We start from the raw sequence: 57,671 nt of genomic DNA, 5'->3' as shown, positions 1-57,671 counted from the left end.
GGAGTCGGAGCATTCCGGGCTTCATCTCTACTCTGAATCTTAATGGCCTTGAACGGGATGTCATTTTTCTTTGCTGTTTCTTCCAGGATTGGAACGTATTTTGCATTAAAAGGGCACTGGTTTGTGTAATACAAAACATATCCGTTTTCATCTATATGCGGATGCTTGGCGCATTCTTTAAACATGGGTTTTTCTGCCTTTTTATCAAAGGGCATATACATGAGCTGAATCCCATTATCCGCTTCATCACATACCTCAAAACCTTTGTACTTAAGAAATTTGGGATCCGCAAGGAAGGGCTTTTTCTTTGCCGATGACAAAATGCAAAGGCCTTTCCTGCCTTTTTCTTTACTATCCTCAATACATGCATCAAGAAGCTCACTAGAATATCCATGTCCTTTGAAGGAGCCCGATACCCACAGGCAATCTATGTACATATACCCATCGGCCTCAATCGGAACCCACGCGTTCTCAGCAGGAATATACTCTATAAAGCACTTGCCGCGCTCCGCACTTTTTAAGAAAACAAGCCCCTCATCAAATCTTTCAGCAAGCCATGCTTTCTTAGATGAGACCTGAACATCTTTGTTATTGGAAATTGCACAGCAGATGTGCTCTTCTTCAAGATTATCCTTTGTAACTCTGATATATTCCATGCTTCTTACCTCCACTAGTAAATGAGAGAACATTTATAAACATTTGGTAGCCTTTTTAACAGCTATTTGGGACTATTTTGAACTTCTTCTAACAATGGGTACTTCATCTTATAAGCTCCTCCCGTAGTTTTTTCTCATAGCTTCGATTATATTTGCGATTCTCACTCTCGCTTCCTTAGGTTCAAGAAGCTCCGCCTTATCACCAAAGGTCAGTATCCAGGTGACCAGATTATCCATGTCCGTATAGTCCGCCGAAAACAGCAATCTTCCATCTTCGACCTCTGTATAACACTCCGGTCCAAATTCTTCGATCAGCCTCCATTTGACATCTGCCTCAAACAAAGCCTTTACTTTTATTCCACCCGGAAATACTTTTTCCGTGGACAGGTCCGGTGTAGGCGCATTTCTGCAGACAAACTTTGAATCCGACACCATAACCTTATCCATGCGATTAAGCTTGAACAGACGGAAGTCCTTTCTTTCCTTGCACCAGGCCCATACATACCAACTGGACCATTTGAAAACTATGTAATACGGTTCAACTTCCCGAGTGCTCTCACCACTTTGATTGTAGTATGTAAACTTCAGGATATGCCTGCTTTCAATTGCGTTCTGAATAACTTCTATTTTCGGAGCCAGCGATTCACGATACCAGGACGAGAGATCAATCAAAATAGAATCTCTGCCGCTTACAAACTCAGAGGATCCCGCCTGAATCTTCTCCATAAGCTGACCGTAATACCTGCTGCCGCTCACGCTATCAAGACTCCTCAGCCCTGCAAGGATCATCTGCATATCCTTAGATGTCAGAAGAGTCCTGTCCATCCGATACCCTTCCATGATGCTGATTCCTCCGCCAATTCCCTGGGTGGTTTGTATCGGGATCCCAGCTTTACACAGAACATCAATATCCCTATTGATGGTTCTTTTCGACACCTCAAAACGCTCTGCCAGCTCAGGTGCTGTAGTTTTCTCTTCCTGAAGCAATACAGAAAGTATTCCAATCAATCTGTCTATCTTCATCTTCGTTCACTCCGTTATCATCATATCATACTAAACATGCCATCTGTATGTCATGTTTAGTATAACATTTTCCATCAATCCATAAAAAGACCATCTTATTCTTCAAAGTTGAGCCATTGATCCATTCCGGCTCCAAGCTTCTCATTGGGGCGTTCATCAAAACCAAACTTCTTGTAGAATGGTTCTTTCCCCTTGGCTGCCATTAGACACATCTTTACCTTATAGCCGGGCTTAGCATCTGCTTTGATTCTGTCGATGCAGGTCTCAACAAGCTTTCTTCCGATACCCTGCCCCTGATATTCCGGGTCCACGATAACATCAGATAAAAAAGCTATATATCCACCATCCCACAAAAGCCGCACGACACCGATTGCTTTTTCACCATCCCTGACACATCTGATCATATATGCATTATCAAGTCCGGCCTGTGCTTCTTCCAAAGGAAATTCGCACCATCCGACTTTCCTGCGTAGTTCCATATACTCTTGCGCTGTAATGTCACCTACATAATTGATCATGTACTACCTCCCGAAACAGCTTGTGATTTTTGTTTTAAGCAAGCGCTTCCTTAAGCTGTTATCAAAAAAATATATATTCTCGGTCTCTTCATTTGCTACAACGCAGCTGTCATCCCAGCCATAACGTTTGCACAAAGATTTATTAAAGTCATAGTGAGAAATCGGATCATCTTCGGAAACATTCATGATTCCAACATAATCACTGCCCGCAAGTTCAATTATTGCTTCAGCAAGTTCATTCACTTCCACTATGCTGAATATTATGTTATTAGCCCTGACATACTGCTTTCCCGAATCCACGTACTCTTTTAATTTGAGGCTCCTTATGTCCATCTCACCATACGGGTTAATTCCATATATACTGCCGGGGCGTACGATACAATAATTTGCCATTTTCCTTATGATATTCTCGGACTTTATCTTGCCGTTAAAATAGTGATAATTATACGACTCTTCTGTCCGCAGGAAAGGTGTCACATCCTCAGACATATTTTTTTCATAGGCTACTGAAGTTGAAACAAAGATGAGCCTTGCATCTCCTACCACATCACAAAGAGTCGGCATTACCTTGTCAGCAATTTCCTCCTCTGCGCTATGGTTCATGACTGTCCAGATGATCACATCAGGAGCATAGCCTTCCATAATCCGGGTTAAACTTTCAGTATCCATAACATCCAGCTTTACAAGCTCGTCCTGCTTTTTGTGTTTACTGTATGTACCAAGAACATCTACGCCGCTCTTTTTCAATTTATTATAAATCGTCCCGCCAAGAAAGCCACTGGCTCCTATTATCAGTACCTTCATAATCTGTCTTCCCCAACTAAATCATATATGTCTTTACCGGCTTTTTCTTCAAAATATGCTTTCAGCCTGATATTCGAATCCCACTTTGTCTGCGGAAAGCTTCCATAACGGCGTTTGACATCATTCATGCGATCTTCGATGTTCATCACGCCCTCGCTCCCTGCAAGCGCATCACAGAGCTGAATCAGCCTGTCGTATTCATCTGCTTCTATTTTTCCAAGCTCTGTCTTAACAAGTTCATACTCCTCATCCGAGGTATCTACTCTGCCAATATACTCATCCAATCTCATATTATTGAAGGAGTGCGTAAGACAGACTCTGGCCACCTCATCATATCCAAGTGACATCATATATGAATATCCATCCGAAACATGCCCCAAATGCCTTACTCCAAACTTTCTTCCTATATCATGGAGAAGCCCCAATATATATGCTTTCTCCGGGTCCATGCCTTCACACGCCTGTGCAATTTTCTCTGCGCAGTGAGCAGCCACGCGGCTATGGTCACCCCACGGTCCGGGATTACAACTCTCCGCTTCCTTAAGTAATCTTTCCGCTTCTGATCTTGTCGGTAACATCATTCTCCTCCAAATCCCCCTGAGTCTTTTCATTTAACATATCACATCATAAAGCCTGCCCCAAGGGCAAAGTCAATGTGAATATACAACCTTACCTTCGGACAGATATCTTTACAATTATTTTGAATTAGCTTTATACTAGGTTCTATGCAAAAAATAATTTTTCGGGAGGATTTATTATGAACAAAACAAATAAGAAACCACTTATTATAGGAGCGATAATTCTGGTAGTGCTGATAGCTGTATTCGGCGTTGTCTATACTCTGAACAAGCCGACAACACATACCGGTTCTAAAGATATCGTTGTTGAAGTAACCGGAAGCGACGGAAAAACCACTGACTATAAGCTTTCAACCGATGCAGAATATCTAATCCAGGCAATGGATGAACTGTCCTCAAACGGTTCAGGCTTTTCATATTCAGGCTCAGATAGTGAATATGGCATAATGGTTGAATATATCAACGGTGAAAAAGCAATCTATGCTGAAGATGCAGCTTATTGGTCACTTTATGTAAACGGAGAATACGGACAGTATGGCGCTGATTCCCAACCCGTAGAAAGCGGCGACACCTATACATGGGCTTATGAGAAGGCTCAGTAATAAAATAAAAAACTAACTAAGGATCTCACAAAAATGACCGGAAACACAAAACATTTTTCCATTTTAGATATAGCTCAGATAGGAATTATGGTAGCCATAATAGAGGTTTCCAAGTTCGCCCTGAGCGGAATGCCAAACATTGAACTTACGAGTTTTTGGCTCATCATGTTCACGCTTTTCTTTGGATGGAAAATTGTTGCTGTAGTTCCGGTCTTTATTTTGTTGGAAGGCTCCTTATACGGAGTCCATCTATGGTGGATCATGTATCTCTACGCCTGGCCGCTTCTTGTAGCCATAGCGCATATTTTCAGAAAAAATACCTCCGCATTTCTCTGGGGTATCATATCGGGTATATTCGGACTATGTTTTGGTGCTCTGTGCTCCATCCCGTATTTTTTTATCGGATTGTCAACAGGCGGTTTGTCTGCTGGCTTTAGATCTGCCTTTACCTGGTGGGTAGCCGGTATTCCCTGGGATTTCGTGCACTGCGTGGGTAACTTCACAATAATGCTTATTCTTTACCATCCGATATCAAAAGCCATGAAATGGATTCAAAAAGAAACTTTATAGATCATTTGATATATATTCTAATACTGTATTTAGGCATATTCGTCTGTGCCTGCCCACCGACATACTGAGTGTTTCCTACATTATTTTTCCATTGCCCGGATAATAGGCTCCATAGGCGTTATTACCTGCAGATCCGCCAAGATTCGACCAACTAAGCCCTGCTTCACTCGCGCTTGCAGCATCATGCACCCCTGAGTAGTATAATTCGACATACCAAGGAAGTCCTGATAATTCAACGGGTCCTTACGTCAGTTGCCATATTTGCTACATGAGTTGCACTTTTAAAGTGCCGTTCTCAGCCTTCTCTCTTCTCAAGTCTCATCATAAAGATAGAGTACTCATCATTCTGAAAATCAAGATCGGGTGAGTTCTCTCCGCCGCCGTTTGTACTGCGCTTTATCTCGGCGTAGAATTCCTCGCCCTGATTAACGATGTCCATGACAGAAAGAGCAATACCGTTTTCCGAAGCAATAGAACAGAAGTCAGAAAGCGGGTTTGCAGAATTTCTTGTTGCAAGGAGCTTATTTTTCAGGTCTTCGTTTTTTGCGGCAAGTTCCAAAAGTTCATCAAGTTTTTCAGTAATTTCCATAACAACCTCCCATTTTTTTCTAAAATCATACTCTGATTGCAATACAAATTACTCGCACCACCATTGCAACAATCCAAGCCACTGCGCACTGCCATAGCACAACGCACAAAGCATATTTTGCTCCGAGCTCACGCTTAATTGAAGCGATGGCTGCAACGCAGGGTGTATAGAGAAGAGAGAACACCAAAAGCGTAGCTGCAGCGGTAGTTGTAAGCGCGGTTTCAACGCCTCCTTCAAAGAGCACTCCCATAGTGGATACCACGCTCTCCTTAGCAATAAAGCCTGTGATAAGAGAAGTCACAACTCTCCAGTCGCCAAGTCCCAGAGGCTTAAATATCGGAGCAAGAAGCCCTGCTACCGTCGCCAGAATACTCGCGCCGGAATCGCTCACAAGATTAAAGTGAAGGTCAAAACTCTGTAAAAACCACACTGCAATAGTTGCAAGGAAAATTATGGTAAATGCTCTTGTCAAAAAGTCTTTTGCCTTTTCCCATAAAAGCTGCAACACACTCTTTACACCGGGCATTCTGTAGTTTGGAAGCTCCATAACAAACGGAACCGCTTCGCCTTTAAACAAAGTATTCTTGTAAATCAGCGCAATCAGAATTCCCACAAGGATTCCAAGAAGATATAATCCGATAGTTATGATGCCGCCCTGTCTCGGAAAAAATGCGCTTACAAAGAAGGCATAAATAGGCATCTTAGCTGTACAGCTCATAAAGGGCGTAAGCAGAATCGTCATCCTTCTGTCTCGCCTTGACGGAAGCGTCCTGGTCGACATTACCGCAGGAACAGTGCAGCCAAAGCCTATGAGCATCGGTACAATACTTCTTCCGGACAAACCTATTCTTCTCAGAATTTTATCCATAAAGAATGCAACTCTTGCTATGTAACCACTGTCCTCCATAAGGGACAGGAAAAAGAACAAAGTGACAACTATCGGAAGAAAGCTAAGTACACTTCCAACACCTTCAAAAATACCGTTGATCACAAGCCCCTGTATAACCTCGTTAACTCCGGTGGACAGCATCAATGCTTCAACCTGTTCTTTCAGCAAATCTATTCCCGATGCAATGATATCCTGTAAAAAAGGTCCTACCGCGATAAACGTAAGATAAAATACCAGTGCCATAATCAGGATAAAGCAGGGAATGGCAGTCCATTTTCCGGTGAGAATCGCATCGATTTTCTCCGAGCGGATACGCTCCTTGCTCTCTCCCGGCTTAACTACCGTCTGTTCACAGACACGCTCAATGAAATCGTAGCGCATGTCGGCAATAGCAGCGCTTCTGTCCATGCCGCTTTCCTTCTCCATCTGAACAATAGTATGCTCTATCATCTCAAGCTCATTTTCATCAAGATCCAGCTTTTTGAAAACAAGCATATCTCCCTCAATTGCCTTTGTAGTTGCAAATCTTAAGGGAAGTCCGGCTCTCTCCGCGTGGTCCTCGATGATGCTTTGCACGGTGTGGATCGCTCTGTGAATTGCTCCGCCGTGGTCACTCTTTTGGCAGAAGTCCTGCTCAACGGGTTTTTCCTGATAAGTTGCTATGTGAAGAGCATGTCGTATAAGCTCGTCAACGCCTTCGTTTTTGGCTGCGGAAATAGGTACCACCGGCACTCCCAGAAGTTTCTCCATCCCGTTGATGTCGACGGAACCGTTGTTGCCCTTAACCTCATCCATCATGTTAAGTGCCACAACCATAGGGATTCCCATCTCGAGAAGCTGCATTGTAAGATACAGGTTTCTCTCGATGTTCATGGCATCGACGATATTGATAATTGCCTTGGGATGTTCCTGTAAAACGAAGTTTCTGGAAACTATCTCCTCACTGCTGTAAGGCGACATCGAATATATTCCCGGAAGATCAGTCACAAGTGTATCTGGATGCTCCTTTATGGGGCCGTCCTTTCGGTCAACGGTGACGCCGGGGAAATTACCGACATGCTGATTGGAACCCGTCAGCTGATTAAAAAGTGTGGTCTTGCCACAGTTCTGATTACCCACAAGTGCGAAGGTCAAAAGTGTTCCTTCCGGTAGTTTATGTCCCTCGCCCTCTGTATGATATATTCCGTCTTCACCAAGACCCGGATGTTCCGAATTCTCGATTTTAGTGATTCTGTCGTGCTTGTTCGTACGCTCCGGTATCTTCTCTATCTCGATTTTCTCTGCTTCCGAGAGTCTGAGAGTCAGCTCATATCCGTGAAGCTGCAGCTCCATCGGATCCCCCAGGGGAGCGAATTTTATTACGGTGACTTCAGCACCGGGAATGATTCCCATGTCCAGAAAGTGCTGACGAAGGGCACCGCTTCCTCCTACAGTTTTTATGACGGCCGACTGACCGATGGGTAGTGATCTTAAGTTCATTGATTCTCCTATTTATCCCCTCATCCGGCGCTTCGCGCCACCTTCCCCCCAAGGGGAAGGCTTATATTTGGGGGCATATTCATTTATGGAAATATGCGCAGGCGATGGCGCCGGGACCTGCATAGGTTCCGATGGTGGCACCAACGTGTGCGATCGGAATGTCGTCGACATCCCCTTGATATATGTGCTTACTGTCCTCTTTGTATTTTAATAAAAGAGCATCAGAAAGCCCTGTATATGCAAGACAGACCGGCTTGTCAAAATCGATTCCGCCGTGCTGATTGATATACTGAATAAGAAGATTGTTGCCGTTTCTGGAGCCTCTTGCCTTACCGACAACATTTACCACGCCGTTATCAATGGTGATAACCGGCTTGATGGAAAGAACTCCGCCCGCAAAAGCGGCAGCTGAGGATATACGTCCACCCATCTTGAGGTACTCGAGAGTATCGAAAACAGAAATGACCCTCGCCTTCTTTTTTTCTTCCTCGATGGTGCTGACCAGTTCTTCAAAGCCCATTCCGGCATCGCGAAGTCTGACTGCGCGCTCAACAATTATATATTGGGATATGCAAAACTGCATAGTATCAACAACATGTACCTTGCCTTCAAATTCATCGGCAGCTATACATGCACTCTGATAACAGCCTGATACAGCATGCGAAAGAGTAAAACAGATAACATTATCGCCCTCTTCCACTGCCTTCCTGAATTCCTCACCATACTCAAAAGGCGGGATCTGACTGGTCTTAGGAAGTTCATCCGATTCAACAAGTCTCTCATAAAACTTATTGTAGGGCATGGTGACGCCGTCAAGGAATTCCTCCTCGCCGAATCTGACCTTGAGAGGAATGACTGTTATTCCCCACTCTTTTGCGGTTTCCTGTGAAATGTCGCTGGCTGAATCAGTTATTATTCTTATTCCCATGATTTTTACCTCATTAATTTCTTACATCAAAAATATGTTAATTAAGTAAAAATGAGTAGCCATTTATCACAGCTACTCAAATTTTACATTTATTGATTAATCAAGTCAAAACATACTCGTATATTTATGACATCTTAGATACATGCTCAAACTGATTGATCATATCCTTATCAGGCTCTGTTGTAAGAAGACTTACAACAACGATTGCAATGATAGCAACTAAAAATGCGGGTGCAAGCTCGTAGAGATTCCATACACCTCCGATTGGTCTTACAAGATATTTCCAGATAAATACCATTGCACCGCCGGCTACCATGCCTGCAATTGTTCCATACTTGTTAGAACGCTTCCAGTAGAGTGACATGATCATTGCAGGTCCGAATACAGCACCAAATCCGGCCCATGCAAAGGATACGATTCCGAATACAGAGCTGTTGGGATTCCAAGCGATTATAACACCGAAAACAGCAACAGCGATAAGTGTAGCTCTTGCAGTCAGCATTGCAGCTGTCTCTGAAAGGCTTATTCCGAGAGTCTCCTGAACGATATTCTCGGACACTGCGGATGAAGCAGCGATAAGCTGTGAGTCTGCGGTGGACATTGTTGAAGCAAGAATACCTGCAATTATCATACCTGCGATAAGAGCAAATACGAAGTTATGCTCACTAATCTGATTTGCAAGTACAACTATAAGTGTCTCTGCCTTGGAAGCACTTGTAGGATCCTCAATAAGAGATTCCAGAACTCCTGACTGAGTCATTGCACGACCTACAATACCAAGAACTACTGCAATACCGAGTGAAAATACAACCCATACGGATGCAATTCTTCTTGAGAGCTTAAGCTCCGAGGATTTACGGACTGCCATGAATCTGAGAAGGATATGCGGCATTCCGAAGTATCCGAGTCCCCAACAGAAGGTTGTAATCTTACTGAAAACACCGTAAGAATCGGCTGAACCCGTCGCATTATTATAAGTGGCATTTACATCAAGGAAGCCCTTCATATTCTCAAGATTGGATGCAACAGCTGACATTCCGCCCGCTGCCACAACTCCGTATCCAACTACGAAAACCAGCGCAGCCGTCATTACGATTGACTGGATAAAGTCAGTCTTGGATGCAGCCAGGAAACCACCGGTTGTCGTATATCCGACGATGATAACAGCTGCAACGATCATTGCCAGCTGATAGTTTACACCAAAAAGTGATGAAAACAGTTTGCCGCAGGCTGAAAAGCCGGAAGCGGTATATGGTACAAAGAAGATCAGAATAAAAGCGGCTCCGATACACAGGATTACATTACTGTCATCCTTGTAACGCTTCTTAAAATAATCCGGAATCGTGATCGCATCCAGCGCCTCTGTGTAATTTCTTAGTCTCTTTGCCGTAAGAAGCCAGTTGAGATAAGTACCTACAATAAGACCGAACGCTGTCCATCCGGCATCAGCAATACCTGAGAAATATGCAACTCCGGGAACACCCATGAGCAGGTAAGAACTCATGTCAGATGCCTCAGCACTCATAGCTGTTACGAAGGGTCCGAGCTTTCTTCCGCCAAGATAAAAATCCTTGACGTCATTGGTATCCTTTGAACTTACAAAACCTACGAGCAGCATTCCGGACAGATAGACCAGAATCGAAATGATAATTCCAATTTGTGAGAGTGTCATTTTCCAATCCCCTTTTCCTTTTTTCATAATGATAAAACGCTTTATCATTTTAACACATTAAAGGATTAAAGGAAACTATTTTATAACACAATCCTTTCAGATCAGCTTGCAAGGTCTCTTCTGTTATAATTCCAAAAAGCAAATACCACACAAAGTACAAGAACTACAGCAGCAGTTACCAGCGCCTTAGCCGGCGTTTCCGTCTCAGTAAAAATCTCTGCGGCATTACAATAAGAATACGGTCCCACAAAGAGGTAATCCTTAAGATCCGGCACAACTCTTCCCATCACATCATAGCTGTAGCAAAGAAGCGCGATTCCAAGCCCAAGGCCTATCCTGTTCTTCCCTGCAAGTGATGATAATCCAAAGCAGATTCCCGCAATCTCAGCATTCATGAGAAGCTGCGTCCCCATAAAGGTAAAGAACTGGTCCATAGGCATCTCCTCGCCGAGTATATTAAAACCAATGACATAAAAACCGGTGCATACAGCTGTGAAAATAATGATCATAATGGCAACGCAAAGCCCCTTCGCAGCTATTATCCTTGACCTTGAAAGAGGAAGTGAAAACAGGAACTCGCCGCTATGTCCATCCTCTTCCTTTGATATGATGCTTATTGCTGTAATCGCTGCAAACATTCCGCTTCCAAGTCCGTGAACCGCACCGATCTCTGTTGAAAAATATCCCTTCAGGGTTGCAATACTTAAGGTACTCATTCCAAAGGCGTCCGAAAATGCCCCCATGTTGGAAAAGGCATCAGCCATTTCCTTCATATCTCCCTGCATTGAATCGTAAAGCAGTATGCAGAAAAGCCCGAGTATTCCAACCGAAAGGCTCCATATAAGCAGATTCTTAAAATTCTGAATCAATTCTCTTTTTAAAACCGTTCTCATGATTCTTCCTCCTCGTCCTCGTAAAAACTCAAAAATGTCTCATCATCAATATGCGGCGACTCAAGCATGGTTAGTCTCCCCTCCCGCATTATTGCTGCATGCCTGCAGTACTTATCTACCTCTGACAGCACATGGGTGGAAAGAAGACAGGTGGCTCCCTTATCAACGTACTCATTTATAAGTGAGAAAAAATGCTTCTGGATAAGAGGGTCAAGTCCGCTCGTTGGCTCATCGAATACGAAGAGCTTGGGCTTATGCTGCATGGCACAGGTGATGCTGACCTTTTTCCGATTTCCAAGTGAAAGCTGTTTAATTCTCTTTGTTGTATCGAGCTTTAATCTCTCGCAGATTTTTTCTGCTTCTTCCGAGTAATCACCGCCTCTAACATCAGCGGCATATTTTATAACATCGGACACCCTCATTGAATCGTAGAACCATGCTTCAGATGGCATGTAACCTACTTCCCGGAGGATCTTTTCATGATCACGGACGCTGTCCATTCCAAGTATATTTATGCTTCCGGACTGAAATTTAAGAAACCCGAGCATGGAACGTATCGTGGTAGATTTCCCCGCTCCGTTTGGTCCGATGAACCCGAAAATATCCCCTTCTTCCACGCTGAGTGAAACATCTATAACGCCCCTGCTTTTTCCGTAGCTCTTTGTAAGATTATTTATCTCTATTACTTTCTTACTCATAACGCACCCCTTCCTTTTTTACTGTTTTTCCTCTCTATAATTAACAAATATCAGAAATAAAAAACGGGAACAATATCTGTTCCCGTAAGGTGCACAATTTCGCCGCTATCATTCACTTTTTTTATGTCTGGTCTGGAATAATTTAAGATCTTCGTTGAGCTTTTTATCATCAATCCGGCGCTTTGATCTGTAGATCAGGAAGACACAGAAGTAAGTGAAAAGGATGTATACTGCAAAGATTAAGGTGACAATGATGTTCCTGTCAAACCAGTTTCCAAACCAGGAAACCACTGAGTAGAGCGCCGTACATATGATCATTCCGGCCACTTCTTTTACCCCCATACTATCGGCCTCATCGAAGTTCCAGAGCACGTACACCTGAATGTAACCTATGATGTAGCAGGTAAAGATGAGCACGGTCATATGCTGAATACTTGCATCAAAGATGCCGTTCAGCATCCTGTAGCAGCAATAGTAAAAGAGAATCGCAAAAAAATACAGGCAGGCCTTGAACTCTATTCCGATTTCCTTTGTAAGATACAGTTCCCAGAGGGTGATTTTTTTTTCGTCCTTCATACTACCGTTCTCCCTTCAATAGTCTTCTGAAATCCGATGCATAACGCCTTGAAATAATAATGTGCTCACCGCCCTCCATAGTTGCATCGATGCGATTTGAGGACAGACTCTTTAGCGCCGTAACTCTGTTGACATTCAGGACCATAGACTTGCTGCATCTGAAAAAACTCCCATCGTCCATATCTGTCATAAATGAGTTTAATGAACCATCGATTTTCAGGACCTTGTCCCCGGAATAGGCAAATAATTTGTCATCGACAGATTCAAGGTATAAGAGCTCTTCGATGTTAATACATTCCGTTCCGGTCTCGGTTTTGCCACACAGTCTGCTGCCGGTACCTTCAAGAATCCCTATTATTTTGTTGAGATCAGGAGTAAGCTCTTTGTATCTTATAACGATACTTTCCTCGCCCTCGCTGATTTTTTGGATGTCTGTTTTCATGTCACCGCTTGTCCATATCAATAAATTCCAGGATAATCACCGCAAGAGCTGCATATATTATTGTCCAGATTATCAGCCATATCCAGCACTTAACGACTACCCCTCTGTCAAAATTAAAGTCAGGATTCTGATTCAACGAACCTGATTCCTTAAGAATTGCATCGCGCTGATTGTTTTCCTCAATCATCTTGAAGGCTTCCAAAAGAGGCTTTTCTCCCTCTACCTCGTAGTCCTTCATTTTCAGAGCGTTATTCCATACAGAAACCATCGGGAGGGAGTTGTAATTTCCCTGCGCACATAGGGCTGTAAGCCCCCACTTTGTAACAGTGATATTGGTAAAGGGCATAGCCTGCTCCGGAAGATTAAAAAAGCTGCCTGAAAACAAGAGCTGTACAATCAACATAAATGGCATTATCGTCATGGCAGTTGTCGTAGTTCTTGCAAAGGATGATATAAGAAGTGCCAGCATATCGGCAGCATAGGTTATAAGAAAAAGTGTTATTCCTATATCAACAAGAGGCCACGCTGTGAAGAGGCTCTCTGAAGGCATCTTAACTTTCATAAAGATGCATACGTTTATGGTTATCACAACCTGCGCAAGACATAACAGTGCCTGATAGATCATGTGCGCCGCCACATAGGAACTGATGTGCATTCCCGATCTATGTTCTCTTTTTACAATTGCCCGCTCTCTGCATATCATCTGGATTGAGTTGAAAAAACCGTTCCATACACATATACATGCGAGGGCGAACGTGCCCATAAGAGTACCTTCCATGGTAACAAAGATATTCTTTCCCACCGCAAAGGAAACAAGTCCTGCTATAACCGCTGACATCGGTAGCACCTTCCAGTCATTCTGGAAAAGAAACATTCTGAAAAGCTTTCCAAGATAAATAAAGGTCTGTATAAAACGTCCGGTGTGTCTTAATCTCACTTTTCTCATACCATCACCCCACATTTTCCTTTACTCTGTCAGCATACTTTTCAACAAACTCATCTGCTTTTCCTTCTCCGCCTTCATCCTTCTGGTTTATGGTAAGAAGGATATCCTCCATGGAATCCTTACCGAAAAATTCATAAGCTTCATTTACAGGTCCGTACCAGGCAAGGCGGCCTGTCCTCGTCTGATCCTTGGCAAGAACTATTACATCATCAAAAAGATCTATTACTCTGTCGGGAGTATGAGTAATTACTACCACAATTTTCCCCTCGTCGGCAATCTGCCTAAGTTTCTCAAAAAGATTCCTCGCCACAACACCGTCAAGTCCCGAATCCGGCTCATCAAGAATAAACAGCGTGGGATCGGATATAAACTCCATTGCAATGGAAAGTCTCTTGCGCTGTCCGCCGGAGAGCTTCTCGACAAGATTGTTCTTAACCGAGGCAAGGCCAAACTGTTCAAGAACCTCTTCCACTCTCTTCATCCTGTCCTGAAACGATATATTTGAAGGTAATCTCAGCGTTGCTGCATCACTAAGAGTCATAAGAACCGTATCATTCCCCCTCATCAAATCCTGCTGCGGAACAAAGCCGATATCATACTTCATACTTGTATAGTCTTTATAAACATCCTCAGAATCAAGCTTTATTTCAGCATCGGCCTGCTCATAACCGGTAACTGCATTCAGGTAAGTTGTTTTTCCTGCTCCGGAACCGCCAAGAAGAAGTACCATATGTCCCTTGGGAATAGTCATATGGATATCTTTTAAAAGGACTTTTCTCTTGAAGAAATCGATTACCGATCTGTTCCTGATATTAACCGTAAGTCCCTCAGCAGCTACTGTAATATCTTCGCCAAACTCCTTTGCTCCTTCAATATCCTTAAGATCCTGTACTTTTCGAGTCGGTACAAGTTTTTTCGAAAAGCCCCAATAAAGAACAGTAAACCATTCCAAAAATATGAATAGCCATATCCATCTTTTTCTTCTGCCAAAGACATCAATAAGTCCCAGATATATCTTTATCTCAAAAATAACCTGAGCTACCGCAATCCCGACGAAGGGTATTGCGAGTAGTGCCAGGAGCATGTCATGTCCATTTAGTAAAGCAATAGCTATTCCAATCACATATATCAGGCATGACAGAATAGTATATGTTCTGCCCTCTTTCTCTTTATCTGCGCACAGGCTTAAATGATATTCTCTGAGCACAGGGATAAACGCCCAGCGCTTTTGCACTCCGCACTTCTCGAATATTTTCATATATCCGATGCTGACTAATATGAAAGAGACTCCATCTCTGACACAATTCAACACTGTATTCATAGTATCTATATTTATATTCATATAGAGCACGCTCCTTTTCATACTGATATATATCAAATATACCATAAAGCGTTTATATTATTACCACTATACGTTCTGAATTTTATATAAATTTTTTTCCGTTCTCAATTTCATTAAAAACGCCTGGCAGCAGACATTTTACCGCTGTCAGGCATATATAAGAGAAAAGATATGGAAAAGCTTATTTAATCCAGAGTGCTGTAAAAGCTGTCAATATTCTCCTCAGGGAGCTTTACCGGCTCCCAGCCGTAATCCTTATACTGGGTAATCTCAAGGTTATTGGCTGCTACATAATTGGCAATGATCTGTGCTCTTGTCTTCTCTTTAGCCTCTGTATCTTCATTCATTTTTGTGAACTCATCATAGTGCTTACCGAATATCTTCTTTGCTGTAGGTGTATAATCGGCTCCATCTCCGACCATCTCAAACTCGGTAACCTCATAGCCTTCATCTGTGCTCTTGATGTGAATACATCCGGGGAAGGATCCGCCGGATACCATCTCCAACGTATCTCCATTCAGTTCATAGTTGTAATACCAAAAATCACCCCATACCTTTATATCATTCTTGTCGCTCTCATCCTCAGCCACAATGTTCAGGCAAGGAATTCCGACATCCGCTTTTTCAAAATGCTGACCGCACTCATCGATGATGTACTGATAAAGGACTGAATAAAAAAGTTCAGGTCCCGGATACTCGTATGCCGGAAGTACTGATGCCTTTGCCATATCAGCTTCGGGATCTTCCGTATTCTCATCCATAGTCTCTACAGAAGCCTGCGCTGTAGCTGCTTCTGCCACCTCTTCCTCATCTATTGTTTCAATGTTTTCAGTATTCTCTTCCACGTTATTATCTTGTGTAAAAGGGTTCTCTGCGCTTCCGCAGCCTGCAACCAAAACCATTGAACATATTAAAGCTATCGCTGTTTTCTTCATCATTACTTTTTTCCTCCTGGATCTATTTAATGAACGGAAATGTGTTTTACTGATTACACATTACCAAAATAATTATCACACAACTTGCACACTGCCGGTTATAAACATTTTCATAAAAATCTTAAAAGAATCTTCAGAATTTAATTGAACAAAAATGACCAATTTAATGGTATATTTATATCTGTGTATTTAAAACACATATTTATTTGAGGGGACAATAAAATGGGGGTATTTATTTACGGACATGGATGAAGAAGTTAAAAAGGGGTATTTTTCTGTACTACGGCTGGGATTTCTAATAGCAGCTGTAATTTTCGTTGCACTTACAGGTGTTCTGTTTTTTATTTCAAGCAGATATCAAAAATATGAAACAGTTCAGGCTTATATCACAGATGTAAGCTCCAGATACAGAACTACCGATAAGGGGCTCTGCACTGAATATACTTATATGGTTCATTGGTTCTATGATGGGAAATGGCATGTTTCCAAAGAATTATCAGAAGAAATTGAGCCTGATATCAATCTTTCCAAAGTCAAGGTGAATCCTGCAACTCAGAAAATAATGATGAAGGATACCGGGGCGTTTTTAGTCGGCGCTATCGCAGCATTGATTGTTGCTATATTATGTCTTATCGCTTTTATATCACTCACTGTAATCACAAAAACACGTGAAAAAGAGTTCACCGGCGAAAACGGACTCCTTGGCGAGAAAGCAGCATTAACTGAATAAGTATTAAAAAAATGTTAAAAATGGCAGTTTTAATCAACTGCCATTTTTTTACGTTGTATAATTAAAAGTAGTGTGCAATTTTGTTATTGTACTTATGCAGCCTTTCGACGCGGAGGATTATGCTATGACGATGGTACCGATAGAGGTTCAGATTAAACCTTTTATTTTTTTAATACTGTTCATAAGCTTTTTGTCATTAAACATTATATATTCCAAGACCAATGAAAACCTTGGTAACAAAAGAGAGATACATGCGTTTAAGGGCATGCTTGTGTCTTTTATGGTCTATATTTTGGAAGATTTAAGGCTTCTTTTCGGGGATAGCTTTTACTCTGCATTGCCAAGGCCTGTTGTGCTTTTTATTATGTCTACGGGTTTTACCTCCATGTCGTTTGCATGCTTTTTCTGGTTCCTTCATGTACGCGCCAATCTGAACAGGCCATCAAATTTCACAAAAAAATGCTCTCTGAACTTTTGGTCTGTTCTGATACACATTCCTTTATTTCTGGTTCTTATACTGCTTTATACTCCCCTGCACATATTTGTCTATGAGCTTTCAGGAAACGGCCCTGTCTTCAAACCCATGCTTTCTTTTATATTGTTGATGGATTATGTCTATCTGATTGCTGCTACCGGCATCTCCATTCACAACAGAAGGCTTGCCAAAACCAGGCATGAGAAAAAGAAATATAACAGCCAGATTATTTTCATACTGTTTTTTACCATCAATGGCATTCTGATAGCATTCTTACTGAATCTCCCTGCCATAGAATTATGTGTTATTCCGGTCGTTTTGAAACTTTTTGTAGAATTACAGGATTCGCAGATTTATACAGATGCTCTTACCAAGCTGTATAATCGCAGGCGTATGGCTGATTTCATACATGAAGAACTCGCCACCTGCAGTGCGGATGATCCGCTAACCATTATCATGGTTGATCTGGATTATTTTAAGAGTATTAACGATATTCTTGGACACGACGAAGGAGACAAGGCTCTGGTTGCCATATCCAAAGCCATGCGCAAAATCCTCCTGCCAAGAAATGCCGTTGCTGCAAGATGGGGTGGAGATGAATTTGTCATCGCTGGGAAAGATGCAGAGCTTGCTTCCGAATTCAGGAATCTACTCTCAAATGCCCTTGAAGATGATAAAACTCTAAGCTACACCCCAATATTCAGCACAGGTACTTATATATGTACTTCCCCTGCCACACCCTTCGAGCAGGCTCTGTCCAATGCGGATTCTGCCCTGTACAAGGACAAGGAAGAACGTCATAAGACCTCCGGCGACTTTATAACGAGACTGAATGAAATTAAAAAAGGATCATGAATCAAAGAACTGACGTCCATCGTCAGTAACAGCTCTATCTGACTGAGGATACTCAAAGATTGCCTGATTATCCGCATTCTTCTCAAGATAGTCAGCAAACTTTTCAGCATGCAGCTTGGCAAGCCAGAGATTGTGCATAAGGTAATTGCCGCAGTTTTCCTCATTGGTTCCCGGAACACTGTCAAAATCCGCACAAGATTTAAACGCTCTGAGAAGAAGGTCGTGTATCTCCTTAGGCGCACGACCACCCTTTAAAATGAGATAAAATCCTGTGAGGCAACCCATCGGTCCCCAGTAGATTACTTCATTTTTCCAATCAGGGTCGTTTCGAAGATATGTTGCAATAAGATGCTCAAGTGTGTGCATTGCAGCTACATCTACAAAAGGCTCCTTATTGGGTCTTGTAACCCTTATATCATATGTTGTAATAACATTTCCACCGATCTCATCCTGTCTGCTGATGAAAATACCGGGGACTATTTTTGTGTGATCAACTGAAAAACTCGGTATTAAATCCATTTTGTTCCTCCAAAATAATAAAAAATCGTTACGATTGAATTATATGAAATTATGGTATCGGTTACAACATATTAGTTGCCTTTTATCATTTTTCGAATAAGCATCTTTATTCGATATACTTATATCTTTTCATGAACTGACCTGAAATCAGGCAAAGTGATGCTCCAAATACTCCAAGTATAAACATCATAAGTGCTGCTCCCGAGCCTTTTCCTGCTCCGAAAAGAGTTGTCAGGAAAGGGTTGCTGCCGTTAAATGCCATAAACGGTTCGCAGATACTGTCCACGAAGAATCCTCCAAGGAATAATCCAATGGGAATAGTAAAAAACTGAAGCGTATTTCTGCACGCATACACTCTTCCCTGAAGTTCCACAGGAATGTTGTTACGCATGATGACATTCTGATTTGCCGCCATAAGAGGAACGAACACCCAGCCGATAAATTGAGCGACACACCAAATAATCGGATTTCTTGTAAACGCCAAAACGAAGTTTTCTATTCCAAGAGAAAAGAGCATTGTAAGATAGATAACTCTTACTCTGTCCTTAGGTTTTGGAAGTACTGTAGGCAAAAAGCTTCCTATAACCATTGCTATTCCGGAGCATGCCGTCACAATTCCAAGGGCATTATTCCCGGCCCGTGGAATCACAAGTGCAGGCAGTACCGCATCAAAGGCTGATGCTGTAAGATTCACTCCCGACATAAAAAGGATTACACAGAGTATAAGCGGATTATGCTTCAGGAAGGATAATCCCTCTTTTGCGAGTGCAAGTACGTTGCCATCATTCTTACCGTTTCCTGAAATCTCAGGCAGTTTAATGAAGAATAAAAGTGCTGCAAACGCAATCGCAAATGTCAAAAGGTCAACAGCTATAACCAGGTCAAGGCCTGCGAGTCCATAAAGAGCTGCAGCAATCAACGGATTCCCGATAGAGATAAGAGATCTGGATAACTGCTGTAGTCCACTGGTTTTCTGATACTCGTCCTTAGGTATAATCAGTGTATATGCCACTTCCGAGGCAGGCTGCTGAACTGTATTCATAAGTCCTGACACCATGTTTATGGCATACAGATGCCACATAGTCAGAAGATCTGTCTTATAGAGCACGAATACCAGTACCGTAGTCATGGCTGCCATCAAATCGCATACAAGCATCGTCTTCTTTTTATCGAACTTATCTGTGAGCGCCCCTGCAAAAATGCTCATGATAACGTAAGGCGCATAGGTACAGATGGTAAGCGTTGCCGTACTCAAAGCAGACCCTGTTTTTTCATAGAGCCATAAGGTCAGCGCAAAACTTGTTATAGCGCTTCCAAGCTGTGACAGACTCTGTGTGCTCCAAAGTATATAAAAATCACGTAATTTATTTATTCTGTTTTTCATTGTATTTAGCTCCTTTTTCTTAATCTTACTTTAGTGAAAAAGGAGCACCTGCACCGCAGATGACCATAGCATGCCTCCTTTAGATTAAATATATTTTCTATAAAGCTTTTATGAAAACATTCTGAAAACCCACATAATCATTATATTAAGGTGCACAATACTGTTATAAAAATTTCATTTGATAATGTCAAATGATATCAAAAATGAGGGTGAGGTGGTTTTTTGCTATCAGTTCTCTGCACTGGCATCAAACATCTCCAGAGTCTTCTTCATGTTTTCTTCGAACTGCTCTGCGGGAACAATCGCCATTCCCACCTCATCGGTGAGAACGATAAGTCTCTGTCCGCCGCTAAGTCCAAACATATCCCTTACGCCTTTTGGAATAACTATCTGACCTCTGTCACTAATAGTCACAGTTCCCCATATATTCTTACCCTTGGGCGGCGGAGGAATCATTCCGATTCCGTCTTCGCTACTGGTTTTTAAAAGATTATCAACTGTTGTCTCATAGACCTCCGCAAGGAGAGCACATTTCTCCACATCAGGAATAGTAAGTCCCTTTTCCCACTTGGCATAGGCCTGCCTGGAAATCCCGATTTTTTCTGCAATCTCCTCCTGCGAATAGCCATGAATTCTTCTAAGCATAATGAGATTATCTTTTAGCATAATTTCCACCTCTTAAATATCTACACGTTCAAAATCCCTACAAGCCTTATGATACGCCAGAATAGTGATTATCACAAATAAATGTCAATGCCCTTTATGCTTCTCTATCTTTTTTAGCTGCTTTAATTCAAATTGCCTTTGTTTTTCCTCTTCTATTTGCTGCCTGCTTTTGATTTTTCGCGCAATCTTCATTTCCTCCCGCTGTAGTTGCAACGCTTGCTGTGATTTAGTACCAATTCCTGTGCATCTCATTTGCTTCGCAGCATCTCTCTGCCTGCGCTTTGGATTATCTTTTATCTCTTTAATTGTTGCATCTACTGCAGGGCTGAACTCAAGATCATAGTAGTGTCGTAGCACAAACTCCCATATATCATAATCCTTTGGTTCAGCACCAAATGTAACTTTACAAACAGATAGTTTTCCCTCATAAAAGCGTTCAAAAACCCCAACCCAGAAAGGATCATCGAAGTATACTGTGAGATTCACACTGGTTCTACTCATCCTCTGTGACAGAGCTCCTTACTTTCATTTTTCATAGCTATATTTCTCATCCTCTCTACAAAGTCGAAGTACATTTCTCTTACCGGTCTATCTGAATATATCCTATCATTTCCATAAAAAAGCAGGCCCAAATACACTTATTTGAGCCTGTTCTGCACTTATATTTTTATATTCAGATAGAACGCGCTAACACATTATCTCTACAAACTGGAATCTAAAGCTCACATACCATGATGAATTCCTCATCATTTTCATTCATGATCCTCGTCCAGACAGCCCCAACTATTTTTCCGTCGTGGATCGCGACGAGGCAGTTGTCTCCAGACTTTGTACCGAAACCATCAGTGTATACGCGCAGCTCCGGTTTCTCTACAATATCTCTCGAAGGCGGCTCCACACCTTCCGGAATGAATATGGCTTCATATAAAAAGTCTTTGAGAAGGCCGAGTTCGTTTTCCCGAATACAACGGAACTCTATTGCGTTCTTCATACCATCTTTACACCTTATTTGGAATAGTTCTCAAAGCACCATTTTGCGATCCTTATGATCAGTGCTTCCGGTAAAGGCTGATCATAGGGGATCCGTATCGTGCCCTTGCTTACGTCATAATCGGAGAGTTCCTCCGTAAATACAGCTGTAGCCTCATCACCGGGATAAATGCCCAGATGTTTCTTTGATGCTGCGAAATGAATGATATTACGACCTTTCCAATAAGTGGGCATCGACCAGGAGATCCGTTCCTCCGCGTCCGGCAGTGCATCACGAAGGATCTCCCGGATCTCCATTAATCTGGGCTTATATTTCTCATCCTGGGCAGCAATGTATTCATCAATATTCTGCGGTTTCACACAGTAATGGTCCTGGTTTTGTCTGCTGAACTCTCTGCCGCATTTCGGACATTTCCATGCCATGGCTTCACCTCTTCAAATCTCGATTCTTAATTTCACTGCCTTTAATTATACAGAATCCTTAGTCTTCACGAAATACCCTGGATCCGTCCAGCCATCTATGTCCCTCCTCTCCGTTCCACTTCGGTCGGCGCAAAGCCGATGTCCACTGGACATCGTGCGCCCTGATTTTGGGTCTATCAGAGAATATGCCATAAGCAGGGGCATCATGACCGTCATAGAGATATCAATTATGATCCTGATCTTCTTTTTCAAACAGCTCACTCCTCTAATATCCCAGTCCTGCTATCCATTCGCTGACTTTTTTCCTTACACTCTCCTGATCATTCTGACAGTCGTTTCCTCTTATGGCAAGTCCGTCTGAAACCGTTGCATCCGGACATGCTGATGAGAGCTTCTTATCAAAGCCTGACAGCCCCGATCCTTCATGCGTTGAGAACGGGACTAGTGTTTTGCCTGCAAGACCGTCCGCGTTATTTTCAAAGAAAGTGTACATGATCATCGGCCAGTCGCCCCACCAGACAGGCGCACCAATAAATATGGTGAAATACTGTGACAGATAAGGTACCTCCCCTGCATATGCAGGTCTGGCATTATCGTTCTGTTCCTGCTTTGCTCGTTTGCAACTGAATTATCCTGTTTTGCACCATCTTCTACACGGTTATCTGCGCTTCCACATGCGCTAAGACTTATTACCATAAGCGCTGTAAGAAACAGACTTAAGATTCTCACTTTTTTCTTCATATCATTATGCCTTTTCAAAATCAGGTTTCCATCCTGCAAACTGGACCAGCTGCTCATCTGTCCTGTGATAATATCTCTCATTCTTATCAAGTTTAGCGATTTTTCTCATCTCTTCGTCTGTCAGCTTAAAATCGAGAATGTTGAGATTATCCTTAATATGATCCACATTCTTGCTTCCGGGGATCACCACAAATCCCATCTGTGTATGCCAGCGGAGAATGATCTGCGCAGGAGTTTTTCCGTACTTCTTTCCAAGTTCGGCAAAAACCGGCTCATTTATCAGGCTCTTATCGCCGTGTCCTAACGGATACCAGCTCATAAGCTTGATCCCATACTTATCAAGAGTCTTTCGCAGTTCCTTCTGGGTAAAATAAGGATGCGCCTCCACCTGGATAAACTGCGGTGCGATTTCCCACTTCGTCTCAAGTTCTTCGATATACTTTCCTTCAAAGTTAGAGATACCGATGCTCTTTGCCTTGCCTTCCTTATAAGCCTTCTCAAGCAGTCTGTATCCTGCGAGCCAGTTGCCGGCCGGCTGATGGATATAAAGAAGATCTACGTAGTCTACCCCAAGACGTTCCAGAGTCTCATCCACAGCATTTGGATTTTCATATTCACTGGGCCAGAGTTTGGTGGAAAGAAAGATCTCATCTCTCTTTACTCCGCTATCCTTCATGCCTCTTCCAACGGCCCGCTCGTTTACATATGCATTGGCAGTATCAATTAGGCGATATCCCATCTTAAGTGCTTCTCTTACACTGTTCTCTGCATCGACAGGCGAAAGCATAAAGGTTCCGATCCCGACTGCGGGACATTCCAGTTTATTATTAAGTGTTACATATTCCATTGCATAATCCTCCATTCATTAATATGTTGACGCCTTTGAACTCGTCAATTTCCATGTTCCATTTTCTTTTCTTAAGGTAAAATCTCCCTGCAGTCTCCAGCTTCCCTTTCCTCCACCATAAACCTCTGCGATCACTGTGCTGCATCCGATCATCCTTGCTGTATCTCCATCTATCATGTATTTCCAATAGAGCCTGTATAATTCTCTGATCTGTTCTTCCTCATTCATCGGCTCATTCCCTCTGCTCAGATGGATCCTGCATCCTTCTTCTTAAACCAGTCCGTTTGCTGCAAACCATTTTTTTACGGCATCTTTGGAATCTGCGGCTTTTGAACCCGTGATTGCAAGACCACTCTTTACTGTTGCCCCTTTAGCACATTTCTTTATATCACTCTCACTGGAACCCATACCGCTTCCCTCATTTGTGCAAAGCGGAAGGATGATCTTTCCTGTAAAGTCATATCTCTCAAGGAAAGTTGCGACTGCCATCGGGAAGGTCCCCCAGTAGTTCGGGTAGCCAAGTACTATGGTGTCATACTCATCAATACTATCAAGATAATTTGTAAGCTCAGGTCGTGCATTGTTCTGCTTGTCTTTCTTTGCTTCATCGATGCAGGACATGTATACCGGTGAATATGGATCCTTCATCTCGATCTTGAATGTATCCGCGTCGATCAGCTCTTTCATAAGACCTGCAACGATCTCTGTATTTCCGACCTTTACGTATCTCATTGCTCCGCCGAAATAGTTTTCATCCGCTCTTGAAAAGAATGTAATCAATGTTTTTGCCATCTTAATCTCCTCCGTTTATCTACAGGTGTTTACATTTATTTTTGTTTCTATGACTTGATTATCACGCAAAACACTTGAATAATCCAATTCAAACATCCTATAATTGATTTAATTTTTAAATAGCTGACTTTCAAGGAGATTTATCGATGACAACCAAACAGATAGATTACTGCATAGAACTGGCTCATACCCTTAACTTCAGCCGAGCGGCTGAGAACACATTTGTAAGTCAGCCAACCTTTTCTTATCAGCTAAAGCTTTTGGAGGATGAGGTAGGCTTTAAGATATTTGAAAGAAACGGCAAAGGAGCCACACTCACTCCGGCCGGGGCGCAGTTCGTAACCTATCTTTCCGGTATGCGTGAGGATATGAAACGCGCCATCGAACAGGGACAGAATTTCAGTGCCAGATACAGGGACAACATAACTGTTTCCATGATAGTCAGACAAGCCATATACTTTCTGCCCGAAGCTATCCGCATATTTGAAAAGGAGCAACCCGGTGTCCAGGTTACTCCTCTGTTTCAGTACGATAACGGTGTGGAAAGCTTTTTAAAGGATGAGTCCGACATCCTCTTTGCACTTATAGAACAGACTAAACATATCCCGGGAATCAACATCCACAAACTCTTTGATTCTGGTATCTACCTTATTACCGATAAAAACGATCCTCTGGCTAAAAAGAACATCATCACGGATGAAGACATCTACGGACGCACCCTCATGGTAGGCGGCGGCTCTCCGAACGCTTTACGATCCGTCCAGCAAAAACTAATCTCCTCCGGGAAGATCGAGTATTTTAACAGTCCCGATCACGACTCTACTCTTGTAAATGTCGCATCCGGCAAAGGTATCTGCCTTGCTCCCGGATTCTTAAACGACCATAGCGGACAATTTGCGTGGATCCCTTATGACTGCAGAGAATGTTTTCACTGCGTCCTATGCACCCACAAGACGGATAGTCGTGAGAGCCTTGCCTCATTTATCAAGACGCTTCAAAAGCTGTACAAAGATGCAGTGGCTTTTCCGCTTTAACTTTCGATATAACGCGCTTCCACTTATGACTCATTAACCAACTTTCCAGTCATATGTTCAGGTACAAACTCCAGGCATTGAACACGCGGTAATGCGTTCTTTAGCTCTTTTTCCAGATATTCTTCATCATCGGTAAATTTTCTGACCAAAGCTGTGCATATTTCTCGAGCCTTTTCTTCATCTTCTACAAGGACAATCCTGCCAAAAGTAATAACGCTCTTTATATTAAGAGCCCAGTCACCTTCCTTACGAAATCCTTCATCATAAACACAGTAACTGGCCTTACCACAAACTTTTATGGAGTCAATCTTATGGCCCTCTTTGGCGCCGTGAAAATAGATTTTTCCATCATCTTCGCAGTACCAGTGATCTATAGGAAGTCCGTATGGGTACCCATCATCACCTATCAATGAAAGTACGCCCCTCTTAGTATTCTTCAGTATTTCTATACACTCTGAATCAGAAATCTGTTGATTAAATCTTCTCATTTTTCTAAACATGGTAAACCTCACTCTTTCGCTAAAATCTTAAGTCCAGCAATTCCAACTACAATCAGAATAACACATATTGTCTGTGGAACTGTAAGTTTTTCATGGAAAAGAAATATTCCCAGCAAGGTAGTTCCAACAATTCCCATTCCGGTCCACATAGCATAAGCTGTTCCAAGCGGCAGTTGTTTCAGCGCTATCGAAAGAAAAACTGCACTGGCTATATATCCTACGCCGGTAATGATCGAAGGTATCAGCAATGAGAAACCGTTCGACATCTTCATGGTTACAGCCCACGTAATCTCAAGAGCACCTGCAATAAACAAATAAATCCACTTCATAGAAACCTCCATATAATAAAATACGCCATTTCCTTACCTGCTAAGACCTAACGGTAAAGAAATGACGTCAATCCCACTACTCGGTAGCAATGGGCGTCTGTTTATTTTGTTTCATCAACTATACTTGGTAACAAGCTATTTTGTCAATAATACTGTAATTGATGCTGTTTTATTTCCATAGCTTTTACCTATTACCTTGAATGCTTTTTTCATGTATATCTCCCTTGAATGTTATCATTTTTGTTTCCAACGCCCACAACCAATGAGCCAGGCTGCAAATGCCAATATGCTAATGATCATCAATCCAAAACTATAGGGCATCCAAACAAACATGAACCTGTAGCTAATATGCGAGATTATAGGAATCAAAATCAGCAAGGTCAAAATAAATAATCCACCGCATATGCATAATTTCTTTCTTTCATATTGCAGCAATAACGCGATGTACAGAATCAAAAGTATTCCCATTACAAATAAGAAGTCTTGAAGCTCGTGACCTGACACACAAAGTCCAATCTTTGCATTCATTCCCATGTGCATCCCAAAAATGCCGTCAGCTATTCTTGTGGCGATATCACCGGCAGAAGCAGATAAGACAAAAACCCCAAGATCACGCTCTCTTGAAATAATGACCTGCGTACTGTAATTAGGATTGTTTCCCCCATGGTGTACAGTCTCCGGATATAGATTCCAACCTGCATAGTAATTGTTCGTGTCTGTTATCGGAAAAGAGCCAAAATCAATATTTCCCCTGACATATCTCATCCATTTGACCAGATCAGTAGTATCCGACACAAGGTAACCCGCTGCAGTATTTCCATAATAAGTTGGAGCATCATATTTCCATGTTCTAAAAAAGCCTGCCTTACGCCCAGCAAAAATACGCTGTCTGTCAGAATCGGTAATCCTGAAAAATGACTCATTCATTCCTACATCTTTAAGAACAGTCTCGGTAATATAATCCTCATATTTTTGCCCAGTAACCTTCTCGATAATAAGTGCAAGCACATCATAATTGATTGTTGCGTATTCATGAACTTCGCCGGGTGCGTGAGCAAGTTTAACATCAGCGATTTTTCTAACTGTCTCCTCTATGGTTATCTCACCTTCGCTGCCCTCCGGGATAAGTGATATTGTCCACACCGGAATCCCGCTTGAATGATCCATAAGATGTCTGACTGTGACTACAGCATCGGAGCCTTTATACTGTGGTCTGAACCAGTCTATATAGTCTGTGACAGGCGAATCCGGATCAATCAAACCTTCTTCCTCAAGATTAAGAATTCCAAGCCCTGTGAATGCTTTTGTTGTAGACCCCAATTCAAAAAGCGTATGCTCATCCACAGTTTTCCCATCAATGTCACAATGTTCCAGAAATACATCTTCATCGCCGTCAATTATTCCTACAGCGACAGCCCTGTTATGTGTCATACTGCAAATTCTGTTTATATATTCCTGTTCATTTTGCCGGGTATATTCTTTTGAATCGTAATGTAAAATTAAAAAGATAGCCGTCGTAGCTATCATAATTATCAGAAGTATTCTTCTGAGTATTATTTTGATTCTTTTCATATATTCTCTCAATTTAATGTATCGAACAGATCCTCATCTTCTTGTTTATCGTTAGAACGCCCCACGCCTTTCTATTTGCCGGAGATGCCGGCGGAATGAATACGCCCTCTCTTATTACGCTGCTCTCTACCCTGCCAAGGTTCGTGATGCAATGGCCGTCACGCTTTTCATAGCCGAACATCTTGCTGCCGACAAATCTGCTGGCTTTGCTATCAAAGCTTCCAAGAGTCGATATAGCTATGGCATCGAGAAGCTCAGGATCCATATTGAAATAGCACGAGAGAACGAGCATCTCTCTATCGGGCTTACTGATGATGTTCCTGACTTCATGATCTACGGCTTTGGCGAGTTCCATGATCTCAGAACTTCTCTTCTTAACCACCACTCCAAATGCAGTAGCATAATTTCCAAGAGCACCTTCTTTATAGTTTTTAATCTTATTCCTTATGTCGGAAGCTATGACCACCTTATCTGTACCCTCATCGATCATCATCTTGGCGATAAGATAGTCGTTGAGCGATACGCCATTTCCCCTGCATAAATCAAGGAGCGTATCAAGCTCTTCTCCGTCTACATTCTTTATCTCGCGCTTTATATCCTGCTTTGAATCATATTCACGCTCAAACTTAAGGTACTCGTCGTAGCTAACCTTATGAGCTTCTTTACGCCACTTTTTATTGGAATTCTCTATCAGCATCTTGCTGATAAGCCCAAGGTCACTGCCGCTTGGAAGATCATCAAGACTTTCCATAAGCTTCTCGAAGGCGTATTGCGGCCGAGCACCGTTCGAATAATAATCCGCAAACTCCTGCACCAACTGGAGAAGTCCTCTTCCATCGCAAAGAAGATGATGAGTTATAAAAAGAACCCTCGCTCCGCTCTCAGAAGGATAAGCAAAGACCTTGAGCAGTGCCTCCTTTTGAACATTCCACCCGGCTGTAGATACCGCATCATAATCGGTCTGCCAGTTCTCGCCTGCCTCTTTTATGGTTACCGGAATCTCAAGTTCCGGATGCTCCTCATAATATATCCCGGAACTTCCCTGCTCCTCTGCTATCAGACTTGTCATAAGCGGATGAGCTGATTTAAGAACACCTATACCCTCGATGATCCTGTTCGCATCAAACCCCGCCCCAATCTCTGCCATGATGCCAAAATGCATATTCGGACACATATAGTGCGCCCTTTCCGTATATAAGTATTTCCTATCTGCCATGAGTCTGTCTTTCCTCTTATTAAAAATTCATTTCCAGTTCCAGGCAATCCCAGGTTTCGCCGTTTATCTCATAGGTATCGGTATCCGGAAGATCTTTAAATCCAACTGCTTTGTAACAATAATATGCCGGCTCGTTGTTCTTAAATACACCCAAAGACACCTTTTTTGCACCATATATTTCTTTTGCAAAAACAAGCCCCAGCTGAAGCATCCTTTTGCCATAGCCTTTGCCTCTGATTTCAGGATTTACAATTACAAAACCAAACCTTAATTCATCATGAGACTTACTCGGCCTTCTCATTGTGAAAAAACCGACTATCTCATCATCGTCTACTGCCGTAAATGCCATCAGATTGCTTACTTCATTAAACTGTTTCGCTGTAAGAGGGAAGCTTCCAAGTACTCCTGCTGTCCACTTGTAAAATGCAGTTTCATCACTTGTCCAACTTAAAATTGTTTCCGCATCATTTTTATTATATGGTCTTAGTCTTAGCATGCATTTTTCCTCCATTCCAATCCTCTCATTCACCCTGCTTTTGCCGGTTCCAGATCAGAGTGCTCCACGGTAAGATTTTTGAGCCAGCGCTCTTTTTTCAGCCAAAGATGGAATATTCCAATCTTTACAATGTCCAGGATTTTTACACAAAGATACATCTGCACGGGACCGATATTAGTGTATCTGCCGAGCAAAAGCAGCATGGGCAGCATTACCATTATCGTTATTCCGGCATCTGCATAGGCGCCCATCTTTGTATCGCCGCCTGCTCTTGCAACTGCCTGCTGAGCGTTAATGAATACCCATACAGGCATGAAGAACGACATAAGTATTACCATGTTTCTGGAAATTGTAATTGCGTTGGGACTAAGCCTTACATAAACAATCGGTACAATAAACGTAGTTGCAAAACCCACAAAAGTCATGGCAAATCCAAAAACAGCAGAACCTGACAAAAGCCATGTCTTTTCCCTGCGAGCCTTATCAAGATTACCCTCTCCCAGGGTCTTGCCGATTATGACACTTGTTGCTGAGTATATTCCGCTAAATGCAACAAAGAAAAGATTGCCTATTGCAAAGCTTGAAGCCATTCCGGAAACCACATCTGCGCCGCCCCTACCATTGTAGATAGCTGTAGTCAAGGTCTCCGAAAGAACCCAGGTCATCTCGCAGAACAGCATCAAAGCGCCCTTTTTAAATATATCTCTAAATATACTACCATCAATTCTAAAGTCTCTGCCAACATTAACAGCAAACTCCGGACTGGCCTTAAAATATATAATAGCAAAAATTATAAACTCCAGGGTCCTTGCAATTACTGTGGCAAGAGCTGCTCCTCTTACTCCAAGTGCAGGAAATCCCAAGTGGCCATAAATAAGCAGGTAGTTGAGCACTGTGTTTGTGAGCGTTGCTATAACGGTCACGACAAGTGGGGTCTTCACTTTTCCCATATCTCTAAGTGAACTTGCAATACATACTGAAAGTGTCATCGGAGCTCCGATAAGTGACATAATCCTGATGTACTTTACAGCTTCATCAAGAATGAGCTCTGCCTGCGTATTTCCAATTAACATAAGAGAAAGTATTTCTCTGGGATATACCAGGCAAACCAAAAAGTACGGAATCATTGCCGCGAAGCTGATTATCACCTTAAAAAGAAAGGCCTGTTGCATTCCGGACTTGTCCTTCGCACCAAAGAACTGAGTCAGGAAAATGCCGCCTGCCATGCTAATTGTGCTGACAAATACCATGAAAATAAAAAGCACCTGTCCTGCCACGTTAACTCCTGACATGGATATATCGCCAAGTCCCGATACCATAAAATTATCTATCAGTGAAACCATGCTCTGTATGAGCTGCTGAAGCATTATCGGCACAGCTATAGCAAGAGCACTTATATAAAATTTTAAACTTCCAAATACTTTATTCTTTTCCCTCATTTTCTTATACCTCTTTAAATGAATATCTCATACCGGAAATATACAGCCAAAATAGAAACAGCCCCATCATTACACTGATTTGGGGCTGTTCTGCACTTATTTAATTTTCAAAAACAGTTTTATTTTCTTACCTGCAACTGCGCAAATGAGACATAGTGTTTAACATCGAATTCTTCTATCAATGTCTGAAATTTGCATAGTTTTGGTTTCTCCGTTTTTATTTATACTGCATCCTCTTTAAGGGCTTCTATGATGTTGTCATCCTTGATCTTACTGATGCTGAGAGCCATACTGAGTCCCAGAATACCAAATACAGCGATCGTTGTGACAACGTACATAAGAAGATCCGGATTGAAGGTGTGCAGCCTTGTATCGAAAGTAGTGAACATAAGGTAGCTCAGCAAAAGAGATATACTAATTCCCCAAACAAGTGCCTTAATTCCGTAAAGAAGCGTTTCAAGCCTTATCATCTTCTTAAAGCCACTGTTTTCAAGGCCTACTGATTTGTACATTGCAAACTCTTTTCTCCTAAGGAGCACTCCTGTTGAGATCGTGTTCACAATATTTGCGATAGCGATCAGTGTAAGAAGAATTGTGAACCCATACATAGCGGTCTTAAGCATAAGTGTGATGGTATCCATAGCCTTTACTGCATCTGTAAGGTCTCCACAGTAATAGCTGTGATATCCATCGCTTTCCAAAAGTGCGTAAATTCTGTCATGAACCACTTCATGATCAGCTGTTTCAACCCCCAGATCCATAGTGAGCTTATCTTCCGGCAGTACTTCTTTTGCCTTCTCATAATACATGGAAACAGGTACAAATGCAGCGATGTTGCCCTTAGGTGATAGATCAAAGGTCTTGTTATTTTCATCATATCTTACAAAAGCTGCAATCTCTATTGCAGGTGGATACCCCTGCACCTTGTCGTAATGAAGAACTTGTCCTAAGATTCCATCATTAAAGACTTCACTGGATTTCTTTTCCCTGAAATAATCGTTAAGCAAAACGCCCTTCAGAGTATCACCGTAGTATTCATTTTTGTCCAGCCCATTGTCTTCAAGGATCTTGTTAAAGTCTTCATCATCAACTATGACAACATCCATTCCGCTAAAATACAGATCTGCAAATCCGGGCAAAAGAAACTTCGAATCAGCAATATCAGTATTGGCCAGTTCTATCTGTGACTCAGGAGCTTTTTTAAACCTAAACTGGATCATGCTGGCGCTGTAAACATCATCTACGTCTTCCATCTCGCTTATGGCGCTTCGGAGTCTGTCACTTTCGGAAAACGAGCAGGATGCTACAAGCTGGTATGGAATGTTAATCTCATAATCATTGGCTCTTGCTATGGAATTGCAGAAATAGTTTATTGTGAGGAACAGGATCACTGAAACTGCAATAGTAGCGGTAATGACTTTTCCCTTCACACCATTTCTTTTTATGTTCTTATAAGCAAGCTCTCCTTCATATCCGAAGATTTTACGGATAATAGGATTTACACGAAGGCTCTTTGCTTTTACTTTTACCACATTGCTCTGCCTCAGCGCATCAATAGGCATAACCTTGGCTGCTCTGATAGCCGGAACAAAAGTTGAAATAAGAATAGTAAGTGCTGCAAAAAACACGATGGCTGCGATTACAGACGGTTCACAAACAACAGGTATGCTTCCTCTGAGTCCCTCTGCCCCTACAAACATGTCAGCTTCAAGGATCTTGCTTCCAAGGACTGACAGCGTGATCTTTGTTCCCAGATAGCCAAATAGAAGTCCCAAAGGAATACCGATCATTCCGAGAACAAATCCCTCATAGTAAATCGAAAATCTCTTTTGCTTAGCTGTAGCTCCAACGCTGGCCAGCATCCCAAGGTATCTCATTCTCTCTGTGAGGGACATGCCTATGGAATTGAAGATCAGGATGACTGATGTGGCAATAACAATAGCAAGGGCAACAGCCATCATTACGAAAAATGATCTGTATGCACCGCCACTTCCCTCAAAAGCGAAACAGCTAAGGAGATACTCTGTGTTGTAATCGCACTTTGTTATTTCATAATCTGAGGCGATGCTCTTTAGCTGCTTAAGTGCAGTGTGATTGCAATTTTTCAGAGTGATAATTACCTGCGTCTTATCTTTTTCAGGGAAAAAGCCTTCATCTAAGCCGCGGAGAATGTCCCAGCTCCCGGTAGGTCTATTCCCGTGAAGAATTGCAGTCACTGTGCAGGTCTCGGTTGAAAGAGCTTTGAACTGTTCATCTGATCTGTAATTCCCACCAAGGTATATGAGCCCTTCCAGTTCATCGTATGTATATCTGTAGCCCTGTTCAAATGTAAGGGTATCACCAATCTTCAGGTTCTCCAGACCATTGTCGATCAGGAACTGCTCCTCAATTGCTATCTCTGAAGAGTTCTTTGGAAGCTGTCCGTCATAGTCAGTTACCACCCTCATAGTCATATAGTCATGATCTGCATGCATGGTATTTCCTACGCAGAAGCGCTCATCCTTACCACTTAGTAACCTTATTCCGGATACTGTTTCCTCTATATCGCAGAGTCCTACGCTGTCAATTCTGTCGTCCTCTTCAAGCTCATTGAATTGCTGCTGCGTTATCTCACTGAACTGGGCATGGGCATTTCCATCCGACTGTATGGATATAAATCCAAAAAACTTAAAGAAAGAAAATACGCCCAGTACGATAGCGCTTATAAGAGCTGTGGACGCGGCTATGCCAAGTATCGTTACTATTGATCTCTTTTTGTTTCCAATAAGATGTCTTAATGTGAGTGTTGATACAATATTCATGATGCCATCACCCCTTCCTGCTTACTGTCGCGGGTGATCTGTCCATCCTCAATTGTAATTACTCTGTCTGCAGAAAGAGCGATCCTTTCATCATGAGTAATAATGATAACCGTCTGATTGTTTTCCTTATTGAACTTACGCAGAAGAGCTATGATTTCCTTACTGTTCTCAGAATCGAGGTTACCTGTAGGCTCATCTGCAAGAAGCAGAGCCGGATGATTCATTAGTGCCCTTCCTATTGATACTCTCTGCTGCTGACCACCGGAGAGCTGATTGGGAAGATGTGATAATCTCTCTTTTAATCCAAGCTTCTCTACAAGGTCATTAAGCAGCTTCTTATCCGGCTTTTTCCCATCCAGCAAAATCGGAAGCGTCATATTTTCTTCCACATTCAGGATTGGGATAAGATTGTAAAACTGATAGATAAGTCCGATGTTCCTTCTTCTAAAAATTGCCAGCTTGGTCTCATCAAGCTTTCCAATATCTGTTCCTGCGATATTACAGGTTCCTGATGTAGGTACGTCTACTCCGCCAAGGATATGAAGCAGCGTTGATTTACCTGAACCGGAAGGTCCCACTATTGCTACAAACTCTCCCTGTTCTATATCAAAAGAGACGTTCTTAAGCGCATCAACTCTTGTCTCTCCTGTTCCATATACTTTGCAAAGGTTTCTGATTTCCAAAATGTTCATTTCTTTTGTCTCCCTTCTCATTCATTTGTTGCTCATGAGAATAGGTTATTATTTTCAACTTACAATCAAGTGACTTTTTGATTACAGTTTTGTAATATTCCGAGTCTTGTCTCTTAAATAATCGTCTTATAGAATCTCACAGAGAACCTTGTTCCCTCGCCTTCAGTACTCTCCACTATGATATCTCCGTGCTGACCGGTAATAATAGTTTTGGCTAGAGCAAGACCTATACCTACACTGTCTTTTCCTGCATTTTTTCCTTTATAGAATCTTTCAAAAATATGAGGAAGGTCCTCTTCTGCTATTCCACAGCCGGAATCTTCAATGGATATTTCCTTGTAAATATTTGTGTCATTTACATTTATTGATAGTGCACCTCCGTCATCCATATGTTCAATGCAGTTTTTCACAATGTTCTGAAGAGCTTCTACTGTCCAATTTATATCACACTTAATATCAATGTCGTTTGCAGGTGCGTTATCATATCTTGAATCAGCTGAATATTTGCATGAATAGCTAATATTCTTAAGTTCCATCTGAATCTCAAAAGGCTTTATCACTTCCTGAATCAGAGCCTCTGCTTTTACTTCTTCCGGTTTCATGGTGATCGTGCCTGCATCAATCTTGGACAACTTCAAAAGTGTTTGAATAAGCCAGTTCATTCTGTTCAGCTGATTAGACTGTGTCTGTAAAAACTGCACTCGCTTTTCCTTATCCTCCTCTGTCTTAAGAAGATCATTCATGACAATCATGGATGTCAGCGGAGTCTTAAGCTGATGACTGATATCTGCTATTGCACCCGCCAGAGCCACCTTATCTTTTGATAAAAGCTCTTTCTGATAATTCAAGGTTGAGGTGGCTTTATAGATGTTCGTCTTAAGAAGAGACAATTCACCCTCTTCCTGATCTAGTATGCCCGGAGCTTCATCTCCTGCAAGCACTTTTACAAGATATATATTAAGAGCATCTATATCGTCGTATCTGCGCTTGGTCAAAATGGCAAAAACGCATAGTAATCCAAATCCCAATAACATCAATAAAATAAATGCGGCTATGCCACAAATCACATATCCGCATACGGAAGCAGCAACTGTAAATACAGCTGCTGCAATTATCAAAATTTTAAAATCTTTGTTTTTTAACATTCCACAATCCCCAGTCCATCTATTCCAGTTACTTTTTTGTTAAATGTCTAAAATGCACTTCTTTTCCTACTTCTCCACAATATATCCAAGTCCTCTGACTGTTTTTATAACCTGAGGATTTGTCGGATCTTTTTCAATCTTATCCCTTAGTCTTTTTATATAAACAGTAAGCGTATTATCATTTACAAAATCTCCGCTCACATCCCACATATCCTCAAGGAGCTGGCTTCTGGACATTACATTTCCTCTGTTGTTGCAGAAAGCAAGAAGAAGCCTGTATTCCAAAGCTGTAAGCTCGACCGTTTCCTCTTTTCCTGAAGACTCATCAAGCACACCAACCTTTGCTTCGTTTGTATGAATGCGAACATTTTTTATCTCAAGGATTCCGTTCTCCTCAGAGCCGGAAGAAGCCGCACTTTTTCTGCTCCTTCTAAGGACAGTCCTGATTCTGGCCATAAGCTCATTAATCCTGAAGGGCTTACACACATAATCATCTGCCCCCATCTCCAGGCCCATGACAACGTTTACTTCAGCATCACTTGCTGTCAAAAATATTACCGGTGTATCTTCCTTTTCTTTGATATATTTGCAGACATCATACCCATTTCCATCCGGAAGATTGATATCCAAAATGCACATATCAAAAGTATTCGATTTCCATGTTTTAAGCGCATCTGCCTTAGTTCTCACATGGATGACTTCATAGCCCTCTTTTTCCAGGGAATACTTTAGCCCCATTCCTATGGCATCATCATCTTCCAACAAAAACAGCTTCATTCTCATATACTCCTTTGTTTACTCCCGAAGCAGTATTATTCATTCTTCAACAAACATCCCCGTCAGCTTCGGAACGTTAAACCTATTTATAAAAAGATTGCACTTACACAGAAACGTATAAAAGGCATGTCTGCCTTCCCCTGCGAAGGATTCATAATTTGCCTGTCCTACATGCACTTAGCACAGCTATCACTGAATTTCATTATTGGTCTCCACTTTAATCCTTGCAAGATATATGCAATAGACTACCGCAACAACAATGGTAGTTACAATATAAATCTGATCCACAAGTGCGTTGTCTGCTCCAAACAATGAAAAAGCATCTATCATTGAATGAGCTATTATGCACGGCCATAGACTTCGGCTCTTATAAAAAACAAACGTAAGAATAAATCCCCAGGCAACAGCAAAGATCACCTGCAGGATAGTTTCAAAGCTTGTCTGTCCTGCAAACAGGTTAATAATGTGCCCCATACCAAATGTCAGTGCAGAAACAATTATAGCAACGGATGTCCTTTCCTCTGACAGCATTGCTTTAAAAAGAAATCCTCTAAATATCATCTCTTCCACGAATCCAACTAAAATCATGGACAGTACTGCGAAAACCATCTCTATTCCGCGGTAGGAAAGTGCAAAGCCATCCCATAGATTCCCGGTTGCCAGTATCCACATAGGGATAAAGAACAGAAATCTTCCGATGTCTCTTGGCCATGAGGCTATTCCACACTCTTTTTCAAGGTGATTCATCTTTACAAAAAGAGTAATTCCCACTGCAAAGGCATTTATGCCAAGAAGCATTGTTATGCTCTGATAGCCGAAATTCCCTTTTAGATTGGTCATAACTACGCAGTACAGAACAATCCACAATACAGCAAACCATACCCTATTCTTCTCATATAATTTTCTCATTGCTACTCCTTTTCAATCAAATAGCTGTCCCGTTTTTACCTCACCGGCTAAACAGCCTTTGTTATAACTATTATTATATGCTCAGAAAAGAAAGTCATTACTAAGTTTCACTAATAATGCACTGTTTTTCACTGATTTATCATGAATAGATAAGCTCATTTACCTCAATATGAGGATTTCTTCTTCCACCGGGCAAAGTGATATTTTCATTCTGTTTTCTCCTTATATGTTTAGTTCTAAACTGTATAGTTGCTATACTCATTTGCTATAAAAAATGTGGTGACTAAAAAGCCACTCACATTTTATCCAGCGCTTCGTCAAATGCTTTTAGAAACTGCTTCATGCTCTCCAACGTTTCCTCCGGTATCTGATCAAGCATTTTCTCATACATAGTCCCCATATTTTCATGGAGCTTTCGATGCTCGCTTCTCGCTTTTTTCCCTTTCTTTGTAAGGTAAAGGCTCACAGCTGCATCCGAATCCGGAGACACTCTCTTCTCTACAAGTCCCTTATCCACAAGCTTATAAATCATCTGAGATGCAGCCCCCTTGGTGATGCCACGCATCTTAGCCAGTTGAGTGATACCTATTCCTTCGTAGTCTCCGACTATAGCTATAGTGTGGATCTCAGGCTGTGTCAGGATTATATCCTTGCAGTATACTTGCGGTTTTTTCTCAAACTGATTGTACTTATGGATGATACGTTCCATTAACCAGGCTAATTCCTTATAGTCCTTCATATAGCGGTCCCCTTATGGTGTCGTGTTTTTTATTCAATAATTGTACCATAATGGTCGCAACAATAAACGCCAAGATATGACTTAGCAGGAACGCAAACCAGATGCCATGAAGTCCAAAGACACTTCTTAAAATGACCGCCGCCGGTATTCTGATTACTACATAGTAGAGAACGAGAAGCACCATCGCCATTGAGGGATTCCCAAGTCCGGTAAGATATCCCTGTATGCAGCTTGTAAGCATATATAACACATAGCCAATGCTTATTATCTTAAAGAACACAGCTACGACTTCTGCTGTACCACGACCCTGCCCGAAAAGAGCTGTGAGCTGTCCGGAAAAGATAATTACCAAAACGCTGATTGCTGCAATAAGGCTGCCTCCAAGAACAAGCCCCGCCTTAAGATAATCTCCTGCCCTGTCATATCGCTTAGCTCCGACGCATTGTCCAACTATGGCTGTTATAGCCATGCACATTCCTGTTGTAGGCATGGACATGATAAGCTCAAGATTCCTGGCAACTCCGAATCCTGCTATTGCATCGATTCCAAAGGGTGTGATAAAAGAGATCATGATGGCTGAACTAAGTGCCGGCATGATCGACTGTATTGCTGTCGGAATTGAAAGCTTAAACATCGTCTCTGCGTCGTTAATGTTCACCTTCCTAAAGTCCATGGTAAATAACTTGTTTTTCTTGTAATAGAAAATTGCGTAAACCAGGCACAAAATCTCTGATGCAACAGTTACTACTGCAGCGCCGGCAAGTCCATACATCCTGATAAATACCGGATCCAGGATTGCATTAAAGATTGCTGTTAAGATCATCCCTTTCATCTGGAACGACGGATCACCAAAGGCTCTGAAAATTGAAGTAAACTGCATATACAGGAAAAGCGCTGTGTTACCGATAAGATACAGGCTCAGGTACAGGGCCGCATCGGCAAAGACCTGCTGAGGAGTTCCCATGATAGTAAGGATTGGTTTAACCGACAACTCACTTGCGATACATATCATAAGTGACAGTACTGTTGAAGCAGCAACTATTGTTGCAACCGCTCCCGGAAGTTTCTCTTTTTTACCTGCTCCCACAAGATTCGCAACCATTACAGATATTCCATTCCCCATCCCCATTGCTAATGAATTTAAAATGGTTACTATTGCGGTTCCTGCCGTGAGTGCCGACATTCCATGTTCTCCCAAGAGATTTCCTGCCCACAGGCTGTCGACCATACTGTAGATCATTGTAAGTGTCATCGCTGCAAACAGCGGCATAAACATTTTCATCAGTGACTTGTATGTTTTTCCATTTATAAAGTCTATTTTGCTGTTCATCGTTTTTCTCTCCTTTGCTTCGTTACGAGTAGAGCCATATTATGTATAGTTTATATACTGTATAGTAACTATACTCTATAGATGAGAAAAAACTTGGTTTACACTTGTTTAGTCTATTTTTACACTGATTTATCTTATCGCTATCTGTTTTGATTCAGATCTTAACCATCTCTCAGAAGTTTTTTTGCCTTGGCGCACCACTTAAGATACGCCTCGTAGGTGTCAATTCCAAAAGTCACTGTTAGATAATAGAAAATGTGATCCTCTTCATCCAGCACTTTTTCCAGATTATCTTTATACATGTTTAGTACTGTCAGGTTGCGCTTAACATCCTCCTCAAAAATTTGGATATTCCTGATTGCAAGACTCCTATCTGCAGCCCCACCAAAATATAGTTTCAAGAGAGTTTCATATCGAAGTTCATTGGAAGTCTGCTCCTCCTGTAGCCATGTCTGAAGAGCCTTGATTCCCTGCTTGGTGATATGATAAGGTATTTTCTCCCTGCCCCCGGTCTTAGAGTTCTTCTTTTTTGAAACAAGTCCTTCTTTCTCCATTGCAGTCAGCGCGGGATAGATATTTCCAAAGCTGCCTTTCCAGAAAAAGCCTATCGCTCCATCCAGCCTCTTTTTAATATCATATCCGGTAAGGTCTTCGTGGGATAAAAGACCTAATATTACAACATCTATCTTCCTGTCTTTTGCCATGTCTTTTCTCCTGATTTTTTTCGTGACGATTTACTTCAAAAGCAGTTATTACCTCTAAGAGCAATTATTTCCAAAGCAGCTTATATTTCAGAACTGCTTTAGGACATTCGTCGACACAAGCGCCGCACTGAATACACTCGCTGCATTTAGCATTCTTTCCTTCTGCCACAAGTTTTTTGACATCAAGTCCCATAGGGCAAGCTCTGCTGCACTTTCCACAGGAAATGCATTTGTCCTTGTCTGCTTCAATATGGAGCTGTGGCAGATGCAGGAATCTGCCTATACTGCTGCCTATCACCATAAATGGCGCCATCCAACAGATGTAATGGCAGGCTGCTCTTCTGCCATGGATCAGCGCAGGCAACAGTAATAAAAATATAACGCCGTAATAAATAACATAATTGTATATGCTTGCAATTGATATGCCATGATCCGTCATGTAGAAAGGGTTAATGGTCACATCATTCTTCCCCATCACAAATGCAGCAATTACAGCGCATATCCAGATAATCCATATCACATATTTGATTTTATCACGTTCCCCCTGTTTTGCAGGTTTATCATTTATCCGCTGCGCGCATTCCTGAAGCCCTCCCGCGGGGCATAGATATCCGCACCAGACTCTTCCGAAAAACATCGAAAATACCAGCATCGCTACAAACACAATGAAGCTGCCGTTTATAATATGTTCCATCGCCGCATTAATAATAATATAGGGCGAAAAATACCACATTGTAATCGGGAAAAGAAGTAGTGATATTAGTAGAGTCGTCTTTCTTATTCTTTGTCGCATGACTGTAATCTCCTTTTGATTTGCACAAATAGATATATCTAAATGATATATCTATTTGATATATTAGATTTATTATCATTTTATGTCAACAAAGAAAAAACAGACCCTATTCACTTATTTGGGTCTGTTTTACACTGATTTATGTGCTCTTACTTTTTCCTTTACATCAGCAATTACCACGATAATAAAGTCTATATTTTATGCCATAATTTCAAGTAATACTCTTTGCGGCATACTATTTTAGCCGCAATTTTCTGCCTCTATTTCTATTTTGAGAATTTGCAGCAGTCGCTTTGGGAATTATATGACTACCGTTTTCTCTATTTCTCTAATTTGTAGCAGTCGCTTTATGTCTATATCCCACTGCCGCATATTTTTCTTTTCTAATTTGTGGCAGAAGATATATTCCAAAAACAACTGCTGCAATCAACCATTTTCATATTTGTAGAAGGCATTGTATCCAAATTTCAACTGCCCCCATTCGCATTTTCTTCTCTTGTAGCAGTAAAATCTTCTCCAAATATTATGTTTCTATACTAAAGCTAACCTTTACTGCCCAAGAACATAACGCTGAAATATATAACTATACGGTGAATTGAATAGCCGGCAAAACTTTTTTCTCTATGAATTCCACTCTGTCAAAGATCCTGGGCTTAAATGTGCCTGTCATTCCCACAGATACATTTTCTTCTTTGTTTACATAGATGATATTTCCGCTGTCGCCAATCGCTGCATAAACTTCTCTGTCATCATAAGGCTTGTACCATAAGTAGCCGTAGCTCATGAAGCCAAATCGTTCACCCAGCTTAATATGAGGTGCCAGCATGTCTTCTAAGTATTCTTCAGAGATTATTCTTTTCCCGTTATACAGGCCTCCATCAAGAACCATTGCACCGATCACAGCCATGTCTTTTGCTGACATACATAATCCCCAGCCTGCGGTAACGCTGCCCTGAGGGTCAGAGTACCACTCGTATTTTCTTGGATTCTTGTTCATGAAAAAATCAAACTGATCCTCTTTGGAACTGTCTCCGTGCGGTATTCGCTTTGGAAGTCCCAGCGGCTCAAACAGGTTTCTGTTGGCAAAATCGATGCATTTCTCTTCGGATGCTCTCTCAATTATTCCTGCCAGGATCTGAATGCCAAGCGTCGCATACTTGAACTCTCCGGTAATTCCCTTACGTCCTCCAAGATAATCAAGTATAGCAATCGTAAAGTCCTGTGAAGTACACACCTTTTTCCAAGGCTCTGACTTACCTTTATACGGAGCTGTCATTGTAAGCAGATGCCTTATTGTAACATCGTAGATAGTTTTCTCTCCTCGCTTTACAGTATAATCCGGGAAAAAATCCATCACCTTCTGATCCAGGCTCTTGATATAGCCCGCATCCAGTGCAATTCCGGCAAGCAGCCCCATCACACCTTTGGTCACAGAGTTTACATTCATCGCATCCAGAGTCTTAAACCCATGCCAACAATCGTCATATACTTTATCACCATCTTTTATCGCAAAAATCTGACAGATGTTGCTCTCATTACCGGTGCTCCCTGAAATGTATGTGTATAGTTGTTCTTTATTCACTATAAAAGCCTCCTCTTAGAAAGATTTGGACGTCCTAAGAAAAGGCTAATATGATTAAAAATTGTTTTCAAGAAAAATCTTAAAAAGTTTTTTATGTCAGATATAACTCAGCCAAATATACCCATACTCATATCAACGCACCCATGCATAACCGTTGCTCCAAAGATATTTCCATAACGTCTGTAAAGCCATGTACACACGTAGTGCCATAAAAGTTGAAATGGCGCACTTGCAATAAACTCAGGCCAGTATTCCACAAACGACATTCCTCTTGCAGCCATCTGAAATGGATAATGCATTAAAACAAACAAAAGCCCGGCTACTAAAATAGTGATCCACTCCCGCTTAAAAACAGGAAACAGCCTTGGCTGAATAAATCCTCTGAAAGAGATTTCTTCGCTAAATCCTATAATAACGAAGAAGTAGAAAATGTAATATGCAATCTGACTGACCGTCAAAAACTCCGCATGTGCGATAATCCCCGGAATAATTGAAATAGCCAGTAACACAGCCATTCCCAATATGAATGAAACAATGAGCGACTTTTTAAGGTTCCTTGCACTCAGGCCGGTCTTTGACAAATTGCGAAAGCAAAGAACTACCGGCAGTAATATAAAGGCCAGATTGACAATAGTTACGTAATACGCACCACTTTGATAATAGATTTTCCCAACAATATAGTAAACAATCATAAAGATTGCATAGAATGCTATGGCTAACAAAGTATCGCCGATAGTATAGGATTCAAGCTGGTTTTTGTACTCCTCATCTGCCACGAAAAAATTATCCAAAACCTTATTCATATTGATCTCCTGCCGTACTTCTGAATGTGAAAACCGTCCCACTAATGCTCCGTAATCATTATGCGTGTGTTATTGCCTGAAGCATGTATTCTTGATCTCGGTTTTCTTCGAAGAACTTTCCTTTTACAAAAAATGTTGTATCTTCCTCATGAAGTTCACTCTTCTCAAAGCCGCTGACATCCTTTGGAGTAAAGCAAAGGATAACCTTTTTCACCTGAGAACCAAATGAAGTTATAACCTCATCAACCGCTCCTTCGCCAATAATTGTATGAAGAATCAGCGTATCATCCTCTAATTCCGCAACTGCGTAGCTGTCACAGTCCTCAATATAGAACAGGTTCTCCGTCATAAACTGCGACAGATAGAACATGTATAATCCGGTATTCCCGATCATATACAGCTCTGCATTCTGGCTCCTGGTGTCGAGAATTCGAACAGCCTTGTCAAAATCATCCTTCCCATTCAGAGCAATCATCTTGGCTTTATTTTCTCCTATTATACTTACTTCTTTTGAATACTGATATTCCTTTGCCTCATGAAAGCCAAATCTAGGGTAAAAATTCAGAACAGAGTCATTGGCAAAAAGATAGATTCCGTCTACCTTTTCTTCATAATCCTTCATAACCTCTTCCATCAGCATTCGGGCATAGCCCTTTCCCCTGTGATCAGGGTCAGTCATAATTGTTCCGAGCTGAATCAGTTTCACGGTTTTGCCCTTATAATTCATGTTGCAGGCATTTACTGAAACATTGGATACTACCTCTCCGTCATTCACAATAGAATACGGAATATAATTATCCTGCCAAAAACCGTTTTGATACCAGTTTTCAAAATTAAGACCAAAAGTCTTTTCCGCAAGTTTATTGAACGATGCTCTAAGAGCCTCGTTATTTCTGTAATTCTTTTCTATACAAACACTCATATTATTTCTTCACCTTTAAATTAGTAATTCCTATTCCGGTTATGCCAGCTCGGAATAAATTCCGGCTCCCTTCGTACAGAGCCATACAATAATCAAAATCGATAAAACAGCAAATAACACACTCCAGGCTATCAGATACATAACGATTCCAAAACAGAAGCCCGCAAGCATGTAAACTGCTGCAAACAGAATTGAAAGTCCCCAGAATGAAAGGATTGCCAAAAATGCTCCTCCGCTTTGTTTAATTGGCACCATCTCATTAGTCCAGTTAAGTAGAGGGGCCTTTACAGCAATTGCAGTATCTATTGCAGCAGAGAACAGGGCAAACATCATAGGCATGATCACTATAAGCAATTTACAGATAAATGATTCATCTACAATCATACTGGTACATAAAGCCGCAATCAATGTAGGAATAGCTGCCAGAACAATCTGCAAAGTCATTTTTGAAAGAAGTACCTGCCGCGGCTTTACCGGCAATGAATGCGAAATCCATATACTTTTTCCCTCCAGAGATACAGAGGGAACTGCAGTATCTATCATGGATCCCATAAAGATCAGTCCTGTACATAGAAATGCTGTTGCCGATCCCGGATAATCTGAAAAAACACGCTCCACTGCTTCTATGATCACCTGTCCTTTGAAAAGCAGCAGTATTCCTGCAGCAGGCATCAGGATAATGCCGAGACCGCAGTTAAGCATATATGTAGGGCTTGAAGTGAACTTTTGCAGTTCTTTCCATACAAGTGCTTCAAACGGAGATTTTTCTTTTACTGTCTTTTCGACGTATTGAATTTTTTCAACCTTGCTTGAAGCTGTAGCTATAGAGATAAAGCTCTTTAACATGTGGTGCCACAACAGGAAACATGCTCCTGCAAATAAAGCTGTAAAAACAAAGCACCACACAATATTTCCTTCTCCGATCAGTCCAAACAAATACAGCGGATATGCGTATCTTCTTACATTTTCAGCATATATGGGCGCATTAACCAAGAGATCTCTGATAAAATCGCCGGCCTTAAAATAAAAGAAATAGTATGCTGCAACTGCTGCCAGTGTCACAAAAACCGTGATAAAGCTCTTATTCTTCAGCCTTAAGCTGATCTTTGCTATCACATACCCAAGGCCGCAGGATATCAGCATAACAATCGCTGAAATAATAAAGAAAAATAATATCCCACATAGTACCTTGGCTCCTGTAATACCGGTCTGCATAAAGTAAACTATCTCGGTAGGAATCGTAACGGTTAAAATATACATTACTCCAAGAAGGTACACGTTTATAAGCCTTGAGCCAACTATATTCCTCACAGGTATCGGCAATGATAACAAAAGATCATTATCTTTGGAAAGATAGAGTGCCGTATATGAATTGTATACACTTCCAAAACTACCAAGAAGCACTGCTACAGTTCCCATAAGAACGAAGTAAAACCATCCGGCATTGCAGCTTATCAAAGGTCCGCATAATGTCAAAGACAGTGCCAGAAACATTCCGCCAAGAACCCCCACCATGATGACCGCAAAAAAAACAAACCATGCAGCTATCACAAATTTAGAGCGCATTTTGTTTCTCTTGGCATCATAAAAATATCCTTTGAAAACTTCAAATAACTGTTTCTTAACCAGCGTTTTCAGCATTTATACCGCCTCCAGTTCAAGAAATACTTCTTCTAAGCTGTCATCACCTTTAACGTCATCCATGGTTCCGACTTTTACCAGTTTTCCATGATTGATAATTGCAACCTTGTCACAGAGTTTCTCCGCAACCTCAAGCACATGTGTGGAAAAGAAAATTGCTCCACCATTATCGCAGTGCTCTCTCATCATCTCTTTAAGTAAATGTGAAGCCTTGGGGTCAAGTCCCACAAAGGGTTCATCCATTATTATGAGCTTAGGTTCATGCATCCATGCGCTGATGAGAGCAAGTTTTTGCTTCATTCCATGTGAATAAGACGAAATAGGCATTCCAAGATCCTGAGTTATTTCAAAAATATCAGCATATTTATGAATCTTTTCATTTCTCTCCGATGATGAAATTCCATATACATCCGCAATAAAATTAAGGTACTTTATCCCGCTCATGAATTCATACATATCAGGATTATCCGGGATATATGCCATCTCCTTCTTACAACCGATCGGATCATCCATTATGGATTTTCCGTCTATAAAAATCTTACCTTCATCAAATCTCAGAATTCCTACTGCACTTTTAAGCGTAGTACTTTTTCCTGCACCGTTATGACCTATAAAGCCAAATATCTCTCCAGCCTTAATGTGAAGTGTCACATCATCTACAGCTTTCTTATCCCCGTATGTTTTTGTCAAATGCTCTATTTTCAACATATTTTAATTCCTCCTTTTTCATACATATAAGTTATCACACCGAACTACTGCCTACGGCATTTGCACTTATAACAATATATTTTACACTGATTTAAGTATATTCATACCCAAAATAAAAAAGGACAGAGAGTTTTATCCCTGTCCTTAGCTATATACTATTATAAAATGCTTAAGCTAAATCAGCCTAAATTCGCTATCCATTTTTGTAATCTTGCAAGCACCTCGGCGCTTTCCGGTAATAGCGGTGCAAACGACACGAAGGCATGCAGTAAATGATTTGATTTTTCATAATAAATCAGTTCATGATCATGTCCTTCTTTTTCCAAAGCCTTTGCAAACTTTAGTGTATAGCTTCTTAAAAAATCGCCACTGCTGCTAACCAGAAACACCGGTGGAAGCTTTGATATAATGTCAGGATTATTTGGATTAGTCAGCTTCGTAAACGCTTTGTCCTTAGTCCTTTTGCCAAACATATCCTTTTTGTACACCATCCCTATGGGATCATTTCGCGTAACATAAAACATTCCACTAGAACAACACAGTCCCTTTACTTTGCATAACGTTTCAGGTTTCTCGATCACACCATCCAAAATATCCGAATTTGCAACCACAGCTGCATACAATGCAAGGTAAGCTCCTGCACTTTCCCCCATAAGAATTACTTTGTCCGGATCTCCACCATAGTCTTCGGCGAAAGCTGTAACAAACTCCAGACCACTGCAGACATCTGATATCCCACCAATCCCATCTGTTTCGCTTAAAAGGCGATAATCTATGGAAAAGACAAGATATCCAAGTCTTGCAATTACTTCACAAAAAATACGATTTACCTTTCTGTTCCCTACAAATAATCCTCCGCCATGAGCAAACACGATAATGGGAAGTTTCTTCTCATTATTCTTTTGTTTGAAAATATCTGCGCAAAGTGTATTCCCGTCTTTTCCTCTATATTCTATGTCAAAAAATATATCCAGATCTTCAGGGATTTTACTGTTTTCCTCTAATACCAAAGTAATCTTGCCAGCATGTTTTTTAGCATTTTTACTCAGGTGTTCAAGAATCGGATTCATAATCAATTCCTCGTATGAAGGCGCTCATTATGGTTGTCTTATATCACTTTTTTTATTAAAGAAAGTCACAAGCAAGACCGTTATTATAGCCTGTATAATGAGAGGGAAATAAAGAAAGAAAAATGAAATTGCATCCAATACTGCAGTTGGCTGAGCAATTCCATTCATTGCATCAAACCCAGCCCCGGACATCGTAAATCCAAAAACCACTGTCCCGAGACCAATTCCTAATTTATTAGCAGCGGATAATCCCGCATTTCCCATTCCCGCTGAAAGAATACCCTCTTTTTTCTCTGTATACTTTATAATGTCTGCAACGGCTCCCATCCATGCTGAAGCTGCAATTCCCGAAGCAGCCCCATTTATACAAAGAAAAACAGCTATTCCAACAATATTCGGAGCGACAATGGCAAGTCCTATACTTCCAATCAACAATATTATATTTCCAAATAAATATATCCCAAAATTATCTATCTTTTTTATAAAGAATGGAACGGAAAACCTTACAAGAACGCCCGGTACCTGCATGCATAACATAATTAAGCCAACAAACGCAGGATCTTTTAAAACATAGGTTGCATAATACACATTCACATTAGCATTACAGCCCATAAGAAGGAAACTAAATACTGTTAAAAATATGGATACCACCCAGTATTTATTCCTAAGAAGTGCCCTTAGTGTAACACTCCATTTCATGCCTTTCTTTTCTTCATGGAAAACATAGTTATAAGTCACCCTCTCTTTTGTTCCACAAAAACAGATAAGACTACTTATCACAATAACCACGCCAAATATAGCGATTAAATAATAAAAAGCGGTCTGTGTATATGGATTTGCGGAATCTTTAGAAAAAAAAGTCAGAAGCGGAACAATGGATACACTAATAAGGAGCATACTCACTGAGTCAAAAATTGAGCCGACTACGCTCAACATTCCATGCTCAACACTGCTTTGGGACATTAAAGGCAAGAGCGCATAATGCGCAAGCTGAGCAATTGTAAAAACACAGGTGCTTACCAGGTTATACATAACGAAAAAATAGACATATTTTGCTATGTCAGGAAGCACTGCCGGAACTGAAAACAATAAAATCAAAGACAAAGACAATGGAATACATGTCCTTAAAATCCAAACTCTGGCCTTTCCATACTTAGTATCTGTATTATCAATAATATTTCCGGCTATAACATCCGATATTCCATCAAATCCTTTTGATACTGCCATAAGGATAGACAAGACTGCAATGTCTAGAAATGCCACATTTGTCATGTAGATCATGACAAATGTAGCCAATAAAGTACCTACTATCATTGATGGGATTTTTCCTATTCCAAAGCAGACTCTCTCGCCCCAGCCTAAAGCAGCGTCACTGTTTTGAATTTTATTGTCAACCACTGTAATGTCCATTCCCCCTCTTTCCTGTACCATTTGTACCTCATTTTAAGAGCAATCAGTCTTCATAATATTCATCTTCATTAGATGCATTAAAAAGCATCGCCATGATATCGCAGATTGAAATATTATTCATAATATTTCCCCCCTGCATATCAAATCCGTTCTGTGGCATGCCACTTTGTTGACTATAGTTTTGCCCATTCATCTGATTAATATTCTGACTCTGCTGCATGGCCATATTCTGAAACATGTTCATGATTGGCCGAAGATCAAAGGGCAACGGCATAAACTGGCCTGGCATTCCCTGTCCCGGCATAAATTGCCCCGACATTCCCTGGCCTGGCATAAATTGCCCCGGCATTCCCTGGCCTGGCATATTATCTCGATTCATTTCCCTTTCCCTTTCAACGAATTCTTTTAAGAGCTTTGCATCACCTCTCAATTCTTCAGGAGCGGTATCGACCTTCCCGAACATAGGAATTGAAAGTTTAAGTTTAACATCTACTACGTTTCCGCCACGTCTTACCGGCTTAACAGAATACTTCTGATCATTAATAACATTTAGAGCAATCTGATAAATGTCAACCTTACCGGCTGAATTAGTCGGCAAATTATCCGCAATTACACAAAGGCCGGGCATATTTGTGTCCTTGATCTTTTGATCCTTAAAGAACACATTGAAAATTGCATTTTTCACCACTGCAAGGCTCTTTTCTCCCTTGGCATTCGTCTGTACGTATAACACAGGAACTGTATCATGCAGCATTTTGTCATACATAGGTACAAGGCCACATGCTACGATACCTTTTTGAGCCTCAATTGCAGTTTCTACAAGACCGGCATCAAAACGAATACCCTCATTGTTAACAAAGTATTTGTTCATCCTGCCCACATAATTCAGACTGCCATCTTCATTTACTCTTACACGGTCAAAGGTATTAATATATTTTTCTCCATCAACAACTTCAGTCTTGAAAAATTCTATTCCATTGAGGACTCCGCCACTGACGGAAGCAGAAGAAATCATAAGTCCGCCTTCTCTTGGTCCATCATTTATGTCATAATATTTTTCTTCCTGATCGTCATATATCTTGACCTTTACCCCCGGAAGAGGGAATCCTATTGCATCATCAGCTCTATCCGGAGTCGAAAGAATACATGCTCCGCCTACTTCAGTTGCTCCATACCCAATAGTAACTTTGGCTTTACAGCCATTTCTTTTTAGGAATTTATTGACCATCTTTTTGGAATGGGCAGATAAATATCCACCTCCTGAGAATATAAACTCGATTCCGGAGAGATCTATCTGAATCGGTAATTTACTAAGCATTTCCAATCCAACGGTTCCTACGATCATTAGGCTAATATCATATTTTTCAAACAAATTAAAAAGTGCTGGTCCCATGACCGGAGCGTTGTTCGGTATTACTACTCCGCCACCGAATGAAAATGGCAAATGAATCATATCAAGTAACGCATATGACCCTATTGGCTCCATTTCAAGATAAGACACCATTCGCTTTTTGAACTTCTTAAACTGTTCACAGCGCATAAGTCTTGCAACTGATTCATTAACGCCTCTGTCCGAAAGCGGAACCGGTTTATGAATACCGTTTGTTGTACCTGATGTATGCAGTACAATAGCATCCTCTTTTGATTTTTTTGAGCCATACTTTATAGGCATACCCTCATACTTGTCCAAAAGTTCCGGCATAAAAAGCACACCCCTTACCTGCTTAAGGAGCTTATAATTAGCCTTTTCTTTCGCATGATGCCCTTCCATATCCATGGAATTTCTACTGCGACTATGAAGAATAATAATATTCCTTATTCCCAGCCTTTTCTTTGTGGCAACAACTCTTCTCAAAAAATCAGGAGTAATTTTCCTGTCGGAAATAATAAGGTCTGTTATTCCCTCTTTTTCAATTAAACTGTCCCAACGAGCAACATCCATAATATCGATAAAATGAAGCATTGAAACAGATGCCCCTGTCATATTAAGGGCATAGAGGGCAAAAATAGCCTCCGGGGCGAACCCCGGCAAGATTCCGACGCAGGTCTTATTTTTCTCCGTCATGTCAAGGGCAGAAAATACCTCAGCATACAGGTCCCATTTCCTGAACATCTGTCTGTAAGTATAATCCCTATATCCGCTATAGATTGCTACCGCATCAAGATGCTCATCATCGAAGGAATTCAATTCCTTTATATAACTCCATACCTTCTGCTCAATTATTGTTCCACTGTCTACGCGCTTTTTAATTTTTTCCGGAAACTTTAATTCATATGCCATTTTTCTCTTCTCCATATGTTTGTTCAGATCAAATTACATCATGAAACAACCTCTTCCCTGTGCAGGCATAGGACGATGGTTTCTTCTTGGCTTTCCGGGTCCGGGAGCCGGTCCTCCCATAGGCATTGGCGCAAAAGGAATCACTCCGCATCCCCTGCCCTGAATCATTTTAGGTCCGTGAGGTTTTCTTCTAACAAACATCATAATTCCACACTCCTTTCGACTTAATCATCATCGTCATCATCGTCGTCATCGTCTTGCTGATTTCCGGGCATCATGTTGCATCCTCTTGACTGCATTCCGCCACCTTGCATCTGAGACATACCCATCTGGGACATTCCGCCACCTTGCATTTGGGGCATTCCCATCTGAGGCATCATTCCGCAGCCTCTTCCCTGTACAGGCATCTGAGGCATACCCATCTGGGGCATTCCACATCCGCCACCCTGCATAGGCATCTTGGGCATTTGTGGCATCATGTTACATCCTCTTCCCTGCATCGGCATATTAAACATTCCAGGTTTCATTACTCTTTGCCTCCTTTTTTATTGTTGGCTGCTTTTGCAGCATTACTGTTCTTTCTTACTGTTTTCTTTCTTACTGCTTTCTTTACACCCGTATCCGTCGCTTTCTTTATTTCCTCTTCCCTCTCCTTTGACATAAGCTCAAACCAGTCAAGCATCTTATCTATTGCGTCTTTACTCTTCTTCTTCCAGGGCTGCATAGTCACAAATGCATGACCAAGGCTCTTCTCGCCGTAATAGATCATCTTTGTTTTCTTTCCGGACTTTTTCAATTTATCGTGATACATCAGTGTATAATTATTTAAGAAGTCGCCCCTGCTTGTTATAAAAAATGCCGGTGGCAAATTATCAACTATTTCCTTATGTTCCGGATCCATATATTTCAGGAACTTTTTGTCAGTCCCCTTATCTCCGAAGAACTGCTCGGAAAGAAGGAGTCCCAAAGGATCAGGTTTGGTCGTATAAAACATTCCCGATATAAGTCCAAGGGCTGTGAATCTCATTCTGGTTGGCTCATAGCCAATGGCCTCCTGTAACTTTTTGGATTCCTTCATAGCTGCTACATATATAGCCAGATAAGCTCCTGCACTCTCCGCCACAAGATATATACGTCCAAAATCCACATCGAAATCAACCAGTCTTCTGCCGACAAGATCAAGTCCCGCGCATACATCATCCAGCTGCTGCGCAGAATTGGCTCTCGGGGCAAGTCTGTATTCTACTGAGAATACCAGATACCCCTTACCGGCAAGTACTCTTGCAAAGTTTCTTGACATAGTTCTGTCGCCTATAACAAGACCTCCACCATGAACAGTCACAATAACCGGAAGTTCCTGGTTTTCCGGTACAATCGGCTTGAAAATATCCATAGCAAGAGGAATTTCGCCTCTATTCATGTATGGATTATTAATCATTTCTTCGACTTCATATTTAGCATCTTTTGTAACATCAATATCCTTGGCTGAATCAACTGCCTGTTCCATTTGTTTACCCTGCATTTTCTCCAGAGCAATTCGAAGCAGTTCTCTTCTAATGGTTCCGAGGCATCCATCATCTCTATTTTGCATATATAAGTCCTCCATATACATGAATCATCAACAAACACTGATACCGGCAATTGTCGGAGATAATAAAAAAGCACCAGAGATACTACAACAGAAATGACAAATAAAATCTCCATAATCATACTGAAAGTACGATTCACAAGATCTTTTTTTGCCATCCCCGTGTATCTGGTGCAAACAACTCCAAGACCCGGTCCAAACAGTTCGCCCATATAAAAAAGAAAGTGCTTCTTGTAAGACGATTATTAGTTTCCATGAAGCCCCCTCATAAAAAAATCTATTACTCGCCTATTATTTCACTGTTACCTAAAATTATACCTTCTATACCGGGCCAAACCTATTTATGCAATCTAAATAATGTATAAATTTATCGTAAATATGTATTAATCAACATGCCTACTCTTGCAAATCGTGGCTACCTTTGATATAGGGCAAACTCCAGATTGTTTCCATATTCTTTACTGTCGTCCCATGAATATTTCTCATCACTCACAATCTTTTTAAGAATTGAAACCGAAATCTCGTCACCATCCTTAAATACATCAAACGGCTGTCCACCATAAGCAAGAACAAATGCAGCATTCTCTTTTTCCTGTGAGTATTCAATGGAAAGATGTACCCTGGGCTTATCCATTGTGCTTACAATGCACTGATGCACAGCCTCTTCGAATGCAAGATGTATATGTTTTGCCAGTGAATAGGGCACCTGATTCCTGACACAATAATCCTCTATGAGTGTCTGCGTACCGAGGTAATCGTAAGTCTTACTATCTATATCAATCTCTATTACTTTCAGCCGTCTTACAAAGCGTCTTGTCTTCTCTTTTTGCGGATTGTCAAAAATCTCCTCGGGCGTTCCGTCATCATATATTCCGCCTTCATCCAGGAAAAATATCCTGTTGCTTATAGCCCTTGCAAAAGACATTTCATGGGTCACGATCATCATTGTTTTCCCCGAGGAAGCAAGATCTTTTATAACAGCCTGAACTTCTCCCACCATGGTCGGATCAAGAGCACTTGTGGGCTCATCCAAGAGAATCACATCCGGGTCCATGGCAAGGGTTCTTGCGATAGCCGCCCTCTGCTTTTGTCCACCGGATAGTTCATCAGGCCAGGACATAGCTTTGTCGTAAAGGCCTACACGCTGCAGAAGTCTCATGGCTTCGTCATATGCCTCCTGTGCGTCTTTTCCCAGAATATCCATTGCAGGAGCCATGATGTTTTCCACCACGGTCATATGTCCAAAGAGGTTAAAGGACTGAAACACCATTCCCATTTTTTTGTGGACTTCCTGCAGATCGCACCCGGGATCTGTTATCTCCGTATCATCCAAAAATATCCTACCGGATGTTGGCTTTTCAAGCAGATTTATGCAGCGGATCAGAGTACTCTTTCCTGTTCCCGAAGGTCCGATTATTGATATAACATCACCATCATTTATCGTGGCACTGACATCCTGAAGTGGTGTTGTATCCGGGTATTCTTTTCTCAGATTCTCAATCCTTATCATTCAGTCTTACCCCCTTAAGTATTTTAGGGATCTTTCTGTTTCTGTAATCAAGCCGTAAATCTATCCTGCTGATTATCATGCCAAGGAGCCCCTCAAGCACAAAGTATATTACTGCTATCGCTATAAGCGGGAAGAAGGCATCATAAGTGCGGCTTCTGACGATATCTCCTACTTTTGTCAGGTCCTGTACAGCTATGTAGCCGACTATGGCAGTGGCTTTTATAAGTCCTACGATTTCACCCTTATAGGAATTCATCACATGCGGCAGCGCCTGTGGAAGGATTATCCTGAAAAAGATCTTTAGGTCCGGATAACCCAGAGAATATGCTGCTTCGTACTGTCCTTTGTCTACGGCACCTACTCCAAGCCGCAGAAGTCCTATGACCGAAGAAGCAAAGGTCAGTGTGAAGCCTATGATTGAAATAATGATGCCGCTGACAGATACTTTTCCGAAGATTATGTAATAAAGTATCATCAGCAGAACAACCATGGGCATACCCTGAACAAGCCACATAACTGCTCCCGTAATGCCGTTTGCAATCCTGTTATCATGTCTGCATAGCATATAAACAAGAAATCCCAGGGCTGTTCCAAATATTACAGTCATCACTGTTATGAGCAGTGTTGTCAAAACTCCTCTTACAAAAAGTTTCCATCTGTTTTCCCGGATGAAGGTTTTCTCAAAGCTTGATTTTACACTGTTCCAAAAAGATGTGGCTGAACTGCCGGCCTTTGCTCTCCTGACCACCAGCACAAATGCTGCAGGGTAATATTCTATAAAGTCAACTGCTTCTCTTCGCTCATCCGTAACTATGATGGATCCGATTCCCATCTTTGCCTTACCGGACTGCACATATGAGAGAATCGCAGCAAACTCCATCGGAACAAACTCAACTTTGACATCCATCTCTTTTGCCATAAGCAGAACTATATCTGCATCAAAGCCTATAACTTTACCTGACTGTCCCAGATAACTCATAGGCTCAAGGCTGTCGCATGCCGCAACCTTAACAGTGCCGGCTTCTCCTGCCCAGTCCTGCTCGATCGGAACTTTTTTCTCATTATCCGATCCTGTCCATTTTTCCCATAATTCTTCTAATGTTTCCTTAGGTATGGCATCATAAGCCTGCTGCCACTCATAGGTATCGTCAGCCTCTTTGGCAAACGCAATGCCAAAGGTGCTTTCCTTTAATATTTCAGGAAAATGTGCCAGCTCATTGTCACGATTTACAGCCAGATCCGCAAGGGCATTATTCTGCAGTATTGCATCGGTTTTCCCCTGCTTAAGGGCCAGCAGTATATCCGGCATGTTGTTGTAATACGAAAACTCTGCCACATCCGGAGCAAAACTTCTTACAAGGTCCTCAAAGGGCGCACCGGTTATCATCGATACTCTTTTGCCATTAAGCTCTTCAAAGCTTTTTAGTTCAGGACCACCTCCGGTACTTTTAACTGCAATTCCAATTTCTTCAGTGAAAAGATCATGTGAAAAGTTCATCGCCTGAGCGCGTTCAGGTGTAACGTTGAGATTAGCCATAACGCAGTCTACATCTCCTGATGCAGCCGCATTAATGATAGAACCGTAATCATAAACCTTGAATTCCAGGCTGGCATCCAAATACAAAGCAAAGCGTTTTGCAAGCTCAATATCATATCCGTACAGCTCGTCCCCTTTATAGAAACTGTAGGGTGTAACTATACCGGTAGTACCGACTATAAGCTTTGTTTTGGGATTCTGCGGCTTTGAAATCTCAGGTATATCATAATCATTTTTCAGTACCCACCTGGAAAACATATCATCAAGAGTTCCATCGTCGTGCAAATCATCAATAAACGTATTCAGCTTATTCTCCAGACCATCAATCTTAGTCACGGGCGAAATTCCCACAGCGACATGACTCTTTTCATCCATGTTCTGATCCAAAAGCTCTACGTTTTTATTACCGTTCTCCACTGCAAGTGACATCTGACGACGGTCATAGACATACGCATCTATCTTTCCCTGTTCCAGCGCCTGTAGTCCCTCATTCATCTCTATATACACAAGTTCTGCCTCGGGAAGCTCATTTTCCGCAACGACCATAGCTGCTGATCCCACGCCAACTCCAATCTTTTTACCCGGTTTGTTTAGCTGGTCTTTTGACGTGATTGGCTCTTTATCCACGGCGGATACAGTCCTTCCGGGAATGAATATAATCAGTGACAATATCATGATAAATAGTAAAAGTCTTTTCATTGAATAATCTCTTTCCTCAATATCATGCTGATATCAAAAAATCGAAACAGTGACTCAAATAACGACATCTAACCACCTTAAATTTTACTATATTCCGCTATGTAATAATCTTAAATAAGTATAAAAAAGTGCCTACGGCACCTCAACTCCCCTGCCCCTCAATCATGAGGGGTGGGGTTGTTTTTTGCCTCAACTCATTCATAATGATTTTATGAAACGAAATACTCTACAAGATCTGTTCCGCGATCATTATGAAGAAATTCAATATACTCTTCATCCCCGCAAGACCGAAATAGAAAACATCGATAAGATGATCAATTGCGGGGATCCTGCTTATGGCGGCGCCATGTACGGCTGCCCTGATTGTGGTACTCTCAAATTTATTCCCTTTCGTTGTCATTCAAGATTCTGCCCTACATGCGGTGCCATGTATTCACAGAAACGTGCTCAGGCTATGTCATTTAAGCTCATAAACTGTCAGCACCGACACTGCGTATTCACCATTTCGAAAGAATTACGTCATTACTTTCTCGAAGACCGCAACCTTCTTAACTGTCTTTTCGAAGCTGTCAGCAGTGTTATTAATCGTATGTTCTACAAAATCAACAAAAGTCAGAACTTCACACCTGGTTACATTCTGGTTCTTCACACATTTGGACGTCCCTTGGAATGGAATCCTCATATCCACTGCCTCATATCTGAAGGTGGTGTAGGAGACACCGGCTTTTGGCGCAAAGTCAATCACTTTAATTACCACTACTTGCGCCATGCTTTTCAAACAGCTCTCCTTAATCTAATGGAAGCCCGTATTACTGATCCCAAGAAGAAAGCATTGTTCAAAAAAGAAAAAGCCCTCTCATACAAAAATCAAAAAGATGGTTT

The 57,671-nt window shown here is 41.5% G+C and carries 61 protein-coding genes and 1 pseudogene (1 of these 62 running past the window's edge); 6 read left to right on the top strand and 56 right to left on the bottom strand.

The window, feature by feature from the left end; all coding sequences use genetic code 11:
* The 5 genes from G596_RS0114680 to G596_RS0114660 form a co-directional block, all read right to left on the bottom strand.
* Positions 1–656: the 5' portion of a GNAT family N-acetyltransferase gene (locus G596_RS0114680; protein WP_022762585.1), read on the bottom strand. Its footprint begins 91 nt before the window's first position; 656 of the gene's 747 nt are visible here — the first part of the coding sequence; its start codon is at positions 654–656; its stop codon lies off the left edge, out of view.
* 108 nt (positions 657–764) lie between these two features.
* Entirely contained in the window at positions 765–1,679 is a 915-nt protein-coding gene (locus G596_RS0114675; RefSeq protein ID WP_022762584.1) for a helix-turn-helix transcriptional regulator, read from the bottom strand.
* Between the two features lie 95 nt (positions 1,680–1,774).
* Positions 1,775–2,197, bottom strand: coding sequence for a GNAT family N-acetyltransferase (locus tag G596_RS0114670; RefSeq protein ID WP_022762583.1), 423 nt, complete (start codon positions 2,195–2,197; stop codon positions 1,775–1,777).
* 3 nt (positions 2,198–2,200) lie between these two features.
* Entirely contained in the window at positions 2,201–3,001 is an 801-nt protein-coding gene (locus G596_RS0114665; RefSeq protein WP_022762582.1) for an NAD-dependent epimerase/dehydratase family protein, read from the bottom strand.
* Positions 2,998–3,579, bottom strand: a complete 582-nt coding sequence (locus G596_RS0114660) for an HD domain-containing protein (protein WP_022762581.1) — start codon at positions 3,577–3,579, stop codon at positions 2,998–3,000. Before G596_RS0114660 ends, G596_RS0114665 begins: the two co-directional genes overlap by 4 nt.
* A gap of 179 nt (positions 3,580–3,758) precedes the next feature.
* Here G596_RS0114660 and G596_RS0114655 point away from each other — a divergent pair, with 179 nt between their 5' ends.
* Together G596_RS0114655 and G596_RS0114650 are read left to right on the top strand one after the other, a co-directional pair.
* Positions 3,759–4,181, top strand: a complete 423-nt coding sequence (locus G596_RS0114655) for a DUF4430 domain-containing protein (protein WP_022762580.1) — start codon at positions 3,759–3,761, stop codon at positions 4,179–4,181.
* Positions 4,182–4,214: 33 nt separating this feature from the next.
* Positions 4,215–4,751 (top strand): hypothetical protein, encoded by a 537-nt coding sequence (locus tag G596_RS0114650; RefSeq protein ID WP_022762579.1) that lies wholly within the window; start codon positions 4,215–4,217, stop codon positions 4,749–4,751.
* A gap of 295 nt (positions 4,752–5,046) precedes the next feature.
* Here the strand turns inward: G596_RS0114650 and G596_RS0114640 are convergent, their stop codons facing one another.
* The 11 genes from G596_RS0114640 to G596_RS0114590 all read right to left on the bottom strand — a co-directional run bounded on the left by G596_RS0114640 (position 5,047) and on the right by G596_RS0114590 (position 16,143).
* Positions 5,047–5,340: a hypothetical protein gene (locus tag G596_RS0114640; protein ID WP_022762577.1), complete on the bottom strand. Its 294-nt coding sequence runs from the start codon at positions 5,338–5,340 to the stop codon at positions 5,047–5,049.
* 25 nt (positions 5,341–5,365) lie between these two features.
* The gene (feoB, locus tag G596_RS0114635) at positions 5,366–7,708 is read right to left on the bottom strand and encodes a ferrous iron transport protein B (RefSeq protein WP_022762576.1); all 2,343 of its coding nucleotides are present in this window, start codon (positions 7,706–7,708) and stop codon (positions 5,366–5,368) included.
* 79 nt (positions 7,709–7,787) lie between these two features.
* Positions 7,788–8,636, bottom strand: coding sequence for a DegV family protein (locus G596_RS0114630; RefSeq protein ID WP_022762575.1), 849 nt, complete (start codon positions 8,634–8,636; stop codon positions 7,788–7,790).
* Between the two features lie 124 nt (positions 8,637–8,760).
* On the bottom strand, positions 8,761–10,308 hold the full coding sequence (locus G596_RS0114625; RefSeq protein WP_022762574.1) for a sodium/proline symporter: 1,548 nt from the start codon (positions 10,306–10,308) through the stop codon (positions 8,761–8,763).
* A 101-nt stretch (positions 10,309–10,409) separates the two neighbouring features.
* Positions 10,410–11,201 carry an ABC transporter permease subunit gene (locus G596_RS0114620; protein ID WP_022762573.1) on the bottom strand — a complete coding sequence of 264 codons (792 nt, stop codon included), beginning with the start codon at positions 11,199–11,201 and terminating at the stop codon, positions 10,410–10,412.
* Entirely contained in the window at positions 11,198–11,899 is a 702-nt protein-coding gene (locus tag G596_RS0114615; RefSeq protein WP_022762572.1) for an ABC transporter ATP-binding protein, read from the bottom strand. The genes G596_RS0114620 and G596_RS0114615 overlap by 4 nt, the downstream gene beginning before the upstream one ends.
* Before the next feature lie 108 nt (positions 11,900–12,007).
* Positions 12,008–12,475, bottom strand: a complete 468-nt coding sequence (locus G596_RS0114610; protein WP_022762571.1) for a DUF3021 family protein — start codon at positions 12,473–12,475, stop codon at positions 12,008–12,010.
* Position 12,476: 1 nt separating this feature from the next.
* Positions 12,477–12,917, bottom strand: coding sequence for a LytTR family DNA-binding domain-containing protein (locus tag G596_RS0114605; RefSeq protein ID WP_022762570.1), 441 nt, complete (start codon positions 12,915–12,917; stop codon positions 12,477–12,479).
* 1 nt (position 12,918) lies between these two features.
* Positions 12,919–13,863: an ABC transporter permease gene (locus tag G596_RS0114600; protein WP_026671366.1), complete on the bottom strand. Its 945-nt coding sequence runs from the start codon at positions 13,861–13,863 to the stop codon at positions 12,919–12,921.
* Positions 13,864–13,867: 4 nt separating this feature from the next.
* The gene (locus G596_RS0114595; RefSeq protein ID WP_022762568.1) at positions 13,868–15,205 is read right to left on the bottom strand and encodes an ABC transporter ATP-binding protein; all 1,338 of its coding nucleotides are present in this window, start codon (positions 15,203–15,205) and stop codon (positions 13,868–13,870) included.
* Between the two features lie 185 nt (positions 15,206–15,390).
* On the bottom strand, positions 15,391–16,143 hold the full coding sequence (locus G596_RS0114590; protein WP_022762567.1) for a hypothetical protein: 753 nt from the start codon (positions 16,141–16,143) through the stop codon (positions 15,391–15,393).
* 241 nt (positions 16,144–16,384) lie between these two features.
* On the opposite strand from G596_RS0114590, the gene G596_RS0114585 reads away from it, so the two are divergent.
* A complete protein-coding gene (locus tag G596_RS0114585) occupies positions 16,385–16,870 on the top strand; it encodes a hypothetical protein (RefSeq protein ID WP_022762566.1) in 486 nt (161 codons plus the stop codon).
* Between the two features lie 124 nt (positions 16,871–16,994).
* Positions 16,995–18,200 (top strand): GGDEF domain-containing protein, encoded by a 1,206-nt coding sequence (locus G596_RS0114580; RefSeq protein ID WP_022762565.1) that lies wholly within the window; start codon positions 16,995–16,997, stop codon positions 18,198–18,200.
* Here the strand turns inward: G596_RS0114580 and G596_RS0114575 are convergent.
* From G596_RS0114575 to G596_RS0114515, 12 genes are all read right to left on the bottom strand, one after another.
* Positions 18,195–18,719: an S-ribosylhomocysteine lyase gene (locus G596_RS0114575; protein ID WP_022762564.1), complete on the bottom strand. Its 525-nt coding sequence runs from the start codon at positions 18,717–18,719 to the stop codon at positions 18,195–18,197. The two genes, G596_RS0114580 and G596_RS0114575, sit on opposite strands and share 6 nt — an antisense overlap.
* Positions 18,720–18,825: 106 nt before the next feature.
* Positions 18,826–20,103: an MFS transporter gene (locus G596_RS0114570; RefSeq protein WP_022762563.1), complete on the bottom strand. Its 1,278-nt coding sequence runs from the start codon at positions 20,101–20,103 to the stop codon at positions 18,826–18,828.
* A gap of 228 nt (positions 20,104–20,331) precedes the next feature.
* Entirely contained in the window at positions 20,332–20,769 is a 438-nt protein-coding gene (locus G596_RS0114565) for a helix-turn-helix domain-containing protein (protein WP_022762562.1), read from the bottom strand.
* A gap of 84 nt (positions 20,770–20,853) precedes the next feature.
* Positions 20,854–21,270 (bottom strand): YjdF family protein, encoded by a 417-nt coding sequence (locus G596_RS0114560; RefSeq protein WP_022762561.1) that lies wholly within the window; start codon positions 21,268–21,270, stop codon positions 20,854–20,856.
* A gap of 214 nt (positions 21,271–21,484) precedes the next feature.
* Entirely contained in the window at positions 21,485–21,760 is a 276-nt protein-coding gene (locus G596_RS22360; RefSeq protein WP_022762559.1) for a hypothetical protein, read from the bottom strand.
* Between the two features lie 14 nt (positions 21,761–21,774).
* The gene (locus tag G596_RS0114545; protein ID WP_022762558.1) at positions 21,775–22,182 is read right to left on the bottom strand and encodes an iron chaperone; all 408 of its coding nucleotides are present in this window, start codon (positions 22,180–22,182) and stop codon (positions 21,775–21,777) included.
* 45 nt (positions 22,183–22,227) lie between these two features.
* Positions 22,228–22,434: a hypothetical protein gene (locus G596_RS0114540; RefSeq protein ID WP_022762557.1), complete on the bottom strand. Its 207-nt coding sequence runs from the start codon at positions 22,432–22,434 to the stop codon at positions 22,228–22,230.
* A 13-nt stretch (positions 22,435–22,447) separates the two neighbouring features.
* The gene (locus tag G596_RS22355; RefSeq protein ID WP_081646760.1) at positions 22,448–22,738 is read right to left on the bottom strand and encodes a flavodoxin; all 291 of its coding nucleotides are present in this window, start codon (positions 22,736–22,738) and stop codon (positions 22,448–22,450) included.
* The gene (locus G596_RS23975; RefSeq protein WP_139176441.1) at positions 22,678–22,923 is read right to left on the bottom strand and encodes a hypothetical protein; all 246 of its coding nucleotides are present in this window, start codon (positions 22,921–22,923) and stop codon (positions 22,678–22,680) included. The genes G596_RS22355 and G596_RS23975 overlap by 61 nt, the downstream gene beginning before the upstream one ends.
* A gap of 4 nt (positions 22,924–22,927) precedes the next feature.
* A complete protein-coding gene (locus G596_RS0114525) occupies positions 22,928–23,770 on the bottom strand; it encodes an aldo/keto reductase (protein WP_026671364.1) in 843 nt (280 codons plus the stop codon).
* Positions 23,771–23,788: 18 nt separating this feature from the next.
* Positions 23,789–23,998, bottom strand: a complete 210-nt coding sequence (locus G596_RS22350) for a hypothetical protein (protein WP_022762553.1) — start codon at positions 23,996–23,998, stop codon at positions 23,789–23,791.
* Between the two features lie 42 nt (positions 23,999–24,040).
* On the bottom strand, positions 24,041–24,562 hold the full coding sequence (locus G596_RS0114515; RefSeq protein ID WP_022762552.1) for a flavodoxin: 522 nt from the start codon (positions 24,560–24,562) through the stop codon (positions 24,041–24,043).
* Between the two features lie 146 nt (positions 24,563–24,708).
* Here G596_RS0114515 and G596_RS0114510 point away from each other — a divergent pair, with 146 nt between their 5' ends.
* Entirely contained in the window at positions 24,709–25,596 is an 888-nt protein-coding gene (locus G596_RS0114510; RefSeq protein WP_022762551.1) for a LysR family transcriptional regulator, read from the top strand.
* A gap of 23 nt (positions 25,597–25,619) precedes the next feature.
* Here the strand turns inward: G596_RS0114510 and G596_RS0114505 are convergent, their stop codons facing one another.
* The 28 genes and pseudogenes from G596_RS0114505 to G596_RS0114370 all read right to left on the bottom strand — a co-directional run bounded on the left by G596_RS0114505 (position 25,620) and on the right by G596_RS0114370 (position 56,789).
* Complete coding sequence (locus G596_RS0114505; RefSeq protein ID WP_022762550.1) at positions 25,620–26,096, bottom strand: pyridoxamine 5'-phosphate oxidase family protein; 477 nt, start codon at positions 26,094–26,096, stop codon at positions 25,620–25,622.
* 8 nt (positions 26,097–26,104) lie between these two features.
* The gene (locus tag G596_RS0114500) at positions 26,105–26,425 is read right to left on the bottom strand and encodes a DMT family transporter (RefSeq protein WP_022762549.1); all 321 of its coding nucleotides are present in this window, start codon (positions 26,423–26,425) and stop codon (positions 26,105–26,107) included.
* 234 nt (positions 26,426–26,659) lie between these two features.
* A complete protein-coding gene (locus tag G596_RS0114495) occupies positions 26,660–27,997 on the bottom strand; it encodes a serine hydrolase domain-containing protein (protein WP_022762548.1) in 1,338 nt (445 codons plus the stop codon).
* A gap of 13 nt (positions 27,998–28,010) precedes the next feature.
* The gene (locus tag G596_RS0114490; protein WP_196805234.1) at positions 28,011–29,159 is read right to left on the bottom strand and encodes a hypothetical protein; all 1,149 of its coding nucleotides are present in this window, start codon (positions 29,157–29,159) and stop codon (positions 28,011–28,013) included.
* Between the two features lie 73 nt (positions 29,160–29,232).
* Positions 29,233–29,709: a GNAT family N-acetyltransferase gene (locus G596_RS0114485; protein ID WP_022762546.1), complete on the bottom strand. Its 477-nt coding sequence runs from the start codon at positions 29,707–29,709 to the stop codon at positions 29,233–29,235.
* Positions 29,710–29,738: 29 nt separating this feature from the next.
* On the bottom strand, positions 29,739–31,148 hold the full coding sequence (locus G596_RS22345) for an MATE family efflux transporter (RefSeq protein ID WP_022762545.1): 1,410 nt from the start codon (positions 31,146–31,148) through the stop codon (positions 29,739–29,741).
* 221 nt (positions 31,149–31,369) lie between these two features.
* Positions 31,370–33,949, bottom strand: a complete 2,580-nt coding sequence (locus G596_RS0114475; RefSeq protein ID WP_022762544.1) for an ABC transporter permease — start codon at positions 33,947–33,949, stop codon at positions 31,370–31,372.
* A complete protein-coding gene (locus G596_RS0114470; protein WP_026671363.1) occupies positions 33,946–34,641 on the bottom strand; it encodes an ABC transporter ATP-binding protein in 696 nt (231 codons plus the stop codon). The genes G596_RS0114475 and G596_RS0114470 overlap by 4 nt, the downstream gene beginning before the upstream one ends.
* Positions 34,642–34,754: 113 nt before the next feature.
* Entirely contained in the window at positions 34,755–35,786 is a 1,032-nt protein-coding gene (locus G596_RS0114465) for a sensor histidine kinase (RefSeq protein ID WP_022762542.1), read from the bottom strand.
* 66 nt (positions 35,787–35,852) lie between these two features.
* Positions 35,853–36,563, bottom strand: a complete 711-nt coding sequence (locus G596_RS0114460) for a response regulator transcription factor (protein WP_022762541.1) — start codon at positions 36,561–36,563, stop codon at positions 35,853–35,855.
* Between the two features lie 189 nt (positions 36,564–36,752).
* Complete coding sequence (locus G596_RS0114455) at positions 36,753–37,472, bottom strand: CPBP family intramembrane glutamic endopeptidase (RefSeq protein WP_022762540.1); 720 nt, start codon at positions 37,470–37,472, stop codon at positions 36,753–36,755.
* Positions 37,473–37,767: 295 nt separating this feature from the next.
* Complete coding sequence (locus G596_RS22340) at positions 37,768–38,211, bottom strand: MarR family winged helix-turn-helix transcriptional regulator (RefSeq protein WP_022762539.1); 444 nt, start codon at positions 38,209–38,211, stop codon at positions 37,768–37,770.
* Positions 38,198–39,541 (bottom strand): MATE family efflux transporter, encoded by a 1,344-nt coding sequence (locus tag G596_RS0114445; protein ID WP_022762538.1) that lies wholly within the window; start codon positions 39,539–39,541, stop codon positions 38,198–38,200. The genes G596_RS22340 and G596_RS0114445 overlap by 14 nt, the downstream gene beginning before the upstream one ends.
* Before the next feature lie 161 nt (positions 39,542–39,702).
* On the bottom strand, positions 39,703–40,245 hold the full coding sequence (locus G596_RS0114440) for a PadR family transcriptional regulator (RefSeq protein ID WP_026498873.1): 543 nt from the start codon (positions 40,243–40,245) through the stop codon (positions 39,703–39,705).
* A 64-nt stretch (positions 40,246–40,309) separates the two neighbouring features.
* Positions 40,310–41,038 carry a 4Fe-4S binding protein gene (locus G596_RS0114435; protein WP_022762537.1) on the bottom strand — a complete coding sequence of 243 codons (729 nt, stop codon included), beginning with the start codon at positions 41,036–41,038 and terminating at the stop codon, positions 40,310–40,312.
* 583 nt (positions 41,039–41,621) lie between these two features.
* Entirely contained in the window at positions 41,622–42,620 is a 999-nt protein-coding gene (locus G596_RS0114430; protein ID WP_022762536.1) for a serine hydrolase domain-containing protein, read from the bottom strand.
* Positions 42,621–42,727: 107 nt separating this feature from the next.
* Entirely contained in the window at positions 42,728–43,423 is a 696-nt protein-coding gene (locus tag G596_RS0114425) for a CPBP family intramembrane glutamic endopeptidase (protein ID WP_022762535.1), read from the bottom strand.
* Positions 43,424–43,481: 58 nt separating this feature from the next.
* Positions 43,482–44,345 (bottom strand): GNAT family N-acetyltransferase, encoded by an 864-nt coding sequence (locus tag G596_RS0114420; protein WP_022762534.1) that lies wholly within the window; start codon positions 44,343–44,345, stop codon positions 43,482–43,484.
* A gap of 39 nt (positions 44,346–44,384) precedes the next feature.
* The gene (locus G596_RS0114415) at positions 44,385–45,986 is read right to left on the bottom strand and encodes a hypothetical protein (RefSeq protein WP_022762533.1); all 1,602 of its coding nucleotides are present in this window, start codon (positions 45,984–45,986) and stop codon (positions 44,385–44,387) included.
* On the bottom strand, positions 45,987–46,694 hold the full coding sequence (locus tag G596_RS0114410; protein WP_022762532.1) for an ABC transporter ATP-binding protein: 708 nt from the start codon (positions 46,692–46,694) through the stop codon (positions 45,987–45,989).
* A 179-nt stretch (positions 46,695–46,873) separates the two neighbouring features.
* Complete coding sequence (locus G596_RS0114405; protein ID WP_022762531.1) at positions 46,874–47,764, bottom strand: alpha/beta hydrolase; 891 nt, start codon at positions 47,762–47,764, stop codon at positions 46,874–46,876.
* A 27-nt stretch (positions 47,765–47,791) separates the two neighbouring features.
* Positions 47,792–49,195: an MFS transporter gene (locus G596_RS0114400; protein ID WP_022762530.1), complete on the bottom strand. Its 1,404-nt coding sequence runs from the start codon at positions 49,193–49,195 to the stop codon at positions 47,792–47,794.
* Between the two features lie 22 nt (positions 49,196–49,217).
* Positions 49,218–51,455: an AMP-binding protein gene (locus G596_RS0114395; protein ID WP_196805233.1), complete on the bottom strand. Its 2,238-nt coding sequence runs from the start codon at positions 51,453–51,455 to the stop codon at positions 49,218–49,220.
* A 33-nt stretch (positions 51,456–51,488) separates the two neighbouring features.
* Positions 51,489–51,659 (bottom strand): hypothetical protein, encoded by a 171-nt coding sequence (locus tag G596_RS24950; RefSeq protein ID WP_022762528.1) that lies wholly within the window; start codon positions 51,657–51,659, stop codon positions 51,489–51,491.
* Between the two features lie 20 nt (positions 51,660–51,679).
* Complete coding sequence (locus G596_RS0114385; RefSeq protein ID WP_022762527.1) at positions 51,680–51,982, bottom strand: hypothetical protein; 303 nt, start codon at positions 51,980–51,982, stop codon at positions 51,680–51,682.
* Positions 51,982–53,046, bottom strand: coding sequence for an alpha/beta hydrolase (locus tag G596_RS0114380; RefSeq protein WP_022762526.1), 1,065 nt, complete (start codon positions 53,044–53,046; stop codon positions 51,982–51,984). The genes G596_RS0114385 and G596_RS0114380 overlap by 1 nt, the downstream gene beginning before the upstream one ends.
* A 790-nt stretch (positions 53,047–53,836) precedes the next feature.
* Positions 53,837–54,553, bottom strand: a pseudogene (locus tag G596_RS0114375) (amino acid ABC transporter ATP-binding protein); the annotation flags it as partial.
* Entirely contained in the window at positions 54,540–56,789 is a 2,250-nt protein-coding gene (locus G596_RS0114370) for a transporter substrate-binding domain-containing protein (protein ID WP_022762524.1), read from the bottom strand. The pseudogene G596_RS0114375 and the gene G596_RS0114370, both read right to left, overlap by 14 nt.
* Positions 56,790–57,000: 211 nt before the next feature.
* On the opposite strand from G596_RS0114370, the gene G596_RS26105 reads away from it, so the two are divergent.
* On the top strand, positions 57,001–57,671 hold a 671-nt coding region (locus G596_RS26105), incomplete at its 3' end, for an IS91 family transposase (protein WP_442855882.1).

This window comes from Butyrivibrio sp. AD3002 (assembly GCF_000420905.1).
GTDB lineage: Bacteria > Bacillota > Clostridia > Lachnospirales > Lachnospiraceae > Butyrivibrio.
The sequence above is the reverse complement of the archived record's forward strand: the minus strand, read 5'-3'. Positions and strand labels throughout refer to the sequence as shown.

Bases quoted from the DNA above. Each gene is read 5' to 3' on its own strand.
- G596_RS0114665 (WP_022762582.1), bottom strand. From the start codon at position 3,001: ATGAAGGTACTGATAATAGGAGCCAGTGGCTTTCTTGGCGGGACGATT.
- G596_RS0114610 (WP_022762571.1), bottom strand. From the start codon at position 12,475: ATGAAGGACGAAAAAAAAATCACCCTCTGGGAACTGTATCTTACAAAG.
- G596_RS0114500 (WP_022762549.1), bottom strand. From the start codon at position 26,425: ATGAAGTGGATTTATTTGTTTATTGCAGGTGCTCTTGAGATTACGTGG.
- G596_RS0114385 (WP_022762527.1), bottom strand. From the start codon at position 51,982: ATGAAACCTGGAATGTTTAATATGCCGATGCAGGGAAGAGGATGTAAC.
- G596_RS22360 (WP_022762559.1), bottom strand. From the start codon at position 21,760: ATGAAGAACGCAATAGAGTTCCGTTGTATTCGGGAAAACGAACTCGGC.
- G596_RS0114545 (WP_022762558.1), bottom strand. From the start codon at position 22,182: ATGGCATGGAAATGTCCGAAATGCGGCAGAGAGTTCAGCAGACAAAAC.
- G596_RS0114650 (WP_022762579.1), top strand. From the start codon at position 4,215: ATGACCGGAAACACAAAACATTTTTCCATTTTAGATATAGCTCAGATA.
- G596_RS0114515 (WP_022762552.1), bottom strand. From the start codon at position 24,562: ATGGCAAAAACATTGATTACATTCTTTTCAAGAGCGGATGAAAACTAT.
- G596_RS0114605 (WP_022762570.1), bottom strand. From the start codon at position 12,917: ATGAAAACAGACATCCAAAAAATCAGCGAGGGCGAGGAAAGTATCGTT.
- G596_RS0114465 (WP_022762542.1), bottom strand. From the start codon at position 35,786: ATGTTAAAAAACAAAGATTTTAAAATTTTGATAATTGCAGCAGCTGTA.
- G596_RS0114405 (WP_022762531.1), bottom strand. From the start codon at position 47,764: ATGAATCCGATTCTTGAACACCTGAGTAAAAATGCTAAAAAACATGCT.
- G596_RS0114410 (WP_022762532.1), bottom strand. From the start codon at position 46,694: ATGTTGAAAATAGAGCATTTGACAAAAACATACGGGGATAAGAAAGCT.
- G596_RS0114670 (WP_022762583.1), bottom strand. From the start codon at position 2,197: ATGATCAATTATGTAGGTGACATTACAGCGCAAGAGTATATGGAACTA.
- G596_RS0114425 (WP_022762535.1), bottom strand. From the start codon at position 43,423: ATGAATAAGGTTTTGGATAATTTTTTCGTGGCAGATGAGGAGTACAAA.
- G596_RS0114455 (WP_022762540.1), bottom strand. From the start codon at position 37,472: ATGAGAAAATTATATGAGAAGAATAGGGTATGGTTTGCTGTATTGTGG.
- G596_RS22345 (WP_022762545.1), bottom strand. From the start codon at position 31,148: ATGAGGGAAAAGAATAAAGTATTTGGAAGTTTAAAATTTTATATAAGT.
- G596_RS0114435 (WP_022762537.1), bottom strand. From the start codon at position 41,038: ATGCGACAAAGAATAAGAAAGACGACTCTACTAATATCACTACTTCTT.
- G596_RS22340 (WP_022762539.1), bottom strand. From the start codon at position 38,211: ATGAAGGACTATAAGGAATTAGCCTGGTTAATGGAACGTATCATCCAT.
- G596_RS0114655 (WP_022762580.1), top strand. From the start codon at position 3,759: ATGAACAAAACAAATAAGAAACCACTTATTATAGGAGCGATAATTCTG.
- G596_RS0114495 (WP_022762548.1), bottom strand. From the start codon at position 27,997: ATGAAAAGAATCAAAATAATACTCAGAAGAATACTTCTGATAATTATG.
- feoB (WP_022762576.1), bottom strand. From the start codon at position 7,708: ATGAACTTAAGATCACTACCCATCGGTCAGTCGGCCGTCATAAAAACT.
- G596_RS0114370 (WP_022762524.1), bottom strand. From the start codon at position 56,789: ATGAAAAGACTTTTACTATTTATCATGATATTGTCACTGATTATATTC.
- G596_RS22350 (WP_022762553.1), bottom strand. From the start codon at position 23,998: ATGAATGAGGAAGAACAGATCAGAGAATTATACAGGCTCTATTGGAAA.
- G596_RS0114510 (WP_022762551.1), top strand. From the start codon at position 24,709: ATGACAACCAAACAGATAGATTACTGCATAGAACTGGCTCATACCCTT.
- G596_RS0114490 (WP_196805234.1), bottom strand. From the start codon at position 29,159: ATGCATTTTGGCATCATGGCAGAGATTGGGGCGGGGTTTGATGCGAAC.
- G596_RS0114590 (WP_022762567.1), bottom strand. From the start codon at position 16,143: ATGATGAAGAAAACAGCGATAGCTTTAATATGTTCAATGGTTTTGGTT.
- G596_RS0114440 (WP_026498873.1), bottom strand. From the start codon at position 40,245: ATGGCAAAAGACAGGAAGATAGATGTTGTAATATTAGGTCTTTTATCC.
- G596_RS0114580 (WP_022762565.1), top strand. From the start codon at position 16,995: ATGACGATGGTACCGATAGAGGTTCAGATTAAACCTTTTATTTTTTTA.
- G596_RS0114395 (WP_196805233.1), bottom strand. From the start codon at position 51,455: ATGGCATATGAATTAAAGTTTCCGGAAAAAATTAAAAAGCGCGTAGAC.
- G596_RS0114525 (WP_026671364.1), bottom strand. From the start codon at position 23,770: ATGGAATATGTAACACTTAATAATAAACTGGAATGTCCCGCAGTCGGG.
- G596_RS0114380 (WP_022762526.1), bottom strand. From the start codon at position 53,046: ATGCAAAATAGAGATGATGGATGCCTCGGAACCATTAGAAGAGAACTG.
- G596_RS0114575 (WP_022762564.1), bottom strand. From the start codon at position 18,719: ATGGATTTAATACCGAGTTTTTCAGTTGATCACACAAAAATAGTCCCC.
- G596_RS0114470 (WP_026671363.1), bottom strand. From the start codon at position 34,641: ATGAACATTTTGGAAATCAGAAACCTTTGCAAAGTATATGGAACAGGA.
- G596_RS0114600 (WP_026671366.1), bottom strand. From the start codon at position 13,863: ATGAGAAAAGTGAGATTAAGACACACCGGACGTTTTATACAGACCTTT.
- G596_RS0114505 (WP_022762550.1), bottom strand. From the start codon at position 26,096: ATGTTTAGAAAAATGAGAAGATTTAATCAACAGATTTCTGATTCAGAG.
- G596_RS0114565 (WP_022762562.1), bottom strand. From the start codon at position 20,769: ATGCTAAAAGATAATCTCATTATGCTTAGAAGAATTCATGGCTATTCG.
- G596_RS24950 (WP_022762528.1), bottom strand. From the start codon at position 51,659: ATGATGTTTGTTAGAAGAAAACCTCACGGACCTAAAATGATTCAGGGC.
- G596_RS23975 (WP_139176441.1), bottom strand. From the start codon at position 22,923: ATGAAGAAAAAAGTGAGAATCTTAAGTCTGTTTCTTACAGCGCTTATG.
- G596_RS0114570 (WP_022762563.1), bottom strand. From the start codon at position 20,103: ATGAAAAACAGAATAAATAAATTACGTGATTTTTATATACTTTGGAGC.
- G596_RS0114460 (WP_022762541.1), bottom strand. From the start codon at position 36,563: ATGAAGCTGTTTTTGTTGGAAGATGATGATGCCATAGGAATGGGGCTA.
- G596_RS0114415 (WP_022762533.1), bottom strand. From the start codon at position 45,986: ATGCTGAAAACGCTGGTTAAGAAACAGTTATTTGAAGTTTTCAAAGGA.
- G596_RS0114675 (WP_022762584.1), bottom strand. From the start codon at position 1,679: ATGAAGATAGACAGATTGATTGGAATACTTTCTGTATTGCTTCAGGAA.
- G596_RS0114615 (WP_022762572.1), bottom strand. From the start codon at position 11,899: ATGAGTAAGAAAGTAATAGAGATAAATAATCTTACAAAGAGCTACGGA.
- G596_RS0114485 (WP_022762546.1), bottom strand. From the start codon at position 29,709: ATGCTAAGACTAAGACCATATAATAAAAATGATGCGGAAACAATTTTA.
- G596_RS0114585 (WP_022762566.1), top strand. From the start codon at position 16,385: ATGGATGAAGAAGTTAAAAAGGGGTATTTTTCTGTACTACGGCTGGGA.
- G596_RS0114560 (WP_022762561.1), bottom strand. From the start codon at position 21,270: ATGAGTAGAACCAGTGTGAATCTCACAGTATACTTCGATGATCCTTTC.
- G596_RS0114475 (WP_022762544.1), bottom strand. From the start codon at position 33,949: ATGAATATTGTATCAACACTCACATTAAGACATCTTATTGGAAACAAA.
- G596_RS0114640 (WP_022762577.1), bottom strand. From the start codon at position 5,340: ATGGAAATTACTGAAAAACTTGATGAACTTTTGGAACTTGCCGCAAAA.
- G596_RS0114400 (WP_022762530.1), bottom strand. From the start codon at position 49,195: ATGGTACAGGAAAGAGGGGGAATGGACATTACAGTGGTTGACAATAAA.
- G596_RS0114445 (WP_022762538.1), bottom strand. From the start codon at position 39,541: ATGAACAGCAAAATAGACTTTATAAATGGAAAAACATACAAGTCACTG.
- G596_RS0114620 (WP_022762573.1), bottom strand. From the start codon at position 11,201: ATGAGAACGGTTTTAAAAAGAGAATTGATTCAGAATTTTAAGAATCTG.
- G596_RS0114625 (WP_022762574.1), bottom strand. From the start codon at position 10,308: ATGACACTCTCACAAATTGGAATTATCATTTCGATTCTGGTCTATCTG.
- G596_RS0114595 (WP_022762568.1), bottom strand. From the start codon at position 15,205: ATGAATATAAATATAGATACTATGAATACAGTGTTGAATTGTGTCAGA.
- G596_RS0114660 (WP_022762581.1), bottom strand. From the start codon at position 3,579: ATGTTACCGACAAGATCAGAAGCGGAAAGATTACTTAAGGAAGCGGAG.
- G596_RS0114420 (WP_022762534.1), bottom strand. From the start codon at position 44,345: ATGAGTGTTTGTATAGAAAAGAATTACAGAAATAACGAGGCTCTTAGA.
- G596_RS0114630 (WP_022762575.1), bottom strand. From the start codon at position 8,636: ATGGGAATAAGAATAATAACTGATTCAGCCAGCGACATTTCACAGGAA.